We start from the raw sequence: 55,857 nt of genomic DNA, 5'->3' as shown, positions 1-55,857 counted from the left end.
AGCAAAGGCACGGTCGAGGTTCGTAAAACCTCCTTCGATCATTCGCCGTCATTGAGCCAGGCAAACCTGTTGCCGGAAAACATCAAGACGCGAAAAGTGGCGATTCTTGCGGCAAACGGCGTCGATGGTGCAGCGATTGATGCGATCAAGAAGGCATTGGCGGCTGAGGGTGCGCATGCCAAGTTGCTCGGCCCGACTTCGGCACCAGTGAAGACCGCTGACGGCAAAAGCCTGCCGGTGGATGCGTCCATGGAAGGCATGCCGTCGGTGATTTTCGATGCGGTGTTTGTGCCGGGTGGCGCGGCGTCTGTCAAGGCGTTGAGCGGCGACGGTGTGGCATTGCATTACCTGCTGGAGGCGTATAAGCATTTGAAGGCGATTGCGCTGCACGGTGAGGCCAAGCAGTTGCAGGATTTGCTGAAGCTGGAAGCGGATGCCGGATTGCTGCAGGGCAAGGATGTGCCGTCGTTGACCAAACCGTTCTTTGCGGCGATCGGGCAGCATCGGGTTTGGGAGCGGGAGCCTAAGGCGAAAGCCATTCCAGCTTAAAATCTTCGGTAATAGAAAGACCGCTTTCGCGAGCAGGCTCGTTCCCACATTGGCTCTGTGCAGTTCACAAATCCAGTGTGGGAGCGAGCTTGCTCGCGAAGCTTTTAAGGTTTACGCGGACTCAAGACCATCTGTGCCGGTACGGTGCGTACGGTCTGCTTCACAATCTTCAGATCAAAATCCGGATTCAATTTCTTGACCCGTTTGGTCAGCAACGTCGCCAGCCAAGGATAGTCATTGGTGCGCGGCGCCTGAATGGTCACCCCACACTCATAATTCACCACATCGGCGGCGATCGCATCCAGTTGGCGGCGAAGTTTGCGGCTATCGGTGATGTTCAGGGCCACCGTAGTGCTCTCGGCGGTCGGATCGATCACCTTGGCTTTCGGCTTGGCTTCGGCTGCCAACAGCGCCGCTTCAGCCTTTTCCAGTTCAGCCTTGCGCGCCTCGGTAATGGCGCCATTGACACCACCGGTCAGAGCCGGGGCTTTCGGCATCAACACGCGGGCACGGCTTAACGCCGTAGCGGCGGCATTCACATCACCCTTCTGCAGCACGATCTGGCTGCGACGCAGATACGCTTCGGCCAGTTGCCGCTGGTATTGCTCAAGGGATTGGTCGCTTGGCGTTTCTTTCTGCAAAGCGGCCAACTGATCTTCGGCAGTGGCCAATTCGCTGCTGGCCAGGCTTTGTTCCAGCTGTGCGATGGCCGTAGCCCGCGCATCGGGGACTTCAGCCACCGGCGGCGTACTTTGGCAGGCGCCCAGCAGCACGGAAAATGCGACAAGGAGCAGATAACGGGAGGCGAACGGCTTCATTCCTGCGACTCTCTATTTGCGCAAAAAGCGGCCAAGTCTACACCCCGCGACGGGGCAGAACAAAACTCAGCAGAAACAGTGCGGCCGCCGTCACAACGATTGACGGCCCGGCCGGGGTGTCTTTGAACCACGACAAGGCTAGCCCGCCACACACGGCGAGCATGCCCAGCAGGCTCGCGCCCAGCGCCATCTGCTCCGGCGAGCGGGCGTGACGCTGTGCCGCAGCCGCCGGGATGATCAACAGCGAGGTAATCAGCAACACACCGACGATTTTCATCGCCACCGCGATTACCACTGCAATCAACAACATCAGCGCCATACGCAGACCTGCGACCGGCAGACCTTCGACCTTGGCCAGCTCTTCGTGCACGGTAATCGCCAGCAATGGCCGCCACAGCGTTACCAGCAATACCAGTACCGCCGCGCTGCCGCCGAGGATCCACGCCAGATCAGTCGGGCTGATCGCCAGCAGGTCGCCGAACAGATAGGCCATCAGGTCGATCCGCACTTCATGCATGAAGCTTAGTACCACCAGACCGAGAGAGAGCGTGCTCGGTGCGAGAATTCCCAAAAGCGTGTCAGACGCCAGCGGTTGACGCTGTTGCAGCGTGACTAGCAGCACCGCCAGCAGCAGGCATCCGACCGTCACTGCGACTGTCGGGCTGACATCCAGCAGAAAGCCCAACGCCACGCCGAGCAGCGCTGCGTGGGACAAGGTGTCGCCGAAATAAGCCATGCGCCGCCAGACCACAAACGATCCCAGCGGACCTGCAACAATCGCCAACGCCAGACCTGCAAGCAGGGCATACAACAGAAAATCAGCCATGCTTGCAGTTGTCTCCATGAACATGAGGTTGGCCAATAACCGGCCCTTTGACCACCGAACCGTGCAGGTCGTGAGCGTGGTCGTGATGGTGGTGATAGACCGCCAGGCTCTGCGCGTTCTTGCCGAACAGCTCGACAAATGCCGGATCGCCGCTGACCTGCTCGGGATGCCCGGAGCAGCAGACGTGACGGTTGAGGCAGACCACCTGGTCGGTGGTGCTCATCACCAGATGCAAATCGTGGGACACCATCAACACGCCGCAGCCATGGCGGTCGCGCAAGCGGGTGATCAGGCTGTACAACTCGGCCTGGCCGGCGACGTCGACGCCTTGCACCGGCTCATCGAGCACCAGCAGTTCCGGTTCGCGCAGCAACGCCCGAGCGAGCAGCACGCGCTGCATTTCACCACCGGAAACGCTTTGCACCGGGCTGTCGATAACGTGCTCGGCACCGACTTCTTTCAACGCGGCCAACGCACGCGGACGGTCAACGCCCGGCACCAGCCGCAAAAAGCGCAGCACCGAAAGTGGCAGTGTCGGATCGACGTGAAGTTTTTGCGGCATATAACCGACGCGCAGCTTCGGCTTGCGCCAGACGCTGCCGCTGTCAGGTTTCAACAGGCCAAGCACAGCACGCACCAGCGTGGTCTTGCCGGCGCCGTTAGGGCCGATCAGGGTGACGATCTGTCCCGGCTCGACGCTCAGCTCAATGTTGTCCAGCACAGCCTGCCCGGCAAACGTGACGGCGACCTGTTCCAGACGGATCAGCGCATTGCTCATCAAGCCCCCTGGCAACCGGAGCACAGGCCGACGACTTCGACGGTCTGCGCTTCGACGATGAAACCGACGTCTTTGGCGCTGTTGATGATTGCGTCGCTGATCACTTTTTGCTCAAGCTCGATGGCGGCGTGGCAATCACGGCAGATCAGGAACTGGCCCTGATGCGCGTGTTCCGGGTGCACGCAGCCGACGAAGGCGTTGAGCGAGGAGATGCGGTGCACCAGGCCGTTTTCCAGTAGAAAATCCAGCGCACGGTACACAGTTGGCGGCGCAGCGCGGCGGCCGTCCTGCTCGCTGAGCACCGCGAGAATGTCATAGGCGCCCAGTGGCTTGTGGCTCTGCCACACCAGTTCCAGCACCCGGCGGCGCAACGCGGTCAGGCGCAAGCCTTTCTGGGCGCACAAGGTATCGGCCTCGGACAGAGCGCTGTGCACGCAATGTGAGTGGTCGTGGGGACGGCTGGCAATCGGTGTAATAGGCATGGGCGGCGACGAGTTTTGATAGAGACGTTATTATGTTACCCGTTCTCGCCTCCTTGAGTGGTCATCGTGTCCCGACTTTTTTCTGTTTTTGTGGCTTTTGTCGCCAGTTTTCTGCTGATCGGTTCGGCTCAGGCCGAGGTCAAAGTCCTCACCAGCATCAAGCCGTTGCAGTTGATTGCAGCGGCCGTGCAGGACGGCGTGGCGATTCCCGAAGTGCTGCTGCCGCCGGGTGCCTCGCCACACAATTACGCCCTGCGGCCATCCGACGTACGGAAGGTGCAGTCGGTCGATCTGCTCTACTGGATCGGCCCGGACATGGAGGGTTTCCTGCCGCGCGTGTTGAATGGCCGTACGCTGCCGAGCGTCGCGGTGCAGGACTTGCCGGGGATGCATCTGCGCCGTTTCGCTGAAGACAGCCATTCCCACGCCGAAGAGGCTGACGAGCATGATCACGATCATCGTCCCGGCACGCTGGATGCGCATTTGTGGCTGTCGCCGGTGAACGCGCGGGTGATTGCCGACAAGATGGCCGCAGACCTCAGCGCCGTCGACCCGGCTAACGCCGAGCGTTATCAGAGCAATGCCAAGGCGTTTGATGAGCGTCTGGACGCGCTGGATCAGCGTTTGAAGAAGCGTCTGGCCAGTGTTGAAGGCAAGCCTTACTTCGTCTTCCACGAGGCGTTTGATTACTTTGAAGAGGCTTACGGGCTGAAGCACGCCGGCGTGTTCAGTGTGGCCGCCGAAGTGCAGCCCGGTGCGCAGCATGTTGCGGCGATGCGCAAGCGATTGCAGGAAGTGGGCAAGACTTGTGTGTTCAGTGAGCCGCCATTGCGTCCGCGTCTGGCCGAAACCCTGGTGGCGGGTTTGCCGGTGAAACTGGCTGAACTGGATGCGTTGGGCGGGTACACCCCGGCGACGGCTCAGGGCTATGAGCAGGTATTGGAGAAGCTAGGTAACGATTTGGCCGGGTGCCTGGAATCTCTGTAACCCCCGGCATCGGTGTTGCCCCCATTCGCGAGCAGGCTCGCTCCCACAGGATCACCGAAATCCTGTGGGAGCGAGCCTGCTCGCGAAGCTTTTAAAGGGCGAAAGGCAACGGTGTACTGACCTGCTGCCGCTGCGCCAAGCGCTGCTCAAACTCCCGCGGATCGTGAATCAACACGTCCTGCCCGGCAAACTGCTCCGCCGCGATCAACCGCGACAGCCAGAACCGCACACAGGCCACGCGCAACATCGTCGGCCACAACTCAGCCTCCGCCGCCGTGAATGGTCGCAGTGCCGCATAAGCGCCAAGGAATGCGCGAGCACGCGGGCCATCAATCAGACCGTCCTCGTCCGAACACCAGTCGTTCAAGGCAATCGCCACGTCATAGAGCATCGGCCCCGAGCAGGCGTTGTAGAAGTCGATCAGCCCGGTCAGGTGCGTGCCTTCGAACATCGCGTTGTCGCGAAACAGGTCGGCATGAATGTTCGCCCGGGGCAGCGCAAGAATCTTGTCTCTGCGCTCGGTGATTTCATCCAGCGCCTTTTGCAGCAGCGCGCGCGGTTCATCACTCAGGTGCGAAAGAAACTCCGTGCCCTCTTCCAGCATCCAGTCGAGGCCACGATCGGTCTTGCGCTTGATCATGCGCTCGCCTTGGGTGGCCAAGTGCAGATGCGCCTGCAACTCGCCGACCTGCGCGCAATGCTGCGCGTTGGCGACTTTTATGTGCTTGCCGGACAGGCGCGGTTGCAGCAGCGCCGGTTTGCCTTTCAGCTCACGCAGCGCCACGCCGTCGGTAGTGCGCAGTGCGTACGGCACCGGCAGATCGGCTTCGTGGAGCACGTCGAGCAAGTCGATGAAGAACGGCATCTCCTGCACCGGGCCGCGCTCAACCAGGGTCAGAACGAACTCGCCCTGCTCCAGGCTGATAAAGAAATTGGTGTTTTCGCTGCCGGCGGCGATCCCCTGGAAATCAAGCAGACGGCCAAGCCCGTAAGGGGCAAGAAAGGTTTCCAGCTCGGGCCGAGCCAGGGGAGTGAACACAGACATGTTTTAACTGCCAGTACGGGCGCCGCCAATTGCGGCGCCGGGTGAATTAAAAATCTACTTCCATTCGAAAATCTTCCACGACGGAATCAGCATATCCGGCTGATCCGAGCGGATAAAATTTGCATCCGTCCCGTCTGCACGCACCAGAAAGTACGGTGGCGCGCCCTTCGGCGTGACTTTGATCGCGTACAGGAACCCGTTTTGACGGTACTCCTGAATGGTCTTGTCGCCTTCCGTGCGAATGGTGACTTCAGGATCTCCCGACGGAGCATCATCCGCCGCCATCGCGGCCAACGGTGAGGCAGCAATCAGACCGACCAGCAGCAAGCGATTTAACGTACGCATGATAACCTTGTCCCTTTGTCGTCAACGGTCCCGCTATTCTAGCGCCGGACCCGCCGAAAAGGTTGATCCTGCTCATGAGCCAAGCCCCCCTCGTCCTGGTGGACGGTTCGTCTTACCTGTACCGCGCGTTTCACGCACTGCCACCACTGACCACCTCCAAAGGCCTGCCGACCGGTGCGGTCAAAGGCGTGTTGAACATGCTCAAGAGTCTGCGCAAGCAGTACCCGGACAGCCCGTTCGCCGTGGTGTTCGACGCCAAGGGCGGGACATTTCGCGATGAGATGTACGCCGAATACAAAGCCAATCGCCCGAGCATGCCCGACGACATGCGCGTGCAGATCGAGCCGCTGCATCAGAGCGTGATAGCTCTCGGTTTTCCGCTGCTGTGCGTGGAAGGCGTCGAGGCCGACGACGTGATCGGCACCCTGGCGCGCAGCAGCGCCGCGGCAGATCGCCCGGTGGTGATCTCCACCGGGGACAAGGACATGGCGCAACTGGTCGACGGTCACATTACCTTGGTCAACACCATGTCCGGTAGTTCGATGGACGTTGAGGGCGTTAAGGAGAAATTCGGCGTCGCTCCAGAGCAGATCATCGATTATCTGGCGCTGATGGGCGATTCGTCCGACAACATTCCGGGCGTTCCGGGCATCGGTCCGAAAACCGCTTCCGGCCTGCTGGTCGGGGTCAACGGTGGCCTCACCGAGTTGTACGCCAACCTCGACATCGTTCCGACCCTGCCGATTCGCGGCGCGAAAACCCTGCCGGCCAAGCTCGAAGAGCACAAGGAGATGGCGTTCCTCTCCTATCAACTGGCGACCATCAAGGTCGACGTGCCGCTGGACGTCGAACTCGACGATCTGCAAATGGGCGCGGAAGACCCGGCCAAGCTCTACGAGCTGTACTCGCTGCTGGAATTCAAAAGCTGGATCAATGATCTGGATCGCGACGCCAAACGTCTGGAACTGAGCGCAGCCAGCGAGCCTGCGCCGGCCGGTGACCTGTTCAGCGCGCCAGATATCGAAACTCCGGCTGCTCCGACCGAAGCCGCGTATGAGACGATCCTCGATCAGGCGCGTTTTGATGTCTGGCTGGAAAAGTTGAACAACGCCAAGCTATTCGCCTTCGACACCGAAACCACCGGCATCGACGCGCAGCAGGCGCAACTGGTCGGCCTGTCGTTCGCCGTGCAGGCCAACGAAGCCGCGTATATCCCGCTGACCCACTCCTACATCGGCGTGCCGGAACAGCTGGATCGCGACACCGTGCTGCGCGCACTCAAGCCGATTCTGGAAGACCCGAGCAAGCTCAAGGTCGGCCAGCACGCCAAGTTCGACATGAACATCCTGGCCAACTGCGCCATCGGTGGCGATCAGAGCCAAGGCATCAACGTACGTGGTGTCGCCTTCGACACGATGCTTGAGTCCTACGTGCTCAACTCCACCGCCACCCGCCATGACATGGACAGCCTCGCGCAGAAGTATCTGGATCACACCACCGTGAGCTTCCAGGACATCGCCGGCAAAGGCGCCAAGCAACTGACCTTCGACCAGATCGCGCTGGAACAGGCCGGGCCGTATGCCGCTGAAGACGCTGACATCACCCTGCGTCTGCACCAGACTTTGTTCGAAAAACTCAGCGCCATCCCGAGCCTGGCCAGCGTGCTGACCGACATCGAGATTCCGCTGGTGCCGGTTCTCGCGCGCATCGAACGCCAGGGCGCGTTCGTTGACGCTGAACTGCTGGGCATCCAGAGCATTGAGCTGGGCAACAAAATGGTTGCGCTGGAGCGCGAAGCGTTCGAAATCGCCGGGGAAGAATTCAACCTTGGCTCGCCGAAGCAATTGGGCGTGATTCTCTACGAGAAACTCGGTCTGCCGGTGCTGAAGAAAACCGCCAAGGGCCAGCCGTCCACTGCTGAAGAAGTGTTGGCGAAACTCGCCGAAGACGATCACCGTTTGCCGAAGGTGCTGATGGAGCACCGTTCGATGAGCAAGCTGAAAAGCACCTACACCGATCGCTTGCCGGAGCAGATCAATCCGCGCACCGGGCGTATCCACACCTCGTATCATCAGGCTGTGGCGTCGACCGGGCGTTTGTCCTCCAGCGATCCGAACCTGCAGAACATTCCGGTGCGTACCGCTGAAGGTCGACGCATTCGTCAGGCGTTCGTCGCGCCGAAAGGCTACAAACTGCTGGCGGCGGACTATTCGCAGATCGAGCTGCGAATCATGGCGCATCTGTCCAAGGACGAAGGCCTGATGAACGCCTTCCGCAACAATCTCGACGTGCACACCGCGACTGCTGCCGAAGTGTTCAAGGTCGAGCTCAACGAAGTGACTTCCGACCAGCGCCGTGGCGCCAAGGCGATCAACTTTGGCCTGATCTACGGCATGGGTGCGCAGAAGCTCGGCAAGGACATTGGCGTCGACACCAAGACCGCCAAGGCTTACATCGACACCTACTTCGCCCGTTATCCAGGCGTTCGCGAATACATGGATCGCACCCGCGCGCAGGCAGCGGATCAAGGTTATGTCGAGACCTTCTTCGGTCGCCGTCTGTACTTGCCGGAGATCAACTCGAACAAGCCGCAGGAACGCGCCGCCGCCGAGCGCACGGCGATCAACGCGCCGATGCAGGGCACGGCGGCCGACATCATCAAGAAAGCCATGGTGGCGGTGGATAACTGGCTGGCGACGTCCGGGCTGGACGCCAAAGTCATCCTGCAGGTACACGATGAACTGGTGCTGGAAGTTCGTGAGGATCTGGTGGAACAGATCAGTACCGAGATTCGAGTACACATGAGCGAAGCGGCGAAGCTGGATGTACCGCTGCTGGTCGAAGTGGGTGTGGGCAACAATTGGGATGAGGCTCATTGAGCCATTTGAAGACGATTTTGCCGCGACATGACGTCGCGGCAGCTGCGGAAAATCTGCTTATTTCGAAAGGCGCTTGAGATTATTCCAAAGCTTTTTGAAAAAAATCTGAACTAATCTGGAAGGACACCACTCAGAGATACTGAATGGCTGGTGAAGCCCTTCGATGCTCCTATGTTGTGTTAAGTGTTGGCAGATATCTGAACCCCGCCCTAGCGGTTCGGAACTTAAACCCCGGAATTTCTCCCTCCCCAATGAAATCCGGGGCTTTTTTTGCCCGAAAATTGGCTGTGGCACGCTCAGACTGCGTTGAAAGCACAGCTAAAAATGCTCATTTAGGTACCCTAAACTCCGCTTTTTAGCTGTGCTTTCGCCTTGCCTGAGCGCACCACAGCCAATTTTCTAATCCCTGTTTACTCGGCCGCTTCGGCGCCTTTGTCTGCCAGTTCCATCCAGCCGGCCAGTACAGTGTAGGCCTCTTCCAGGCCCATGCGTTTTGGCGCGGAGAACAGCTGAATGGTGACGAGGTCGCCCCAGCCCTTGCGAATTTCCGACTGCACTTTGAGCAGGGTGTTCTTGGCGGCGCCGTAGGTGAGCTTGTCGGCCTTGGTCAGCAGGATGTGCATCGGCATGCCAGCGGCAACGGCCCAGTCGAGCATCAGCAGGTCGAAGTCGGTCATTGGATGACGGATGTCCATCATCAGAATCAAACCCTTCAAACTCTCGCGGCCACCGAGGTACGCCTCAAGGTGACGCTGCCAGTGCATCTTCAGCGGGATCGGTACTTTTGCGTAACCGTAGCCCGGCAGGTCGACCAGACGCCGATCTTCGTCTAGCTTGAAGAAGTTCAACAGCTGTGTGCGACCCGGGGTTTTCGAGGTGCGCGCCAAGCTGGCGTGAGTCAGGGTGTTCAGTGCGCTGGATTTGCCGGCGTTGGAACGACCGGCGAACGCCACTTCGAAGCCTTCGTCGTCAGGGCATTGATCGACTTTGGCGGCACTGAGCATGAACGTGGACTGTTGGCACAGGCCGAGGATGGGATTCTTGAGTTGCATGGGATTTCCGATGTGGGCGGCGCCGGGATTGGGCGCGGAACGCGGTGTCGCTTCCGTTTCAGTGACGCCAGTATATAATGCCGCAGATTTTGTGTGTGCTTTGTCCCAGCGTAGGATGAAGTTCACGAGAGCGACAGACCTTGATTGCGCATTAGAACGCAGAACGCTCTCAACCCTGAAAAGGTCGTTTTATGACGAAATGGCTGCTGGCTGCCGGAGTCTTAATGCCGCTTTACAGCGCACAGGCTACACAGGATCCGGAAGCTGTGTACAACCGTGTTTGTGGTGCCTGTCATTCCGGCCAACTACCCATGGCGCCCAAAAGAGGCGATCAGGAAGCTTGGACGCCGAGGTTGGCGAAAGGTATGGGGACGCTGGTGCAACACGTGACCCAGGGTTTCAAGGCGATGCCGCCGCGTGGTTTGTGCATGGACTGCAGTGCCGAGGATTACCAAGCCATCATCCTTTGGATGAGCGAGTAAACCCGGTCCATAACTTAACCCTTAGCCGTAGTTGGATTAGCTGATGAACAAATTGATCGTGAGTCTGCTGTTGACCGTGGGAATCTCAGGCTTCGCCCATGCTGCCGGTGATGCCGCAGCAGGCCAGGCAAAAGCCGCCGTATGTGGAGCCTGCCATGGCCCGGACGGCAACAGCATGGCGCCAAACTTTCCGAAACTGGCCGGTCAAGGTGAACGCTACCTGACCAAGCAATTGCACGACATCAAGTCGGGCAAGCGCACCGTTCTGGAAATGACCGGCCTGCTGACCAATCTGAGTGATCAGGACCTGGCCGACATCGCCGCCTACTTCGCCAGCCAGAAAGGCAGCGTCGGCGCCGCCGATCCGAAGATCGTCGCGCGCGGTGAAGCGCTGTTCCGCGGCGGCAACCTGGCCAAGGGCCTGCCCGCCTGCACCGGTTGCCACTCACCGAACGGCGCCGGCAACGCCGCTGCCGGCTTCCCGCATCTGGGGGGCCAACACGCTCAATACATCGCCAAGCAGCTGACTGATTTCCGCAAGGAAGAAGGCGGTCGTACCAACGACGGCGACACCATGACCATGCAGACCATCGCCAAGCGCCTGAGCGACGAAGACATCGCTGCGGTCTCCAGCTACATTCAAGGCCTGCACTAAGCGCACTTGGCAGCGATAGATCTCGCGCAACGTTAACGCTCGATTAATCCGTCGCAGCAAGTATAAAAAGGGTGGCTTTGGCCGCCCTTTTTTGTGGCCGCTACCGTTACACTACAGAACTCATGCCCGCCAGGATCTGTCTGAAAACAGGTCGCGCGAGGCGACCAAAATTGTCCAGGAGTAAAGCATGCGTAATCTGATCATCAGCGCCGCTCTCGTCGCTGCCAGCCTGTTCGGCGTGACCGCTCAAGCCGCCGAAGCACCTGCCGCCCCTTACGTCGAGCTGGCCAACCCGGTTCCGGTTGCAGAGCCTGGCAAGATCGAAGTGGTCGAGCTGTTCTGGTACGGCTGCCCGCATTGCTATGCCTTTGAGCCAGTGATCAACCCTTGGGTTGAGAAACTGCCGTCCGACGTCAACTTCGTACGTATCCCGGCCATGTTCGGCGGCCCATGGGACGCTCACGGCCAGATGTTCCTGACCCTGGAAGCCATGGGTGTCGAGCACAAGGTTCACAACGCAGTTTTCGAAGCAATCCAGAAACAACACAAGAAGCTGACCGACAAGAACGACATGGCTGACTTCCTCGCCACCCAAGGCGTGGACAAGGATAAATTCCTCGCCACGTTCGACTCGTTCGCCATCAAAGGTCAGATCGTAAAAGCTCGCGAACTGGCCAAGAAGTATGAAATCACTGGCGTGCCAACCATGATCGTCAACGGCAAGTACCGCTTCGACATCGGCTCTGCCGGTGGTGCCGAGCAAGCGCTGCAACTGGCTGACCAACTGGTCGCCAAAGAGCGAGCGGCAACCAAGGCTGCTGCCAACTAAGCGCGGCCACCGCCATGCGCCGCTGGAAGTCTGAACGCATCGTTGGCCTGCATGATCCGCAGGTCAACGAGCATCACCTGGAGTCCACGGGCCTGCCCGCAGACCAGCGTCTGCGCTTGCTCAGTTTCAATATCCAGGTCGGCATCAGCACCGAGCGCTATCGACATTACCTGACCCGCAGCTGGCAGCATCTGCTGCCGCACACCGGGCGTTCAGGCAACCTGCAAAAGATCGGCGACCTGCTTGGCGACTTCGATCTGGTCGCCCTGCAGGAAGCTGATGGCGGCAGCCTGCGTTCAGGCTACGTCAATCAGGTCGAACATCTGGCCCAGCTCGGCGCCTTCCCCTACTGGTATCAACAACTCAATCGAAACCTCGGCCGACTGGCCCAGCACAGCAATGGCGTGCTCAGTCGTCTGAAACCGTCGGCGATTGAAGATCACCCGCTGCCCGGCCCGAAAGGTCGCGGCGCGATCCTGCTGCGTTTCGGCGAAGGCCCGGAAGCGCTGGTGGTGGTGATGATGCACCTGGCCCTTGGCGCGCGAACCCGCAGCCTGCAACTGGCCTACATTCGTGAGCTGATCGGTGGCTATAAACACCAAGTGTTGATGGGCGACATGAACACCCATGCCAGCGATCTGCTACAACATTCTCCGTTACGCGATCTCGGTCTGCTGGCCCCGCAGGTGGAAGCGACATTCCCCAGCTGGCGCCCGCAGCGTTGCCTCGATCATATTTTGCTCAGCCCGACCCTGACCCTGGAAAAGGTCGAAGTGCTGGCACAACCGATTTCCGATCACCTGCCGGTCGCGGTAGAGATTCGTCTGCCGGGTTCGCTCACGGCCGATGCATTGCCCGCGTTGAGTCCTGCCCCTCGCGGAACCCCTGAATGAGCGACGACGCCCAGCGCTGGAAAGAGAAATACCTCAAAAGCATCGAACAACAGGACAAACTCGAACGTCGTTGGGCCGCCAGGCTCGACTTGCTGCGCCGAGGTCTGGTGCGCAGCACACTGGCGGCTGAAGGCACCGACAAGGTCGTTGATCAATGCATGAAAGAGATGCGCGATGTAGTGCGCACCGACGACATGGATGCCGGCCTCGCCGCCCTGCTGCCGCGCCTGGAAAAAGCCGTGCTCGACTCCGAGCAGCGCCGCGAAACCCGCATCGATCAGGTCAGCACCGCGCTGACATCGCTGGTCACCCAGTTGCAGGCTTTGCCGCTGCCGCGTGAAGTCGCTCAGCCACTGAAGAAATTCGCCAAACAACTGGATGGTCGCGTCGGGTCGGCGCGGGAAATGCCATTGCTGTTAAGTGAACTCAGCGGCTTGCAGGGCAAGGCATTGAGTCAGCTGGAAACGCCCGCAGAGCCGGGTCGTCCGGGCCTGTTGCAGCGCTTGTTTGGTAGCCGTGACAGCGAAGAGGCGCCCGCCACAGAATCACCCGCACCGACCCAGGTCGCGCAGCCGCTTGCAGCCCCACTCCCTGAACCGGAATCCGCAGAGCCGGCCCCTGTCGCAGCGATTGAACCGGTGACGGCGGCTCCCGCCCTTGAAGTCGCCATGCCTGTCGAAAAAACGACGCCAGCCCCGCAAACCCGGCTGGAAGTGGAAGAAGTGGTGGCCTTCGAGCCGCCCACGGTCATTAGCGAAGTTATCATTGATCCGACCGAGCCTAAGGCCGAGCGCCTCGAACCCGAGCCCGTTTTCTCCCCGGCTCCAGTTCAGACGCGGATCACGCCCGCCGCCATCAATCCCGATGAATTGATCCACCCCGGTGATCCAGCGCCGCTGATCCTCGACAGCCTGCCCTTGCCCGAACCCATCGCACGGGCGCTGGCCGCCATCGACCCGGAGCAATCCGAACACGACATTCTGTTCGCGCTGCCGGACACCCCGGAGCCGTCCTACAGCTCAGTGGCCAAGCATATCGAGGACACCTTGATCGGTCTGCTCGATGACCTGACCCTGCCAGAACGTCACCGTCCGCAAGCCGAAGCCATGCGCGAAAGGCTTAAACATGGGCTGAACTGGTACGAACTGATCCCGATTCTCGACGATCTCGCGACATTGATGCTGGCGATCACCGACAGCGGTCAACACGAGTTCGAAGCGTATCTGCAGCAACTCAACGAACGCCTCGAAGCATTCCAGAGCAACCTGCAAGCCGCCAGCGAAGGCCATGCCGACAACAGTTCGGCGGCGCGGGCCATGGATACGCAGATCCGCGAGCAGGTCGATGGTTTGCAGACCAGTGTCCAGGAAGCCGCCGACCTCGATGACCTCAAGCAAGTGCTTGAGAGCCATCTCGAAGGCCTGCTCGGCACCATGGACCAGCACCAAAAGCAGCGCGATGCCCGCGAGCAAGAAGTCGCCACGCGACTGAAAAGCCTGTCCGAGCGCGTGGCGCATATGGAGCAGGAAGCCCAGGGTTTCCGCGAACATCTTGAAGTGCAACGGCAGAAAGCCTTGATTGATCCGCTCACCGGTCTGCCCAATCGCGCCGCGTGGAGCGAACGCCTAGAGCATGAAATCAAGCAGTGGCAGCAACACGGCAACACCCTGAGCCTGGCGATGCTCGATCTGGATCATTTCAAACGCATCAACGACAACTATGGCCATCTTGCCGGCGACAAAGTGCTGAAGATCATTGCCACGGTGCTGCGCAAACGCCTGCGCGGCTCGGACTTCATAGCCCGTTTCGGTGGTGAGGAGTTCGTTTTGTTACTGCCGGCGACGCCGCCAGCGGTCGGCGCCAAACTGCTGGAAAGCCTGCGCGCAGCGATCGAAGCCTGCCCGTTCCACTTCAAAGGTGAGCGAGTGACGATCACCATCTCCATGGGACTGGCATCATTCCGCGCTGGAGAACACAGCGATCTGGTATTGAAAAGAGCCGATCAGGCGCTATACCGGGCGAAAAACGCCGGACGCAACCGGGTCGAGCTGGGCTAAGCAATTTGTTCCATTTTGTTTAAATCCGCCCGCTGACCGTCGAGACGCAAGTCAGTACGTTACACTGTTGCATTACTGTCTTGCGTGTACTGCCTTCTGCCATGAAATTCTTTGCCCTCCTCGCTTCGCTGCTCGTTCTGGCTGGTTGTGCCAGCGGCCCGCGCTACAACACCAGCCATCCTTCGGCCAATTACGACAGCCGCATTCAGTTTGTGGTCGTGCATTACACGTCGGCCTCACTGGAGCGCTCGCTGCAATTGCTGACCCACGGCGAAGTCAGCAGCCATTACCTGATCGGCGACGACAAGAGCGGCACTGTCTACAAGCTGATGGATGAAAACCAGCGCGCCTGGCACGCCGGCGAAAGCCAATGGCAGGGCCGCACCTGGCTCAACTCCAGTTCGATCGGCATCGAAATCGTCAACCCGGGCTTCAAGGACACGCCGACCGGGCGGCTGTGGTATCCGTACAGCGAAGCGCAGATTCAATCGTTGATCGTCCTGCTCAAGGACATCAGCAAGCGCAACGGCATCAGCCCGCGGCACATCATTGGCCATAGCGACATCGCGCCGCTGCGCAAGCTTGATCCAGGACCGTTGTTCCCGTGGAAACGCCTCGCCGCCGAAGGCTTGGGCCTGTGGCCAAACGAGCAAGCCGTGGCGCGTCAGCAGGCGCTGTTCAACAGTAGTGAACTGCCGAGCATCAGCTGGTTCCAGGCGCAATTGGCGCACTTGGGCTACGACACGCCGCAGACCGGCGAACTGGACGTTGCGACGCGTCACGTCCTCGCCGCATTCCAGATGCACTTCCGGCCTTCGCGCTTCGATGGCACGCCGGATGCGCAAACGGCAGCGTTGTTGCTGGTGCTCAATCAGACAAAATAATGACGCCCGCCCGACGGTCAGGGCGAAATCGCAATCAGCAGCTATAACTCATTGGTAATTCTTCGGATATTCCATGATGGTTGCTACCCGAGAGACGCTGCGTAGCTGGTTTTATCGCCCCTGGTTTTTGGCGATGATCGCGGCTGTCCTCAGTGCCAGCCTGCTGATCGCCGGCGGTATGTTCGTGGCAATGCGTCAGGTCGAGCAAAGCGAAAGTCAGGAAATGAACGCGCAAGGCGAACGTTTCCTCGCCCGCCTCGAACAATTGTTCGGCCAGTTGCGCGAAAGTCTCGACGACCTCGAAGCGCAGCCGCTACGCAGTTGTGACGATGAAATGATCGCCACCCTGCAGCAAGTCACCTTCAACTATCGCTTCGTCTATGAAGCAGCCTATATGGACGCCTCACGGATCTGCTCCAACCGTCCGCGTCAGGAAGGCGTGTCGGTGGTCCGCGCGCCAGATATCAAAGGCCCGACCTACAGCTATTGGCTGAATACCACCACCGAACCCGATGAAAACCGCGCCGCGCTGATGCTGGGCCGCGGCAATTTTCGTGTGGCCACTTCACGCGGGCATCTGACCGACATGGTCGATCTGTCGCCCGGCAGCAGCCTGCTGGTGGTACTCGACCATGGTGCCCGTGCGATACCGGTGCTCGGCACAGCACAGGCCTGGCCACCGACCGAACATTGGCCACCGAAAAGTCGCGAGTCATTACAGGTCACTCAGACTCGGCTGATCTACCGCATGCCCACCAACAACCCGGAGTATCAACTGGTCCTGATTACACCCAGAACCGGCATGCACATTCCGGCTATCTGGTGGTGGATGATCCCGGCGTGTGTGCTGCTAGGCGCATTTTCGGGATTCTTCGTTTTCCTGCTGGTGCGCCAGCGTCAGTCGATGGACGCCGAACTGCACGGCGCGATTCGTCGCGGTGAGTTGCAGGTGCTCTATCAGCCGATCTTCGATCTCGACAGCCGCAACTGCGTCGGCGCCGAAGCCCTGCTGCGCTGGCGCCGCCCGGACGGCACGCTGACCAGTCCTGACCTGTTTATCCCCATGGCGGAAAACACCGGGCAGATCCGCCAGATGACCGACTTCGTCCTGCAGCGCCTGCTGGAGCAACTGGGCCAGTTGCTGCGTGCCAATCCGCAGCTGTATATCTCGGTCAACCTTGCCGCGTGCGACGTGATGGTGCCGCGCATCGGTCTGGTCATGGCGCGCTTGCTCACATTGCATCGAGTGGCCGCGCGGCAGATTGCCTTCGAAGTCACCGAACGCGGTTTGATTGATGTGGTAGTGGCGCGGGAAAACCTGCAAGCCTTACGCGATGTTGGCCATCAAGTATTGATCGATGACTTCGGCACCGGCTATTGCAGCCTCGCCTACCTGCAAACCTTGCCGGTCGATTGTCTGAAAATCGACAAGGCGTTCATTGATGCGCTGGGCCATGACGCGGCGAGCAGCGGCGTCGCCCCGCACATCATTCACATGGCGCAGGCGCTGGATCTGAAGGTGATTGCCGAAGGCATCGAGCTGGAATCACAGGCGCAATTGCTCAGCAGCGAAGGTGTGAAGTTCGGTCAGGGCTGGTTGTTCGCCCATGCGCTGAGCGCGGTGCAATTCATTGAGTTGATCACCCGGGGCCGACGCCTCGCGGGAAGGCGAATGGACGACGAAGCCTAAACGGCGAGCGCCATATAGAACTGCGTGCCCTGCCCCGGCCGCGAATAAACCCCCATACGTCCGCCATGCAACTGGACGATTTCCTTGCACAGCGCCAGACCAAGCCCGGCGCCGCCCTTTTTGCGGCCGACCTGCACGAACGGCTCGAAGATTCGCCCTTGCTGGCCGTAGGCAATGCCTTCGCCATTGTCCTCGACGCTGATAATCACCCGCTCACCATGCCTACGTGCCTGCAAGCGGATCAGACCGTCGCGGGCGGTATGACGCAAGGCATTGTCGATCAGGTTATCCAGCACGCGATCGAGCTGCGCCTGATCCGCCTGCAAACGTGGCAGCGGCCCCTGCACTTCGACATTCAGGGCGATGCCCTTGGCCGCTGCCGAGTCGGCAAAGCGCAATTGCGCCTGCTCCAGCAAATCTTCGATGGAGCACGGTGCCAACGTGAGCTTTTGCAGGCCGTTCTGATAACGCGAGAAGTTGAGCAGGTCATTGATCAACTGCATCAGGCGCTGCATTTCCTCGTTCACGGTGTCGAGCAGATCAGCCTCGCGCGACTCCGCTGGAAACTTCGCCCGCTCACGGAACAAACCGAACGCCATGTGCATGCCGGTGACCGGCGTGCGCAGCTCATGGGAGGCGCGCAAGACGAATTCGCTGCGCACCCGTTCAAAGGCGCGCTGCTCGGTGACATCGTGCAGCACCATCACCGCGCCGAGAATATGACCTTGGGTATGACTGACCGGCGTCAGGCTGTAGGTCAGCAGGCGGGATTCGCCGTCGACTTCGATACTCAGATCTTCCGGCGCCCGCTCCAGCGTGCCGCCGCGCAGCACCAGTTGCAGTTGCGCATCCAGCTCCGGCCGTTGCAGCGCCGTACCCAGCCCCTGGCCGAGGCGATCATCGTCCCAACCCAGTTGCCGTTGGGCGACCGGATTGAGGTGCTCCAGATGCCCTTCCCGGTCGATCATCAGCAAGCCGTCGTCAATGCTGTCGAGCACTGCCTGCAAGCGTTGCTGACCGGCGAGCAATTCGTCGACGTTAGTCGCCTGATGCTCGCGCAGTGCCTCAGCCATGAGGCCGAAGCGTTTGGTCAGCTGATTCATTTCCATCGCTGAAGAAATCGGCAGGGTCACTTCAAAATTGCCTTGGCCGATATTGTCTGCCGCTTGGGCCAATGCCTCGATCGGCGCGCCGAACCGCCTGGCAATGCCGTGGGCCGTGATGAAACCGATGATCAGCACCGCCAACCCGACAAATCCAAGCAGACCCGCAATCAACAAGGCACGGTCACGCGCCTCATTCTGTACCGCGTTGATGTTGTCCAGTGCATGCTTGTGCTCGGTGATCAGCCCGTTGCGCAGCGTGTTGAAGCGCTCCCGGAAGTCGGCGCTGCTGCTCATCGAGCTGGCCGGGTCACGGGACAAATCGAAAGCTTCCAGGAAGCTCAGATAATCCGCTTTTGCCCGACTGAAGCCGTAGAGCCGGCCATCGCCCTCTTGCTCTTGGGCGATGCCTTGGTCCAGTAACTCGAAGTAATGCTGTTTCGATGCTTCGAACGCCACGGGATCCGGCTTTTCCGCGAGCATGATGATCAGTTGATCACCCAGCGTCTGCCGCAACTTGAGCCCCAGATCCAGAGTGACGAAGTTGCTGCGCACCAAAGCTTCTTGAGTGCCGGCCATCTGCATCACGCTCACCAGCCCCAGCAGCAGCCCGAGCAAGGCCACGGTGATCAGCGCGGAAATGCTCAGGAACAAACGGGTCCGCAACTTCATCGCCAGTTTCATCGCCCGGCACTCACAGGTTGTACTGCTTGCGCTTGCGGTACAGGGTCGAAGCGTCGATACCGAGGGTTTTCGCCGCTTGATCCAGCGTGCCGGCGGTGGCGAGAACGGCGCCGATGTGGGCTTTTTCCAACTCATCGAGACTCAACGCCGCGCCGACACGAGGGGCGTTGTTGGCCGGTTGCTCGGCCATGCCGAGGTGGCTGATTTCCACGCGCTCCTGCGGGCAGATGATGCTTGCCCGCTCGACCACGTTACGCAGCTCACGAATATTGCCCGGCCAGCGATAGCCGAGCAGCGCCTCACGCGCTTCATCGCTGAAGCCCCTTGCCGGACGTGCGTACTCTTTGACGAAGCGGGCAAGGAAGCGATCGGCCAGGGTCAGGATGTCCTCGGCACGCTCGCGCAATGGCGGCAGGTGCAGGGTGATGACGTTCAGGCGATAGAGCAGATCCTCACGGAATCGTCCGTCGCGAACCATGTCTTCAAGGTTGAGGTTGGTTGCTGCCAAAATACGTACATCTGCGCGCCGGGTCACCGGATCCCCTACCCGCTCGTATTCCTTGTCTTGAATGAAACGCAGCAACTTGGGTTGCAGGGTCAGTGGAAAATCGCCGATCTCGTCGAGAAATAGCGTACCGCCGTCGGCCTGATTGACTCGACCCAAGGTGCTCTCGCTGGCGCCGGTAAACGCACCGCGGCTATGGCCGAACAACTCGCTTTCCATCAATTCCGCCGTCAACGACGGGCAGTTGATGGTCACGCAGGATTTCTTCTCGCGTTTGCTCCAGCCATGGATCGCTCGGGCCAGCTCACCTTTACCGGTGCCGGATTCGCCGAGGATCAGAATGTTGGCGTCGGTGCCGGCGACCTGGCGGGCGGTTTCCAGTACGACCTTCATCGCCGGGCTGTGGGAATCGAGGCCATCCTTCGGTTTGCGGATCTCGCCTTCGAGCGCTTCGAGGCGCGCCGACAATTGGCGCACTTCCAGTTGCTTGGCGGTGGCCAGACGCAATTGATCCGGGCTGCACGGTTTCACCAGATAGTCGGCGGCGCCGGCCTGGATCGCATCTACCGCAGTATCGACAGCCGAATGCGCGGTGACGATCACTACGCGCATCCACGGCGCCTGAATGCGCATCTGCGCCAGCACGTCGAGGCCGTTGTCTTCGCCCAGACGCAGATCGAGGAAGCACAGGTCAAAGACCTGACGTTGCAGCAAGGCGTCGGCCTGAGCCGCGCTGTTGGCTGTGGCAACCGTATAGCCTTCATCTTCGAGGCAATAACGGAAGGTACGCAGGATGGCAGATTCGTCGTCCACCAGCAGAATGCGGCCTTGATGCTCAGTGGCAGATTCCATTTTTCCTACGCTCCATAGTGATTGGTATTGGGTTAGTCCCGGAAAAATCGGGCAAGTTGCATGGTTGATTCTGAACGATGCCAGCCATAGGAGGGTAGCTCTCTCCTGCCTTTACGGCCAATACGTTGATTTTGTTGGTTTTTTAAACAATCACCGATTTGCAGGGCAATGCCTGCTTACTTTTCTGACATCTGCGCCCTGCTCTCAATTCCATAAGAATGAATTCTCCTACGAAAAAATCGTGCATTGCGCACGATCCCAGATGACCCATCGTGCAGGATGCGTCGCAAACGATTTTTTGAATACACATAACTAATTGATTTTATTGGATATTTTTCAAATAAAAAACTGGCATGCAGGCTGCAATACCTCATTCAGCCCGGGCAGATACGAACTGCCCCAACCGAATAAGAGTGAGGAACCCAGGATGACTCGCCAACGTGCCGCCCAAGTGCGTATCTCGCCACTGCACATCCAGCAAGGTCTGTTTGGCGTACTGGCGCTGTTGATCACCCTGATCGCCTGTCAGCAATACCTGCGCTGGGAAAACAGCCAGAAAGTTGAGCCGTTGATCTCGATCCAGCACAGCACGCAAACGCACTTCAGCGCCGTCAGCAGCAGCCAGGCCGAGAGCGCTTCGATGCGCATGATGGACGTCGATCAGGCGCAGCCGCTGGATCAACTGCCACGTGAAGAGCGTTGGGTTTTCTAAAGAACGAAAGAATTCGGGCGCGCAGCGCCGGAACACGCAACACCCCTAAATAGAGAAGTAAGGAGAATCACCATGTTGAGCTGGGCAATTACATTCTTGATCATTGCCATCATCGCTGCAGTACTGGGCTTCGGTGGTATCGCGGGCACCGCCACGGGTATCGCCAAGATTCTCTTTGTCGTGTTCCTGGTGATGTTCATCGCTTCTTTCTTCTTTGGCCGTCGCGGCCGAGGTTAACGATGAGTGCTTTAAAGACACTGGCAGCCGCCCTGCTTCTGGGCGGTAGTGCCATGGCGATGGCGGCCAATGACGGCCAGACGCGGGTCAACGAACTGTTGAGTTCCGACGCGCAATACCGGGAAACATGGGAAGGCGTGGTGAAGAAGGAAGAACGCCTGCCGGAATGGGTGATGAACCTGTCCGGCACTTCCGAACAGCAGATGAACGCGGTGGAAGAAGATGGCGACAAGTATCTGGTTGGCCCGCTCTGCGAAAATGCAGACAAGTGCCTCAACCATCGCTTGATCGTCGCGTTCAGCTTCGACAAGGACGATGCCTACGGCATGCTGGTTGATGTGCCCGAAGGCCTGCCGTCCGACAAGTCTCCGACGCGACATGCGACCTATCGCTTCCTCGGCAAACCCGACCAGGGCATGCAGGATCTGCTGATGGAAACCCTGAAGAAAGATCCGAAGTGGTACTGATTCGAACATGAAGGCAGCAGCCCTGCTGCCTTCCATTGCGCCCGCCTGAGGAAGGCAGGCGCATGACCAAGGGGCCGGGACGTTCTGACTGTTGCAGGGTCGGAGTGACCTACGGGTACAGGGAGTGCCTGCGCAAGGGCCGGGTCAGGGTAAAAGCTGCGCCGCAGGTTCGCCGATCCACAGTGGTTCGACGGACTTGCGCTGGGCTTTCAATCAGACAAAACATTGATCCAGAGCGTCCGGCTCGTGGATTTTATCGCTGACACTGCGCGCGAAAACATTACGCGGTGTTTCCTGGCGACCGTATATCGACAAAAAAACCGTTTAAACAGTAGGACTTCTAGTCTTCCAGCGTAGGCTTTTTCCTAAGTTTTTAGTCGATTTTTCTTGTTCAAAAAACAACCAACCTCCGCTGTGATGGCCGGTTCACGGCACTTATGCCGGCCGAAATGTCACAATCGAACCGGTTGGGACGCCAGTTTCACTAAAAAAAGCTCATGCCGATTCGGCATAGGGTAGGCGTTTACGGCATTAGACGGCGCCACCTTGCATCGGAATAGTTGCGCCTTTTTTCGCCTGCCGAAGAGCCGTAAATACGCACTTCGGGGCACCTTATACGGAGGCAGATGCACAGACTTTTCCGCTGATGAGCGTTCCAGTTCCTGCATGTGCCTGAGTCAAACGCAAGTAAGGGTAAAGATAATGAAGAAGGCAAAAATCAGCCTCGCCTGGCAGATCCTGATAGGTCTGGTTCTGGGGATTGCACTGGGTGCGCTGCTCAACCACTTCAGCGCCGAGAAGGCCTGGTGGATCAGCAACGTCCTGCAACCGGCAGGCGATATCTTTATCCGTCTGATCAAGATGATCGTGATCCCGATCGTCATTTCTTCCCTGATCGTCGGCATTGCCGGCGTGGGCGACGCCAAGAAGCTCGGGCGTATCGGCCTGAAGACCATCATCTATTTCGAGATCGTCACCACCATCGCCATCGTGGTCGGCCTGCTGCTGGCCAACCTGTTCCATCCGGGCACCGGCATCGACATGAGCACCCTGGGCACGGTGGATATCTCCAAGTACCAGGCGACCGCCGCCGAAGTGCAGCATGAACACGCGTTCATCGAGACCATCCTCAACCTGATCCCGTCGAACATCTTCGCGGCCATGGCCCGCGGCGAAATGCTGCCGATCATCTTCTTCTCCGTGCTGTTCGGTCTCGGTCTGTCGAGCCTGCAGTCGGACCTGCGCGAGCCGCTGGTGAAGATGTTCCAGGGCGTCTCGGAAAGCATGTTCAAAGTCACCCACATGATCATGAATTACGCGCCGATCGGCGTGTTCGCCCTGATCGCGGTGACCGTGGCCAACTTCGGCTTTGCTTCCCTGTTGCCGCTGGCGAAACTGGTGATCCTGGTTTACGTCGCCATCGCCTTCTTCGCCTTCGTCGTGCTGGGCCTGATCGCCAAGCTGTTCGGCTTCTCGGTGCTCAAGCTGATGCGCATCTTCAAGGATGAGCTGGTGCTGGCCTACTCCACCGCTTCTTCGGAAACCGTGCTGCCACGCGTGATCGAGAAGATGGAAGCCTACGGCGCACCGAAAGCCATCTGCAGCTTCGTGGTACCGACCGGCTACTCGTTCAACCTCGACGGTTCGACCCTGTACCAGTCCATTGCAGCAATCTTCATCGCTCAGCTGTACGGCATCGACCTGTCGATCAGCCAGCAGCTGCTGCTGGTGCTGACCCTGATGGTCACCTCCAAAGGCATCGCCGGTGTACCGGGCGTGTCCTTCGTGGTGCTGCTGGCGACTCTGGGCAGCGTGGGTATTCCGCTGGAAGGTCTGGCATTCATCGCTGGTGTCGACCGCATCATGGACATGGCGCGTACTGCACTGAACGTGATTGGTAACGCCCTGGCGGTACTGGTTATCGCGCGCTGGGAAGGCATGTACGACGATGCCAAGGGCCAGCGCTACTGGAACTCCCTGCCGCACTGGCGCAGCAAGGAAAAACTTCCAGCGGGCGAAATCTCCAAGAACTGATTGCTGAACCCTGTGGAGATTGGCTCGCTCCCACAGGGGATGTGAGCCAAGCCACAAATGAGGCACACACAAACCCCGGTGAAATCCGGGGTTTGTCGTTTCTGGCGACCCCGCTATCATTCGCCGCATTCTTCGGGGGATTTGACTGATGCTTAATGGCCTGTGGCTTGGCTTCTTCATCGTGGCAGCCGTGTCGGCGCTGGCGCAGTGGCTGATCGGCGGTAACGCCGGGATCTTTGCGGCGATGGTGGAAAGCATTTTCGCCATGGCCAAGCTCTCGGTCGAAGTCATGGTGTTGCTGTTCGGCACCCTCACCCTGTGGCTGGGCTTCCTGCGCATTGCCGAGAAGGCCGGGATCGTCGAATGGCTGGCCAAGGTGCTCGGCCCGCTGTTTCTGCGGCTGATGCCGGAAGTCCCGCCCGGTCACCCTGCCTTGGGCCTGATCACTTTGAACTTCGCTGCCAACGGTCTGGGCCTCGACAATGCCGCGACGCCCATCGGCCTGAAAGCCATGAAGGCGCTGCAAGAGCTCAATCCCAGTGCCACGGTCGCGAGTAACGCGCAAATCCTCTTCCTGGTGCTCAACGCCTCCTCCCTGACGCTGCTGCCGGTGACAATCTTCATGTACCGCGCCCAGCAAGGCGCGCCGGATCCGACGCTGGTGTTCCTGCCGATCCTGCTGGCGACCAGTTGCTCGACCATTGTCGGCTTCCTCTCGGTGGCGTTCATGCAGCGGCTGCGGATCTGGGATCCGGTGGTGTTGGCTTATCTGATTCCAGGTGCGCTGATTCTCGGTGGCTTCATGGCGCTGCTGGGCACCCTGTCAGCAACCGCTTTGGCGGGATTGTCGTCGATCCTCGGCAATCTCACGCTGTTCGGGTTGATCATGCTGTTTTTGCTGATCGGCGCGCTAAAGAAGGTCAAGGTTTACGAGGCGTTCGTCGAAGGCGCAAAAGAGGGCTTCGATGTCGCGAAAAATCTGCTGCCGTATCTGGTGGCGATGCTCTGTGCGGTGGGCGTTCTACGCGCGTCCGGGGCACTGGACTTTGGTCTGGACGGCATTCGTCATCTGGTCGAGTGGGCCGGTTGGGACACGCGGTTTGTCGATGCGCTGCCAACGGCGATGGTCAAACCGTTCTCCGGCAGCGCGGCGCGGGCGATGTTGATCGAGACGATGAAGACCTCGGGCGTCGACAGCTTCCCGGCGCTGGTCGCGGCGACGATTCAGGGCAGTACCGAGACCACGTTCTATGTGCTGGCGGTGTATTTCGGCGCGGTGGGTATTCAGCGGGCGCGACATGCGGTGGGGTGTGCGTTGTTGGCGGAGCTTGCCGGGGTCGTGGGCGCCATTTTCGTCTGCTACTGGTTCTTCGGCTAACCACTAATCCCATTGTGGGAGCGAACTTGCTCGCGAAGGCGTCCGGTCAGTCAACATCATCGCTGAATGACCCGACGCATTCGCGAGCAAGCTCGCTCCCACAGGGATTGTGTCGGGCTCAAGGTTTTGGGGGGGCGAGTTTCTGGCCTTGGTCGACGGCCCAGGCGACGACTTTGGCGGTCAGGCGATCACTGGCCTGACCAAACCCGGCGACCACTGCTGGCACCTGCACATCGTTCAGAGGCTGACGCTCTTCAAAGCGGCGACTGGCCAGAATCCGCTGGTCATAACCGCGCACGAGCAACGCATCAACCCGCACCACAACGCTGGCCTGCGTGCCCTGATACTCGGTCTGAAACGCCTGCAAACTCCCACCCAATTCCAGATCCGCAGCAAAGTTGCTGTCATCGGTACTGAGCAGCGTCACCCGGCCATCGCGCTGAAAGCCGTCGAGCAAACGATTACGCACCAGCACCGGTGCCGGATCGCTCCAGCGCGAGCCCTTGTAGCTGCTGATCACATCACCTTGTGGAATCACCGCAATCGTCGGCCGGTTCAACGCTTCACTGGCCTGCAGCTTGTTCAGCCGCAGTGACCAGGACTGAGTTGCCGGTGAAATGGTCGAGGCGGGCGCTTGGGCAGTCGGCAGGCGATAGACATCCGACGGCTCGGACTCGGGCAGAATCGAGCAGGCGCTGATCAAGGCAAAACCGGCAGCGAAGAGGGCGAGTCGAGTCAGCTTCATGGCGTGAATTCCTTGTTCTTGTCACGGCCCAGCAGATAACCGCTGGGATTAGCCTCAAGGCGTTGCGAGATGGCGCGCAACGAGGTCAGCGTCTCACGCAGTTCGCGGATCGCCGGAGCCAGGCCATTAAGGCCCTGCATGCCGTTGTCGAGGGAGTTTTCGTTTTTGCTGAGCAAGGTGCTGATGGTGGTGGTGCTTTGTTCCAGCGACTTCATCGCTTGCTCGGCGCTGCCCAATGCCTGTTTGCCCTGGTCGTTGATCAAACCGTTGGCGTTGCGCATCAGCAGCGAGGTCTGTTCGAGCATGCTGCCGGCCTGTTTGCCGACGGTCGCCAGTTGCTGCATCGCCTGTTTGATGTCGCCGCGCTGATCGTTGATCGTCCCGGTGGTTTGCTCCAGATGGGCGAGGGTTTTGCTCACGCGCTCGACGTTCTCGGCAGAGAACATCTGATTGGCGTTCTGCAGCAACGCGGTGATGCCGGTCATCAAATCGTTGGAGTCATTGAGCAATCGCGAAATAGGCGAGGGCGAGGCGACGATGGTTGGAAGATTACCGTCATGCCCACGCAGTTTCGGACTCTCGGGCGTACCACCGCTGAGCTGGATGATCGACGTCCCCGTGATCCCGGCCAGCGCCAGTTTGGCCTGGGTGTCTTCCTTGACCGGCGTATCACCGGCCAGACGAATCCGCGCCAGCACCCGTCGTGGGTCTTTCGGATCGAGGCGCAGGTTGATCACATCGCCGACCTTGATCCCGCTGTACTGCACCGGGCTGCCCTTGGACAGCCCGCTGACCGCCTCGCTGAAGACAATTTCATAATCCTTGAACTCGGTGTCGACGCTGGACTTGGCCAGGAACAAACCGAAGAGCAGGGCGCCTGCCACCACTATCACCGTGAACAGGCCGATCAACACATGATGCGCTCGGGTTTCCATGTCAGACCTCGTTGAGCAATTTGGCGGCGTCCAGCGCCGAGCGGCCGCGCGGGCCGTGGAAGTATTCGTGGATCCACGCGTCGTCGGTTTCCGAGACGACGTCGATGGGACCGGCGACCAGCACTTTCTTCTGCGCCAGCACCGCCACGCGGTCAGTGATGGTGTAGAGCGTGTCGAGGTCGTGGGTCACCAGAAACACGCTGAGGCCGAGCGCATCGCGCAGGGTCAGGATCAATTGGTCGAATTGGGCCGCGCCAATCGGATCGAGGCCGGCGGTGGGCTCATCGAGAAACAGAATGTCTGGATCCAGCGCCAGCGCCCGGGCCAGCGCGGCGCGCTTGATCATGCCGCCGGACAGTGACGCCGGGTATTTGTCCGCTGCCGACAGCGGCAGCCCGGCCAGCGCCAGCTTCACTGCCGCGAGGTGCTCGGCGTCGCTGCGGCTGAGGCCGGCGTGTTCGATAAGGGGCAGGGCGACGTTCTCGGTGACGGTCAGCGAGGAGAACAGCGCGCCTTTCTGGAACAGCACACCGAAGCGCCGCTCGACCAGCGAGCGCTCATGCTCGGACAGGCTCGGCAGGTTCTTGCCAAATACTTTGACCATGCCTTCGCTGGGCCGGCGCAGGCCGACGATGCTGCGCAGCAACACCGATTTGCCACTGCCGGAGCCACCGACCACGGCGAGAATCTCGCCTTTGTGCAAATCCAGATCGAGGTTCTCGTGCACGCTCTGGCTGCCGAAGCGATTGCACAGGCCACGGACTTCGATCACCGCCTCCGAGGGCGCGCGGGGTAGTCGACTCACCAGCCCATCTCCATGAAGAACAGCGCAGCCACCGCGTCGAGCACGATCACCACGAAAATCGATTGGACCACGGCAGAGGTGGTGTGGGCGCCGACCGACTCGGCGCTGCCGCTGACCTTGAAGCCTTCCAGGCAACCAATCGCGGCGATGATGAAGGCGAAAATCGGCGCCTTCACCAAGCCGACCAGAAAGTGCTGAACGCCGATGTCCGACTGCAGCAGGGTCAGGAACATCGCCGGCGAGATATCCAGCGACACGGCGCAGACCACGCCGCCGCCAATGATCCCGCAGAGCATCGCCAGAAACGTCAGCATCGGCAGCGCCACCAGCATCGCCAGCACGCGCGGCACCACCAGCAGCTCCATCGGGTCGAGGCCGAGGGTGCGGATCGCGTCGATTTCCTCGTTGGCCTTCATCGAGCCGATCTGTGCGGTGAAGGCACTGGCGGTGCGCCCGGCCATCAGGATCGCTGTAAGCAGTACGCCGAACTCACGCAGAAACGAGAACCCGACCAGGTCCACGGTAAAAATCGTCGCGCCGAAACTGGCCAGCACCGTGGCGCCGAGAAACGCCACCACCGCGCCGACCAGAAAGGTCAGCAGCGCCACGATCGGCGCGGCGTCGAGGCCGGTCTGTTCGATGTGCGCGATCATCGGCGTGATGCGCCAACGCTTGGGCCGGAACAGGCTGCGTGCGATGGTTTCCATGATCAGGCCGACGAAGCCGAGCAGTTGCAGGGTGTCTTGCCAGACCGTGTCGACGGCGCGGCCGATGCGCGTCAGCAACTGCACGCTGACGCTGATTTCCGGTTCCTTGATCGGCACGCAGAAGTCGGTCATCGAGGAGTACACGGTTTGCAGCAGCGCGCGGTCGGCGGAGGTCAGGGTGCAATCGGGATGTTCGGCGGATTGGCCGAGGCGTTCGGAGCCAAGCAGTTCAACCAGCAGCGACGCGCCAGCGGTGTCGAGGGCGCCGAGGCTGTTGAGGTCGATCGGGGTGTTGGCGTCGTACTGGCCGTGGAGTTTTTCGCTAAGCGTCTTGAGCTCGGCGTAATGGGCAAGCGTCCAGTCCCCCGTAACCCGCAGGCGGGCAGGGGTTATCGACGTGTCCAGTTGGGCATTACCGCTGATCGAGCTGCTGGTCATAAGCTCCGTGCTTGTTCGGCCTTTATGCGAACTAACGTAATAGCACGAACCGGGTTACTTTTCTTTGATCGCTGTGCTGTCCGTGACTTCGAAGCGCAGCACGCCGATCACCTGGCCATCCTCGGTCAGCACGCGCACCTGCCATTTACCCGCCGGGTTAGCGGGGAAGTTCTGCTTGTGCGTCCACGCGCGATAGCCTTCCTTGCGCCCGCCGTGGATGTCGAGGGCGATGCGGTCGACCTCTTTGCCGTTGAATTGCCAGACGTGATAAATCCGCTCATCCAGCCCGCGCGGCGCGTTGATCGCGGTGTAGGCGTACAGGCCATCGCCACGAATCTGCTCGGCGCTGACCGTGTCGAGGCTGGCACCGGGAGTGCGGTCCTGCATTTGCGTGCTGATCGCCACGTCGGTCATCCATAGCGTCGCCGGCGGCACCCACGAACGCAGCGCCCAACCTACGCCGCCGATACCGACGGTGATGCACAGGATCGCCAGGGCATTGCGCAGCGTGCGGATCGGGAAAATCGACGCCAGACTCGGGAACGACAACAGCACGGCAATGCCCAGCGCCCACTTGAAGCTCTGCGCGGTGGTCAGGTGCATGATCACCGGCAACGCAGTGAGCAGGGCGGCGAACAGGGTCAGCGTGTGCAGCGCGAGAAACGCCCAGCGCCGTGGCGCCAGCCATTTGTAATAGAGCGGATCGACGATGGAAATCAGGGCAGCAACGCTGAGCAGCCCGGTGAAGAACAACTGGCCACTGTTCCATGTCGTGGTGATGAAGAAGAATGGCAGGACGAAAAACAGGCTTTCCTGATGGATCATCTGCGTCGCGTAACGCAGCAGCGGCTGGGGGATCTCGCGTTTGAACACGCGGGTGAAGAGACCCGTGAGGGTGTTTTCCAGCATCAGCCAGATCCAGCTGAGCAGCATGATCACGGTGATCCAGCTCGCCAGGCCCTGCTGACGATCGACCATGATGAAACTGCCGACCCCGGAGATGAAACCGCCGAGCGCAATGACCCCGGGATAGCGCTTCATCAGTTCGAGAATGCGCTGGATCAGGAGCTGTATTTTTGGCATTTGGGCGGTTCACGACTGGATAGGAAAAAACCTCGACAGAGTAGCGCCCGCCGGGCGCTGTGGCGAGGCTGCCGGTCACTTAAAACCAACGCATTCCCCCTGTGGGAGCGAGCCTGCTCGCGAATGCGCTGGGTCACAACATTGCATTGACTGACACGACGCCTTCGCGAGCAGGCTCGCTCCCACTGGGTCAGTGTTCGGCGGGTTTGCGGCGGTGATGCAAACGCCAGCCGATCAGGATCAGCAACACCAGACCCAAGCCACCCGCACTCAACCACAACACCTGATCATCACTGAGCAACGGCTTTTCAATCCGCAGATACCCCGGTTGCAGCAACAACTCACGCATCGCCTTGTTCGCCGCCGCCAACGTCACGCCTTGCAGCTCCCGCGCCGGGTTGGCGAAGCGGCCATCCTGGTAATCACTCAGTGCACTCCAGTAGTAATCCGCCATCGCGCTATTACCCTGCACCGCCCACGCCTGATGGGCGATCGAGGCCTGTTTGATCCGCGCAAAGGTGTCCGGGTCGAGGCCGTTTTTCAGCAGATCAGCCTTGAGGTCTTCCAGCACCTGGATGGCCTCGTCGACGTCATCGCGATCGAGGTCGGCATTCAGGCTCATGAAACCGACGCCGCCAAACACCTCACGCTCAGCCCACGGCCCGTAGGACAAACCATGGTTGAGGCGGATCTGTCGGTACAGCGCCCAGTCGAGGTAATCCTTGAGAATGTCGAAGGTCTGGTCGTACTGATCATCGATCACCGGCTCCGGCACCAGCCAGTGCAGCTTGGCGCTGTCGCCGATAAAGCCTCGGGTGAGGGTGCGTTCATGGGCGGCGCTGGTACGGATGTCCGGCAGCGGGCGGTGCTCGCTCGGATCGACCGCTTCGAGGGTGCCCCAAGTGCGTTCCAGATAGGCCGGTAGCAGTTTGTCGAGTTCGCCGACGACGATCAGGGTCATGTTGTTCGGCGCGTACCAGGCCTTGCGCACCTTCTCCAGCTGTTCCTGAGTCAGATGGCCGACCTCGGCCCGTTGCGGGCATTTCAGGCCCAGTTCGACGGCGAGTTGATTGCTCGCGGTGTGGCCGAGATCCTGACGATCGAGAAAACGTTGCAGCCGTGTGTAATGGCCGCCGTCCTCACGCTCGACCACGCGTTTGGCGGCGTTGATTGCGTTGTCGTCGATGCGCGTTTGCGTGAGCAGAGCAAGCAGCAGGTCGAGCACTTTGCGCTGGTTTTTCGCCGGTGCTTCGATGACAAACGTGGTGTCGGCGTTACTGGTGAAGGCGTTCCAGTCACCGCCCAGTGCCTGCATGCGCTCCTCTAAACCGCCTTCGCCGGTGGCGTCGATGCCGCTGAACAACAAGTGCTCAAGCAGGTGCGGCAGCTCCTTTTCATCGCAATCGAAATCATCAAGGCCGACGCCGACCACCAGCCGGATCGCCACGTGCCCACGTTCGGTGCCGGGCTTGAGCATCAGTTGCAAACCGTTGGGCAGCGCATAGCCTTCGACCTGAAAACGATCCAGGGCGAAGGAGGGCAGGGAACCGAGTAACAGACAGGCGAACAACAGGCAACGCATAACAGGCTTCCATACGGCTGATTTGGAGATCCGTGTCGTCAGTCAGGGCCCCATCGCGAGCAGGCTCACTCCTGCATTTGGAATGCGTCCCCCTGTAGGAGTGAGCCTGCTCGCGATAGCGGCCTGAAGGCTGAATCAATGTAACTGACTAAACCCAGCCCCAGACGTTCAAGGCGAATGCGTTATATCGGCAATATCATCCGCCGCCAGCGCCCCGGTATCCGCCGTTTCCAGCACCACATACGCACTGCCGCAAAACAGCGAATTCAAGCGTTTCATGTCGGCAATCAACTCCAGGTGCAGCGAACTGGTCTCGATACTCTGCACGATCTTGCGTTGCAAACGGCTGACATGCGCGTGGGCCAGCCGCCGTTCCTGTGCGCGAAAGCGGCGTTTCTCGCGCAACAACTGCCGGGCACTTTCGCGGTCACCGCTGAGGAATACCGAGAGCCCCAGACGCAGGTTGGAAATCAGTTGCTGCTGCAATCCGGCCAGATCCTCCAGACCTTCTTCAGAAAACGAACGGCGCTGCGAAGTCTTCTGTTGCTGGATCTTGCGCAGCATGCGTTCGATCAGGTCGCTGGCCAGTTTCAGGTTGATCGACAGCTCGATGATCTCGGCCCAGCGTCGACTGTCCTGCTCGCCGAGGTCTTCGCGGGGCATCTGCGCCAGGTAGAGTTTGATCGCGCTGTACAAGGATTCGATGTCATCGGTCAGCCGGCGTATTTCCTGGGTGACAGCGGTCTGCTTGCCGCGCAGTACATCAAGGGTGGCGTCGAGCATGTTCTCCAGCAGATCACCCATGCGCAGGGTTTCCCGCGCGGCGTTGGCCAGTGCCAGACTCGGCGTGACCAGCGCCGTGGCGTCGAGGTGACGCGGCTTGGCGGTGCCGTTGACCTCGGGGCGCTCCGGCAGCAGCCACGCGCAGAGTCGCGCCATCGGCCCTACCGAAGGCAGGAGAATCAGGCAGCGCGCAGTGTTGTAGAGCAGATGAAAGCCGATGACCATTTCCTGCGGGCTGAAGTCGAGGCTGTCGATCCAGTGCACCAGTGGGTCGAGCACCGGGATGATCAGCAACAGGCCGATCAGCTTGTACAACAGGCTGCCCAGTGCCACTTGCCGGCCGGCGGCGTTCTGCATGCTGGTGCTCATAAAGGCGAGTATGCCGCTGCCGATGTTGGCGCCGATCACCAGGCCGATCGCCACCGGCAGGCTGATCACACTGGCCCCGGCCAAGGTCGCGGTGAGCAGCACGGCGGCGAGACTGGAGTAGGAAATCATCGCGAACAAGGCGCCGACCAAGGCGTCGAGGAGAATGTCACCGGTCAACGAGGCGAAAATCACCTTCACCCCTTGTGCGTGGGTGATTGGCGCAGCAGCCTCAACGATCAATTGCAGCGCGAGAATGATCAGCCCGAGGCCGATGGACACTCGGCCCATCTGCCCAAGGCGCGTCTGTTTGCGCGACAGAAAGAAAATCACCCCGAGGAAAATCAGCAGCGGCGACAGCCACGACAGATCGAACGTCAGCACCCGCGCCATCAACGCGGTACCGACGTCGGCGCCGAGCATGGTCGCCAGCGCCGGGGTCAGCGCCATCAGGCCCTGGCCGACGAATGAGGTCACGAGCATGGCGGTGGCGTTGCTGCTCTGCACCATCGCGGTGACGACGATGCCGGCGACGAACGCGAGCCAGCGCCTGGACATGTTCTGGCCGATCACATGGCGCAGGTTGGTGCCGTAAACCCGCAGGATGCCGGTTCGGACGATGTGCGTGCCCCAGATCAGCAGGGCCACGGCGGAAAGCAGATTGAGCAGGGTGAGCATGCAGACCCCCTCTAGTAGCAGCGCCCCAGAGGGGCAAGTGGACGGCACCGCGCGGTTTCTACGTTTTTGATACTTAAGCTGTAGTTGGCTAACGGTCTGCGCGCCAGCATTGCACAGCTAAAGTGCTGATTGAAACAAAAGTGTCATGAAACTGGGTTCATTCACCCATCCGAATCCGACACGTTCCCCCTGTGTTACCCAAAACAAATGTGGGAGCGAGCTTGCTCGCGAAAGCGGTGGGCCAGCCAACATTTCTATCGACTGACACGAAGCCTTCGCGAGCAAGCTCGCTCCCACAGGGGGCATTGCGTACGTCTGGACTACCGGGTTACTGGCCCGGAATGTCCTTGCGCAGTTTCACCGGATCTTGCTGCTGCCGCTTCTTGGCCATCGCGCCACGCAGTTTGATGTTGATCGCTTCCACCGCCAGCGAGAACGCCATGGCGAAGTAGACGTAGCCTTTGGGCACATGCACGTCGAACGATTCGGCAATCAGCACGGTACCGACCACCAGCAGGAACGACAGCGCGAGCATTTTCAGCGACGGGTGCTTGTCGATGAACTCGCTGATCTTGCCCGAGGCCAGCATCATCACCAGCACCGCCACAACAATCGCCGCGACCATCACCGGCACGTGGGAAACCATGCCCACTGCCGTGATCACCGAATCCAGCGAGAAGACGATGTCGATGATCGCAATCTGGATGATGGTGTAGAGGAAGTTGCCGCCCTTGCCACCGGGGGTGTCGTCGCTTTCGTCTTCGCCTTCCAGTGCGTGGTACATCTCTTGCGAGCTCTTCCACAGCAGGAACAGACCACCGAAGAACAGGATCAGGTCGCGGCCGGAAATGCCTTGGCCGAACACTTCGAACAGGTCAGCGGTGAGGCGCATGACCCAAGTGATCGACAGCAGCAACAGGATGCGGGTGATCATGGCCAGGCCAAGACCGAAGATCCGGGTGCGCTGCTGCATGTGTTTGGGCATGCGGCTGACCAGGATCGAAATCATGATGATGTTATCGATGCCGAGGACGATTTCCAGGGCGGTCAGGGTGAAGAAGGCAACCCAGATTTCGGGGTTGGTCAGCCATTCCATGTGTATTCCTTTGAGCAATTGTTAAACCGAAAAAGGTCCGGGCTTCAAACCGCGAAGCCAGGACCCGAAACGGTGAGTCTTGGGCTTATAGAGTGCTGAACACCGGGAAAGTCCCCAACAGCAGTGCAGCAATCAGGATGCAGATACAAACTAGGATCGCCCATTTCAGGGTGAAACGCTGGTGGTCACCGAAATCGATGCCGGCCAGGGCCACCAACAGATAGGTCGATGGCACCAACGGGCTCAGCAAGTGGACGGGCTGACCGACGATCGAGGCACGGGCCATTTCCACTGCGGTGATCCCATAGTGGCTGGCGGCTTCGGCCAACACCGGCAACACGCCATAGTAGAACGCATCGTTGGACATGAAGAAGGTGAACGGCATGCTCACCAGCGCCGTGATCACGGCCAGGTACGGGCCGAGAAAATCCGGGATCACTGCCAACAGGCTCTTCGACATCGCATCGACCATGCCGGTGCCCGACAGGATACCGGTGAAGATACCCGCCGCAAAGATCAGCCCGACCACTGCCAGCACGCTACCGGCGTGAGCCGCAACGCGATCCTTCTGCATCTGCAGGCAAGGGTAGTTGACGATCATGGCAATACTGAACGCGACCATGAATAGAACCGGCAATGGCAGCAGGCCGGCGATCAGCGTGCACATCAGGCCGAAGGTCAGGGCGCCGTTGAACCAGATCAGTTTTGGACGGCGAGCGTCGGGGAATTGCGAGACGCTGATTTCGCTGTGATCGACATCATCGCCAACCAGATGCAGCTCACCCAGACGCGCACGCTCACGCTTACCGTAAAAGTAGGCGATGACCAGGATCGCCAGAACACCAGCCGCCATCGCCGGAATCATCGGCACGAAGATGTCCGACGGGTCGACATGCAGCGCACTGGCGGCACGGGCAGTCGGGCCACCCCACGGCGTCATGTTCATCACGCCACCGGCGAGGATGATCAGGCCGGCCATGATCCGCGGGCTCATGCCGATGCGGCTGTACAGCGGCAGCATGGCGGCCACGCAGATCATGTAAGTGGTCGCGCCGTCACCATCGAGGGAAACGACGAGCGCCAGTACGGCGGTGCCGACCGAAACCTTCAGCGGGTCGCCCTTGACCAGTTTGAGGATCTTGCGCACGGCCGGGTCGAACAGGCCGGAGTCGATCATCAGGGCGAAATAGAGAATGGCGAACATCAGCATCACGCCGGTCGGCGCCAGCTTGGTGATGCCTTCGAGCATCATCGGGCCGATCTTCGGTGCAAAACCGCCGAACAGGGCGAAGACGATCGGGATGATGATCAGAGCGATCAGCGCGGACAGGCGCTTGGTCATGATCAGGAACATGAACGTGATGACCATGGCGAAGCCAAGGAAAGTCAGCATGGGAATACTCCAGGCGTAGCGCGGCTAGTTAAATGAGCGGATCGGGCCGATCAGCGCAGAACGGGAAGCACGAGACGTACGGGCGGAGTTGAAGCGAGGAGGCGGGTTACAGAGGACATCAGAATCACCATTGTTGTTGTTAATTGGGCCGTTCGTGCGAGGTATCACACGCATTGGCCAACCGGTCTGTTGCCGGAAGTGGAGGCGATGCTAATCGGGGAAGCTTTCAGCTACCTTTCGCTGCAGAAAGCTTTGGGTGAACGGTCAACCGGCCGTCGGATGCGAACCTGAGTCAATAAACACGGGAAGGAGGGCTTTGATCATGAGCCAATTGCACAGCGGCGGCTGCCATTGCGGACACATTCGTTATCAGTTCAGCGGGGCGTTGCAGGATATCGCCCATTGCCATTGTTCGATTTGCCGCAAGGTCAGCGGTGGAATCGTCACGACGTGGATCACGGTGCCAGCGGCGAATTTTCAATGGCTGGCCGCTACGCCGTCGCGTTATGACTCCTCAGGCAGTTGCGCGCGGTTCTTCTGCCCGCACTGCGGCGCGCAACTGGCACTGGTGACATTGCTCAGTCCCGAGAGCATCGACGTGACCATCGCCACCCTTGATCACCCCGAGCAGGCACCCGCCGAACGCCACATCTGGACCGACAGCCAATTGCCTTGGCTGCATCTGGACGAGCATCTGCCGGGCGAAGCCGAAGAAACGATCTGATCAGAAAACAGACAGATTCAGCGGTCGGATCGCGCCCATCCAGATCGCGTGCTCGGTGTGATCAAGCAAATCATCCCCGGTGTCCGGGTGCAAAAACACCACCAAGCCCTGGCGATTGAGCGCCAGCCACGGCAGCACATCACCGATCAGCTCTGGGCCGAAGGCCAATTGGCAACTCCAGTCGGGATGCGGGCCGACCGGGCGCTCGTGAACCCGACCCATCTTCAACGCAAACAACTGCGCAGCCCGCTCGCACAAGGCCCGTGCCTGCTCGATGGTGCCGGCGTCGAAATAGACGTGGGCGTGGTAACCCTTGATCGCTTGCATCTGAAAGCCTCTGAATCGGTTCGAACCCTCGGCGTTGCCCGTATGTCACACGCCATACAAGGGATAACAAAAGGGATCAGCCATGAAAAATGCCGAAACCCCGGCGGTAAAAGTGGTGCTCTATGGTGCCATGAGTAGCCTGGGCAGCGCGTTGATGGCTGAATTGCTGCGCCGTCAGCATGAAGTCATCGCCATTCTCGACGATTTGACTGCACTGGCACCGCGTCCTGGCTTGCGCACCAAAACGGGCGATCTGTTCGATCTGGAGCGGGTCAATCAGAGTGTCGCGGGCAGTTCGGCGGTCATCTGCTTACTGGATGCACCGGGCTTGCCGTTTAGCAGCGATCATGTGGAACGCTCGGTCGTGCTAGGCCCGGTCGAACAGGTGTTGGCAGTCGACGCACTGGTCGACGGACTGCAAGCGGCCAATGTTTCGCGGCTGTTTCTGGTGGGGGATTTTGCCGTGCTCGATGAGCCGGATGTCGATGATCGCCTGCAACGCCATGCCGCCGAAGAAATTCTCGAAGCCGTGCAAAGCAGCCCGCTGCACTGGACGCTGGTGAATGCGCCGCACGGTGTGGCCGGGCTGACGATTGAGCATTTCAGTCAGGTTGGCGGCAATCTCGAACCGGGTCTGGCCGAACCGATGGAGCGCTTGAATCGCGTGGCGGTGGGGATTGCTGATGAGCTGCGACTGAATTTGCATGTGGGTCAGCACGTGAATTTTGTGGCGGCTTCAGATTCGTAAAAGATCGCAGCCTTCGGCAGCTCCTACAGGGGACCGCGTTCCAGATGTAGGAGCTGCCGCAGGCTGCGATCTTTTAACTTTCAAACCGCGATCGAAGGCAGTGCGAGTCCATTAAGCGACTCAGCGCTGCTCGCCTGCTCCGCCATCAACCAATCGACAAACTGTTGAATCAACGCGCCCCGGCGTTTGCGTTGCGGCAGCACCACGTAATAACCCAACCGCGACAGCGTGGTTTCAGCAATCGGCCGGCACAACAAACCTTGGCTCAGCAAGTTATCCACAAGGTGCCGCCAACCAATGGCCACGCCTTGGCCGCCGATCGCGGCCTGAATCAACAGCGTGTAATTATCGAAGCGCAGTTGCCCCGGCGCTGGTGGCGTGGTGATGCCCAACTCGCGAAACAATCCACTCCAGTCAAACCAGTTGCTGCTGTTTTCACCGCGCAAATGCAGCAGCGGCAAGTCCAGTAACGCGGGAGCGGGCAGGGGCGTCGGACGATCCTTGAGCAACTGCGGACTGCACACCGGGAACACTTCTTCGCTGAACAGCCAATGGCTCTCGCCCTGCTTGAAACGCCCGTCGCCAAACAGGATCGCCACGTCGATATCGGTGCGCAGCATGTTGTGGTTGCGCTCGCTGGTGACCAGGCTGACGTCGACGTGGGGATTGGCCTCGTGAAAGCGATGCAGGCGTGGCATCAGCCAATAGGCGGCGAAGGCGAAGTCGGTAGCGACCTGCAGCACCTCATGTTGCTGCTGTGCGCTGATCGCGCTCAATCCTGCGTCGATATTCTGCAAACCGAGGCTAACTTGCTCAAACAGGATCGCGCCAACCTCGGTCAGTTCAATGCCGCGATAGATGCGATCAAACAGGCGCGTGCCGAGTTGTTCTTCCAACCGTTTGATCTGCTGACTGATCGCCGGCTGGGTGGTGCCGAGTTCAACCGACGCGGCGGTGAAACTGCGATGTCGGGCCGCCGCTTCAAAGGCACGCAACAGGTCGAGGGACAGATCACCCAAAGCTTCATACATAAGCAGTGCTTATCCTAGTCATTGTCCGGCACGGGCTTTACCGGATACAGCATGGACTCCATGCTCGATCGCAGCAATGTCGCATAAATATTCACTATGGAATGCCGCGATCACATGAAGCGCAAGAATATTCTTTTCATCATGGCCGATCAGATGGCCGCGCCAATGTTGCCGTTCTACGGCCCTTCGCCGATCAAACTGCCGAATCTCTCCCGCCTCGCCGCCCAAGGCGTGGTGTTCGACGCCGCTTACTGCAACAGCCCGTTGTGCGCGCCCTCGCGCTTCACCTTGGTCAGTGGCCAGTTGCCGAGCAAGATCGGCGCCTACGACAACGCCGCCGATTTCCCTGCCGATGTGCCGACTTACGCCCATTACCTGCGCCGCCTCGGTTACCGCACCGCGCTGTCAGGCAAGATGCATTTCTGTGGCCCCGATCAGTTGCACGGCTACGAAGAACGCCTGACCAGCGATATCTACCCGGCCGATTACGGTTGGGCGGTGAACTGGGACGAGCCGGACGTGCGCCCGAGCTGGTATCACAACATGTCTTCAGTGTTGCAGGCCGGTCCGTGTGTGCGTACCAACCAACTCGATTTTGATGAAGAGGTGGTGTTCAAGGCGCAGCAATACCTGTTCGATCACATTCGCGAGGACGGCGATCAGCCGTTCTGCCTGACCGTATCAATGACTCACCCACACGACCCGTACACCATTCCCAAGGCGTTCTGGGATTTGTATGACGATGCTGATATCCCGTTGCCTACAACGCCGGATCAACACGAACTCGATCCGCACTCGCAACGTTTGCTCAAGGTTTACGACCTGTGGGACAAGCCATTGCCTGTGGATAAGATCCGCGACGCGCGCCGGGCTTACTTCGGGGCGTGCAGTTATATCGATGCCAACGTCGGCAAACTCCTGCAAACCCTCGAAGAAACCGGACTGATCGATGACACCATCATCGTCTTCTCCGGTGACCACGGCGACATGCTTGGCGAAAAAGGCCTCTGGTACAAAATGCACTGGTACGAAATGGCGGCCCGTGTGCCCCTGTTGATAAGTGCCCCAGGCCAATTCGATTCCACCCGCGTTAGCGCTGCCGTATCGACCGCCGACCTGTTGCCGACCTTCGTTGAACTGGCCGGCGGCACGCTGGAACCAGGCTTGCCGCTGGACGGCCGCTCACTGGTTTCACACCTGCAAGGGCAGGGCGGTCATGACGAAGTATTCGGCGAATACATGGCCGAGGGCACCATCAGCCCGTTGATGATGATCCGTCGCGGCGCCTACAAATTTATCTACAGTGAAAGCGACCCCTGCCTGCTCTTCGACGTAGACAACGATCCGCGTGAGCTGGAAGAACTCAGCCAATCGCCGCAACATCGCCAGCTTTTCGACGATTTTCTTGCCGAAGCGCGGGCCAAGTGGGACATTCCGGCGATTCACCGGGAAGTCCTCGCCAGCCAGCGCCGTCGGCGTTTTGTTGCCGACGCCTTAACCATCGGCAAGCTGAAGAGCTGGGATCACCAGCCGCTGGTGGACGCCAGTCAGCAGTACATGCGCAACCACATCGATCTCGATGATCTGGAGCGCAAAGCACGTTATCCACAACCCTGCCAAAATCAATAATGTTAAGGGGAAGTCCATGCGCAAGTTATCCACAGCAGTGACGGTTGGCCTGATCGCGTTGAGCAGCGCTTCGGCCTTCGCCGAGCAGAGCTGCGACACGGTGAAGATGGCCGATCCGGGCTGGAGCGACATCGCCGCGACCAATGCGATCACCGGGTTTCTGCTGGACGGCATGGGCTATAAGGCCAAGGTCGACACCCTCGCGGTGCCGATTACCTTTGGCGGGTTGAAGGATGGCCAGGTGGATGTCTTTCTCGGCAACTGGATGCCGGCGCAGCAGGGCTTCTACGACAAGTTCGTTGCCACCGGTGACGTCACACAATTGGCGAAGAACCTTGACGGCACCGAATTCACCCTCGCCGTGCCGGACTATGTGTGGGACGCGGGTGTGCATAACTTTGCCGACCTGAACAAATACGCGGACAAATTCGACAAGAAGATCTACGGCATCGGTTCGGGCGCGCCGGCGAATATCTCGCTGCAGGAAATCATCAAGAAGAACGACTTCGACATGGGTCAGTGGAAGCTGATCGAGTCCAGCGAACAGGCGATGTTGGCGGAAGTTTCGCGGGCGGTGAAAAAACAGAAATTCGTCACCTTCCTCGGTTGGACCCCGCACCCGATGAATGTGCAATTGAAAATGCATTATCTGAAGGGTGGCGAGAAATACTTTGGCGATACCGGCAGCGTGTTTACGCTGACGCGCAAGGGCTATGCCGAAGCCTGTCCGAATGTGGGTAAATTGCTGACCAATCTGTCGTTCACTCAGGAGATGGAGAACAGCATCATGGCCGAGGTGGTGAACAAGAAGGTCAGCAATGCCGAGGCGGCCAAGGCGTGGATCAAGGCGAACCCGGCGGTGCTGGACAAGTGGCTGGATGGGGTGAAGACCGTAGATGGCAAGGATGCGTTGGTGGCGGTCAAAGCCAAGCTCTGATCGTGGGATTGCTGGAATTGTGCACTGCTTGAGATTTTTGCCCCCTCACCCCAGCCCTCTCCCCCAGAGGGGGCGAGGGGGAAAGGGAGCCGATATTTGTTGCATTCAAAACTTGCGTTCAACTTTGAAATCGCAGGTTGATGAATCTCTGACAGACACCTCGGTCAGTCCCCTCTCCCTCCGGGAGAGGGTTAGGGTGAGGGGCTTTTCCCCCTGACACCCTGATAACCTTGAACAAAACGCCAACCGCGAGGACCCATGGCCTTCCCCAGCCGCCACTCTCTCTTGCCCTTCCTCACCTGGCTACCGCGGCAAACCCGCGCCAGCGTAGGACGGGACCTGATCGTCGGCCTCAGTGGTGCGATTCTCGCCTTACCCCAGTCGATTGCCTACGCACTGATCGCCGGTCTGCCACCTGAATACGGCCTCTATGCCGCGATCATCCCGGTGCTGATCGCCTGCCTGTGGGGTTCGTCGTGGCATTTGATCTGCGGCCCGACGGCAGCCATTTCAATCGTACTGTTTGCCAGTGTCAGTCCCTTAGCGGTCCCGGCGTCGCAGGACTACATCACCCTGATCTTGTTGCTGACCTTGCTTGCCGGGATTTTCCAATGGCTGCTCGGCCTGCTGCGCTTCGGTGCGCTGGTGAATTTCATTTCGCATTCAGTGGTGCTGGGGTTCACCCTTGGCGCGGCGGTGGTGATTGCCATCGGGCAGTTGCCGAACCTGATGGGGCTGGAGTTACCGTCCAAAGCTACCGCGCTGGCGAGTCTGATGGACCTGCTGCAACACCTCCGGGCTGTGGATAAACCTTCGTTGGTGCTCGGTGTGACGACGGTGGTTGTCGGGGTGGTGTTGAAACAATTGCTGCCGCGTTGGCCGACGCTGTTGATAACCCTCGCATTGGCCAGTCTGCTGGTATGGCTGTGGCCGGCGATGTTCGGTCATGTGCATCTGGTCAGCGCGTTTGTCGGGCGGTTACCGCCGTTCAGTGCGTTGCCGCTGGATCTGGACCTGATTCTGCGATTGCTGCCGAGTGCCGTTGCGGTGGGCATGCTTGGGCTGGTCACGAGCCTGTCGATTGCCCGGTCGATTTCGGCGCGATCTCAGCAGTTGCTTGATGCCAATCAGGAGGTCCGAGCACAAGGACTTTCCAACATTGTCGGGGCGTTCTTTTCCGGGTCGTTGTCGGCAGGCTCGTTTACGCGCTCGGGATTGAGTTATGAGGCGGGCGCCTGCTCGCCGCTGGCCGGGATTTTTTCGGCGATATGGGTGGCGTTGTTTGCGATTTTCGGCGCGGGGCTGATTTCGCACATTCCGATTCCGGCGATGGCGGGCAGCATTCTTTTGATTGCCTGGGGTCTGGTCGATCATCGTGGGATTCGCGCCTTGCTGCGTGTCAGCCGCGCCGAGTTCGTGGTCATGGCCCTGACCTGTCTGGCGACCTTGTTGCTGGAATTGCAGACGGCGATTTATTCCGGTGTGCTGGCCTCGCTGTTCTTCTACCTCAAGCGCACCTCGCAACCGCGCGTGCAGCATTGGCGCGACGGTGAAGATGATGTGCTGCGGGTCGGCGGCTCGATCTTTTTCGGCGCCAGCCATTATCTGCAAGTGCGCCTGCAACGGATGCATGGCGCGCGGGTGGTGATCGAGGCGCAGCAGATCAACTTCATCGACTATTCAGGGGTGGAGATGCTGCATCAGGAGGCGCGACGCCTGCTGGGCCAGAATCGCAGCCTGACCTTGCGCCGGGCGCGGCCGCAGGTGGTGGAGGAGTTGCGCAAGCTTGAAGGGCCGGAGAAATGCCCGATCCGGTTTGAGGATTGATTGGCGATCGAGGTAATCCTTGTGGGAGCGAGCCTGCTCGCGAAGACTGCGGCACATCCAACATTGATGTGTCAGACAGACCGCTTTCGCGAGCAGGCTCGCTCCCACATGGGTACTTATTGGGCCAGTTGCCGGCGCAGTTCGGCGAGTACTGGCGCGGTGTCCGGGCGTACACCGCGCCACAGGAAGAACGCCTCAGCCGCCTGTTCAGCAAGCATCCCCAACCCATCCATCACCACCGCCGCACCCTGCTCGCTGGCCCAGCGGCAGAACGCGGTCGGTTCCTTGCCATACATCATGTCGTAACACAGGGTTTTACCCGGCTCGATCAGGCTCGGCGCAATCGGCGGCACATCGCCGGTCAGGCTGGCGGACGTCGCGTTGATAATCACGTCGACCGGTTCACGCAACCAGTCGAAACCACTGGCCGACACCGGCCCGAGGTCGCAAAACAGCTCCGCCAGCAATTCAGCCTTGTCCACCGTGCGATTGGCGATGATCACCGACGCCGGTTGTTCCGCCAGCAACGGCTCCAGCGCCCCACGTACTGCACCGCCAGCACCCAGCAGCAAGATGCGTTTGCCGGTCAGGCTGAACCCGGCATTCACCGTCAGATCACGCACTAGTCCGGCGCCGTCGGTGTTGTCACCGAGCAGAGAGCCGTCGGCCTGTTTGCTCAAGGTGTTCACCGCGCCGGCCCGTTGCGCACGAGCCGTCAGGCTGTTGGCCAGACGGTAAGCGTCTTCCTTGAACGGCACGGTGACGTTGGCGCCGCGACCTTCCTGGAAAAACGCCGTGGCGCAACCCGCAAAATCGTCGAGCGGCGCCAGCAGCGTGCTGTAGTCGAGGTGCTGACCCGTCTGTTCGGCGAACAGCTTGTGAATCATCGGCGATTTGCTGTGGCCGATCGGGTTACCGAAAACGACGTAACGATCCATCAGAAATCCTCAGGCTTCGGCTAACCAGTCGCGGTCTTGCAGGAAGTATTCGGTCAAACGCGCTTCTTCGCTGCCAGGCTCGGCCTTCCAGTCGTAGCCCCAGCGCACTTGCGGCGGCAGCGACATCAGGATCGACTCGGTACGCCCGCCCGATTGCAGACCGAACAAGGTGCCACGGTCGTACACCAGGTTGAATTCGACGTAGCGGCCACGGCGGAATTCCTGGAATTCACGCTGCTGCGCGGTGAAGGCATCGTTTTTACGGCGCTGCACGATCGGCAGGTAGGCGTCGATGTACGCGTCGCCGATGGCACGCATGAAGGCGAAGCTGGTGTCGAAGTCCCACTCGTTCAGGTCATCGAAGAACAGACCGCCGATGCCGCGCGGTTCGTGGCGATGCTTGATGTGGAAGTAGGTGTCGCACCAGGCTTTGTAGCGCGGATAAACGTCTGCCCCGAACGGCGCGCAGGCCTGTTCGGCAACACGGTGCCAGTGGATGCAATCTTCTTCATTGCCGTAATACGGAGTCAGGTCGAAGCCGCCGCCGAACCACCAGACGGGCTCTTCACCTTCCTTCTCGGCGATGAAAAAGCGCACGTTGGCGTGGGACGTCGGCACATGCGGGTTGTGCGGGTGGATCACCAGCGACACGCCGAGGGCTTCAAAACCGCGACCGGCCAGTTCCGGGCGATGGGCGCTGGCCGATGGCGGCAGGCCGCTGCCGAAGACGTGGGAAAAGTTGACGCCACCCTTTTCGATCAATGTGCCGTTCTCGATCACGCGGGTGCGTCCGCCACCGCCGGCGGGCCGGGTCCAGGCGTCTTCGACGAAGCGCGTGCCGCCGTCCTCGGTTTCGAGAGCCGCACAGATGCGGTCTTGCAGATCGAGCAGATAGGCCTTTACGGCGTCGGTGCGGGTCGTCATGGCTTCACCTTGAATCGAGCGGCGCCCCGCAGGCGGGCGACGCAAATGGGCGCGTAGCATACCACCGCACAACGACGCGCCGCAGTTGACGAAGATCAAGCATGGGAGTTGGATAGGGGGCTCACAAAAGACCCAAGGAGAGCAGGCAGATGGCAAAGCGTATCCAGTTCCGCGCCCACGGCGGCCCCGAAGTGCTCGAATATGTTGACTACCAACCCGCCGCACCCGGCCCGACTCAGGTGCGCGTGGCCAACAAGGCGATCGGCCTGAACTTCATCGATACCTATTACCGCAGCGGCCTTTACGCGCCGCCAGCCTTGCCGTCTGGCCTGGGGGCTGAAGGTGCGGGCATCGTCGACGCCGTGGGCAGCGACGTCACCCGGTTCAAGGTCGGTGATCGCGTCGCATACGGCAGCGGCCCATTGGGTGCTTACAGCGAATTTCACGTGTTGCCCCAGGACAATCTGGTGCATCTGCCCGACGAAATCAGTTTCGAAACCGCTGCCGGGGTGATGCTCAAAGGCCTGACCGTGCAATATCTGCTGCGCCAGACCTATGAGCTCAAGGGTGGCGAAACCATTCTGTTTCATGCCGCTGCCGGGGGTGTCGGTTCGCTGGCCTGCCAATGGGCCAAGGCACTGGGCGTGAAGCTGATCGGTACCGTCAGTTCCAAAGAGAAAGCTGAACTGGCCAAGGCCAACGGCGCCTGGGCGACGATCGATTACAGCCACGAAAACGTTGCGCAGCGCGTGCTCGAATTGACCGATGGCAAAAAAGTCCCGGTGGTTTATGACGGTGTCGGCAAGGACACTTGGCTGACGTCCCTCGACAGCGTTTCGCCGCGCGGCCTGGTCGTGAGCTTCGGCAATGCCTCCGGTGCGGTAGACGGCGTGAATCTGGGCATTCTGGCCGCCAAGGGTTCGCTCTACGTGACCCGACCGACCCTGGCGACTTATGCCAACAATGCCGAGAACCTGCAGCGGATGGCCGATGAATTGTTCGAGATGATCATCAGCGGCAAGTTGAAGGTGGACATCAGCCAGCGTTACCCACTGGCTGATGCGGCGAAGGCGCAAACTGAACTGTCGGCGCGGCGCACCACCGGTTCCACCGTCCTGCTGCCCTGATAGCTCCCGGCATCCGGCCAGTCAGGGTTTCACAACCATGACTGGCAGGAAGCTTCGGGTGTGTTCAGAACCTCTGTGGATGACACAACAACGGTTTTTGCGCCCCATGACCGACAGTCGTGTGGTCAGGCTGTTGAACCGCTGCAAGGATTTGCCGCCACTCGGCTGACAACACCCAGTAATCACCGCGTGCGCGCTGTTCAATCTGCAAGGGATTGGAGGCAACCGGCATCAGACCGAATCGCTGGTACAGTCGCAGTTGCGATGACCGGCACAACGCAGTAACACCTTGATAGCCCTGTTTTATCGCCCACTCGGCAGCGGCCGCCAGCAAACTGTTGACTGCAATGGGCTGTTGGCTGGGCACCTGCGAGATCAAGCGACTGAGTTCGACATGGCGTGACAACGCCACCGTGGGCGATACATGTTGCCGCGCCAGCGATGCCCACTCGAATGGCGCCGGAGTGGCCCTCAATACCGCCAGCAACTGCTCGTGCCGATACAACAGAAAGTGGGTACTGCGCGACCTTGTCGCCAGTTGCGTTTCGAGCATCCGCGCCCTGGACGTCAGCATGTAGTGCTGCAGCCGAAGCCGAAATTGCCGATCGATAAACCGATCGAACAGCTGAGTATCCGACCCCGCTTCAAGCATCACGATACGACAGCCCTCATGATGACTGTTTAACGTCACCTGAAGCGTCTGCAGGTAATCCGTGAGTTGCAAATCCGTAGTGTCCATTCTTTCTCCGCAGACCTTAACTTATCGAAGTGTTCCGAGTGCAGGGAAAGGATGGTCGCTTTTGGCGATACCGCCACGAAACGCGGTCTGAGAATCAGGTGGGAAAATTCATTTAATTCAGATAGTTGACGATTTTTCCGACACAACAGGAATCATCATTGCAGGATAAATCGCATGCACATGTAGGACTCCTCGCCGTCAAGGCGAGGAGTCTTCACATTACAAATGTTCGAGGCTGGATCAGTCGGGACGAATGACTTTGCCGGTCGCCAGATCACGGATCACACTGGGGTTCTTGCGCCCACCCAGTTGCCCGCCCAGTATCAGATCGATCTGCCCACGGAAATACTGCTCGACACGCAATCGCGTACGCGCCGCCGGGCGGCCCTGCGGGTTGGCAGAGGTCGAAATCAATGGCCCGACCATCGAGCACAGATCGCGCACCTGTGGGTGATCGCTGACCCGCAGCGCCACAGTGTCGTGCACGCCTGTCACCCATTCCGGCAACAAGCCTTGGTGCGGTACCAACCAGGTGTTCGGTCCCGGCCAGGTGCTGGCCATGCGGTCGATCCATTCTTGCGGGAAGTCTTCGAACAGAAAGTCGAACTGGCGAATGTTGTCGGCAACCAGAATCAGACCTTTGACCACCGAACGATTCTTGATCGCCAACAACCGATCCACGGCCTCTTCGTTCCACGGGTCGCAACCCAGCCCCCAGACGGCTTCGGTTGGATAGGCAATCACCGCCCCGGCGCGAATCTCTCGTGCGGCTTGTTGCACACGCCAACTGTTGACCATGAAAAAACTCTCCGCAAACAGGTTTCGCGCAGTTTACCGATCTTCCTTGTAAAACCTAGCGCACGCGCGCAAACCAGCGGCCATTTTCACTCACGGCGCGGCCATCCATTTCCAGTTCGGTGAGGGCCGCCAACACCTTGGGCAACGCCCAGCCGCTGCTGTCGGCCAAACCCTCGCTGGTGTGCGGGGCGGCATGGAGCAGGGTAAGCAACGGGTGATCGACTTTCGCCGTGTCAGTGGATAACGGTAGATGCTGCCAGCCGCGCAGGGCTTCGAGGATGTGTTCAATGGTTTCCACCAGTACCGCGCCATCGCGGATCAATTGGTGGCAGCCGCGCGCGCCGGGGTGATGGATCGAACCGGGAATCGCGTAAACCTCGCGTCCCTGTTCCGCCGCCAGCCGTGCGGTGATCAGCGAACCGCTGGCGACGCTGGCCTCGACCACCAACACGCCAAGGGACAAACCGCTGATGATGCGGTTGCGTCGCGGGAAGTTACTCGCGCTCGGCCCGGCATCCAGCGGGAATTCCGAAAGCACCGCGCTGCCGGACGCAATCATCGCGTCAGCCAAGCGCCGGTTGCGCTGTGGATAAAAGTTTTCCAGCCCCGTGCCGAGCACACCCACAGTCAACCCGCCGACATCCAGCGCAGCCTGATGCGCAGCAGCATCAATACCCAGCGCCAAGCCGCTGGTGATGACAAAACCGGCCCCGGCGAGGCTGCGGGAAAATGCCGCTGCGGTGTCCATTCCCGGACGCGAAGCGCGGCGGCTGCCAACCATCGCCAGCTGCGGTTTTTCCAGAATCTGCGGATCACCGGCCACGAACAACATTGGCGGCGGGTCGGGAATCTGCGCCAACAATGCGGGGTAATCCGGTTGGTCCCACATCAGCAAATGCTGATCGGACCGCTCTAGCCAGCGCATTGCATGGCTGGCGCCATCGCGAACTTCGGGGCAGCGCCGCGCTTCGGCGCACGCCGCCGGTAAACCCAGCGAACGCCAGGCGCTGGCCGGCGCGCTGATGGCTTTGGAGGCCGAGCCAAAGGCTTCCAGCAATTTGGCAAAGCGCTTCGGGCCGACATCCGGCAAGCGGTGCAGGCGCAGGCGCGCTTCCAGTTCCGCCGGGGAAACCGGCGCGGAGGCAGACATCATCATGGATCATCCTTGATCGTTATAAGCCCCGAACCATTCGGAACAAGCTGTGGATAACTCTGTTGGTAACTTGTGAAGCTTGCTTACGGATTTCGCACCTTGTCGAGCACCGCCAGCGAGCGCGATGCGTTGAGAACGAGGCCGTAGCTGAGTTTGTCGTAGGTGCGGAACACCATCAGCAAGCCGGCGCGTTCGTCGGGAATTTTCAGTGGCTGGCCGGTAATGCGGTCACGCACGGTTTCGCCGGTTTTCATCACAACCAGCACATTGCCTTCGGCCAGACCGTCGCGCTTGCCCTTGTTCAGGGTGACCACGTCCATCACGCCGATCTGGGTCACGCCGCGCGGCACATCGATGATCACGCCGTTGATATTGGTGGTGGGTGCGCTGGGCATGAAGGTCGAATTGATCGAGCGCTCTTCGCCGCTGAACAAACGGTCGCCGAGGCGCACTTCCTGGGTGGTGCGTTGCAGGGCAAGGGTGGCAACGTCGCCTTCGGTGGCGACGATTTCACCGCCGCCAATGTCGTCAGCGTTGATTCCGAGGAACTCCTTGGACTGTGGATCGGTGTAAACCTTGCCCTGTCGGAAGATGCCGTAGACCGGTTGATCCGGATCGAAATGGCCGCGAGCGAAAATTCGGTCACCGGTACCGCTGAGCACGCGTTCGGCATCGCCGGCGACGATGTATGGCGCCTCGTCGAAGTCCTCGACCTTGTCGACGATGCGGTTGCTCAGCAGAAAACTGTTGATGGATTTCAGCGGAATGCTCGGAATCGCCTCGGCCACCGGGCTGGTGCGGATCCGTGGCGAGAGTTTGATGGTACCGCGCGACTCGCCGCGACTGACGGTTAGACGTGGCTGGCCATCGACATAACTGAGGGTGAGCGTGTCGCCGGGATAGATCAGGTTGGGGTTTTCGATTTGCGGATTGACCCGCCACAGTTGTGGCCACTGCCAAGGCTCGCGCAGGTATTTGCCGGAAATGTCCCAGAGCGTGTCCCCCGAAACCACCGTGTATTGCTGTGGAAAACCATCCCTGAGTTGCACTTGCCCTTGCGCCACGCCGGCCGAAGCCAACAGCAGCAGGGCGAGTAGTGTTTTCCTCATGCAGTGAATCCCTTTATCATGTGCATTCGCGTGAACCGTCAGAGCCCCCGTGGCTCGCTTGTGCAAAATGCACAAGCTACGCTTCACAACGGTAGCCTGCATCTTCGGACCTGCCAGGCCATCGCCCGACTTTACTCAACGTGTGCAGCAATCAAAGCCTATGGCCATTTTAAACATCCTCGAATTCCCGGACCCGCGTCTGCGCACTATCGCCAAGCCTGTGGCTGTAGTGGACGACGAAGTGCGTCAGTTGGTCGATGACATGTTTGAAACAATGTATGAAGCGCCGGGCATCGGCCTTGCCGCGACCCAGGTCAACGTGCACAAACGTATCGTCGTGATGGACCTTTCCGAAGACCGCACCGAACCGCGGGTGTTCATCAACCCCGAGTTCGAATCGCTGACCGACGAAATGGACCAATACCAGGAAGGCTGCCTGTCGGTACCGGGTTTCTACGAAAACGTCGACCGCCCGCAAAAGGTCAGGATCAAGGCGCTGGACCGCGACGGCAAGCCTTATGAGCTGATCGCCGAAGGCCTGCTCGCCGTGTGCATCCAGCACGAATGCGACCACCTCAACGGCAAATTGTTCGTCGATTACCTGTCCACGCTCAAACGCGACCGGATCAAGAAGAAACTGGAAAAGCAGCACCGCCAGAACGCTTGATGCCCCTCCTTCAAAGGCTTGCTGCGGCAAGCCTTTTTCTTTTTATGAGACGCCCTTCATGACTGAGCCACTGCGCATCGTTTTTGCCGGCACCCCGGAATTCGCCGCCGAACACCTCAAGGCCCTGCTGAACAGCCCTTACGAGATCGTTGCGGTCTACACCCAACCGGATCGTCCGGCCGGGCGCGGGCAAAAATTGATGCCGAGCCCGGTCAAACAGCTCGCCCTGGAAAATAATATCCAGGTGTTGCAGCCGCCGACTTTGCGCAACGCCGATGCCCAGGCTGAACTGGCCGCGCTGAAACCGGACTTGCTGGTGGTGGTCGCCTACGGCCTGATCCTGCCGCAAGTGGTGCTGGATATTCCGCGCCTGGGCTGCATCAACAGCCATGCCTCGTTGCTGCCACGCTGGCGCGGTGCGGCGCCGATTCAACGCGCCGTGGAACACGGTGATGCGGAAAGCGGCGTGACCGTGATGCGCATGGAGGCCGGCCTCGACACCGGGCCGATGCTGCTCAAGGTCGTCACCCCGATCACTGGCGAAGACACTGGCGGCTCCTTGCATGATCGTCTCGCCGAGATGGGTCCGCCGGCCGTGGTGCAGGCGATTGCCGGTCTGGCTGCTGGCACGCTGGAAGGCGAAGTGCAGAACGACGAACTCGCCACCTACGCGCACAAGCTGAACAAAGACGAAGCACGCATCGACTGGAGCCGTCCCGCGGTTGAGCTGGAACGCTTGGTTCGCGCCTTCAACCCATGGCCGATCACCCACAGCACCCTCAACGGTGAAGCGCTGAAAGTCCTGGCGGCAACACTTGCTGAGGGCAAAGGCGCACCCGGTGAAATCCTCGGCGCCAGCAAGGACGGCCTGATCGTCGCCTGCGGCGAACAAGCGCTGTGCCTGACCCGTCTGCAATTGCCCGGCGGCAAAGCGTTGAACTTCAGCGACCTGTTCAACAGCCGCCGTGAGAAATTTGCCGTCGGCACCGTGCTCGGCGCAGCGGTGGACGCACAATGAATCCGCGTCTGGCCGCCGCCAAGGCACTCGCCGCCGTGCTCAGCGGCAAAGCCTCACTGAACAGCTCCCTGCCGACGCAACTGGACAAGGTTGAAGATCGCGATCGCGGTTTCACTCAGGACCTGGCCTTCGGTACCGCGCGCTGGCAGCCACGCCTGTCGGCGCTGGCCGAGAAGCTGCTGCAGAAACCGTTCAAGGCTGCCGACGCCGATGTCGAAGCGCTGCTGCTGGTCGGTCTCTACCAACTGCTCTACACCCGCGTCCCGGCCCACGCCGCCATCGGCGAAACCGTCGGTTGCGCCGACAAGCTGAAAAAGCCGTGGGCCAAAGGCCTGCTCAACGCCGTTTTGCGCAACGCCCAGCGCGAGAGCGAAACGATTTTCGCCGAGCTGGAACGTGATCCGGTGGTGCGCACTGCTCACCCGCGCTGGCTGCAAAAATCCCTGAAGGCGTTCTGGCCGGAACAGTGGGAAGCCATCTGCGAGGCGAACAACGCGCATCCGCCGATGATCCTGCGGGTCAACCGCCGTCATCACAGCCGCGATGCTTACCTCGGTTTGTTGACTGAGGCCGGGATTGCGGCGACGCCATGCGTTTACAGTCGCGACGGCATCATTCTCGAAGCGGCTGCCGACGTGCGCAGCCTGCCGGGTTTTGCCGAAGGCTGGATCAGCGTGCAGGACGAAGCCGCGCAACTGGCCGCCGACCTGCTCGATCTGGCACCGGGCCAACGTGTGCTCGACGCTTGCTGCGCGCCCGGCGGCAAGACTTGCCACATCCTCGAAGCCGAACCGGCATTGGCCGGCGTGGTCGCGGTGGATCTGGAAGCCAAGCGTCTGGTGCGAGTGAAAGAAAACCTCGAACGCCTTGGTCTGAATGCCGAACTGATCGCCGCCGACGGTCGCGACACCGAGAAATGGTGGGAGGGCAAACCGTTCCAGCGCATCCTGCTCGACGCCCCGTGCTCGGCCACTGGGGTGATTCGCCGCCATCCGGACATCAAGCTGACCCGTCAGCCGGACGACATCGTCGCCCTCGCGCAATTGCAAGGCGAGCTGCTCGACGCCATGTGGAAAACCCTCGAAGTCGGCGGCATCCTGCTCTACGCCACCTGCTCAACGCTGCCGACTGAAAACACCGAAGTCATCGCTGCGTTCCTCGAGCGCACCCCCGGTGCCCGCGAACTGGATCTGGCCACCACGGCCGGAATCAAACAGCCCCATGGTCGCCAATTGCTGGCCCAGCAGGGCGGGCATGACGGGTTCTACTACGCCAAGCTGATCAAGATCGCTGCCGCGCGCGGCTAAACGGATTCAACGGAGTGACTGGATGAAAATCATCATCCTCGGTGCGGGACAGGTCGGCGGTTCGCTGGCCGAGCATTTGGCCAGCGAGGCCAACGACATTACGGTGGTCGATACCGACGGCGAGCGCCTGCGCGACCTCGGCGACCGCCTCGACATCCGCACCGTGCAGGGCCGTGGCTCGCTGCCATCGGTGCTGCGTCAGGCCGGCGCCGACGACGCCGATATGCTGGTGGCAGTGACCAACAGCGACGAGACCAACATGGTCGCCTGCCAGGTCGCCCACACCCTGTTCCACACCCCGACCAAAATCGCCCGGGTGCGCGAAGCGTCCTACCTCAATCGTGAGGAGCAACTGTTCCAGAACGAAGCGATTCCGGTCGACGTGTTGATCAGCCCTGAGCAAGTGGTGACCAACTACATCAAGCGCCTGATTCAGCATCCGGGCGCCTTGCAGGTGATCGACTTCGCCGAAGGCGCGGCGCAACTGGTGGCGGTGCGCGCCTATTACGGCGGGCCGCTGGTGGGCCAGCAACTGCGCCAGTTGCGTGAACACATGCCGAACGTCGAGACCCGCGTGGCAGCGATTTTCCGCCGTGATCGGCCGATCCTGCCCCAAGGCGACACGGTGATCGAGGCCGATGACGAAGTCTTCTTCATCGCTGCCCGTGAGAATATTCGCGCAGTGATGAGCGAAATGCGCCGCCTCGACGAAACCTACAAGCGCATCGTCATTGCCGGCGGCGGGCAGATCGGCGAGCGTCTGGCCGAGGCCATCGAAAGCCGTTATCAGGTGAAGATCATCGAGATGAGCCCGGCGCGCTGCCGTTACCTCTCCGATACGCTCGACAGCACCGTGGTGTTGCAGGGCAGCGCTTCGGACCGTGATTTGCTGCTGGAAGAGAACATCGCCGACGCCGACATTTTCCTCGCGCTGACTAACGATGACGAAGCCAACATCATGTCTTCGCTGCTGGCCAAACGGCTGGGGGCGAAAAAGGTCATGACGATCATCAACAACCCGGCCTACGTTGATCTGATTCAGGGCGGCGATATCGACATCGCCATCAGCCCGCAACTGGCGACCATCGGCACGCTGCTGGCGCACGTGCGGCGTGGCGATATCGTCAGCGTGCACTCATTGCGTCGCGGTGCGGCAGAAGCGATCGAGGCGATTGCCCACGGTGATGCGAAGTCGAGCAAGGTCATCGGCAAACCGATCGAGAAGATCGGCCTGCCGCCGGGTACCACGATTGGTGCGGTGATCCGCAATGAACAAGTGATCATTGCCCACGACGACACGGTGATCGAAGCGGGCGACCATGTGATTCTCTTCCTTGTGGATAAAAAGCATATTCGCGATGTGGAGAAGCTGTTTCATGTGGGGTTGAGCTTCTTCTGAGGTTTGCGCTGACGGGACTGGCCCCTTCGCGAGCAGGCTCGCTCCCACTTTTGGAATGCGTTTCCCCTGTGGGAGCGAGCCTGCTCGCGAAGGCGGCCTCAATAAACCCATCAACACCTGATACTCCCAAGAAAGGAACCCACCGATGCTCGAATCCCTGGAAAAAATGCTCGCCAAGGGTGTGGATAACTCCTTGCTGCGCTTCGGCCTGGGCAAGGGCTATCTGGATCTGGGTGAAAACGCCAAGGCTGCCGAGCATTTCCAGCGCTGCGTCGACTTCGATCCGAAGTATTCGGCAGCCTGGAAACTGCTGGGTAAGGCACATCTGGCACTGGGCGATCGCGCCGCCGCACGTCAGGCGTGGGAAAAAGGCCTGGAAGCAGCCCGCGCCCATGGCGACAAGCAGGCCGAAAAGGAAATGACGGTGTTTCTGAAGAAGCTCGATCGTCAGGCGCAATAAGTCAAAGGTAGCGAAGACCGATACCGTCGGCATCCACTGTCACCACTTCCATGCGCACCCGTGGCGCACCTGTGGGTAGCCCCTGCACCTGGCCGTAAACCACTGCACCTTTGGGTAAAGAAGCCAAAACCGGATGTTGCACAAACACCCCGGTGGGCGACAGGTTTCGCGTCTGCCCCAGGCATTCGCCAAAGCTGTCGTGGGTGATCTTGATGCGGAAGGATTTACGTTGTTCGGACATCTTGTTGCGCCCTTTGATGAACGGTTGTGGATAACCTCGCCAGTGAGGTTATCCACAGATCATGCCAATCAGCTCAATACCAGCGCTCTTCGCCCGGCGGACGCTTTTTGAAGCGCTTCATGCTCCACATGTACTGGCTTGGGTAAGCGGCTACGTAGCGCTCGACCACTTTGCTCATGGCGGCGCAGGACTCGGCGGTATCGGTGCTGTACATGGCTTCGGGCGCGGCTTCGAGGATGACTTTGTAGCCCGAACCGTCAGGCAGGCGCAGCGCGTGCAGGAACACGCCTACGGCTTTGCCACCGGCCAACATGTTCGGTACGAATTTGCTGGTCAGCGCTTGAGTGGCGAAGAACGGCACGAAGATCCCGGCGGATTCGGCCGGTTCCGGGTCAGCAGGAATGCCCACTGCACCACCCTTGCGCACTTCCTTGATCACGCTGAGGATGCCTTCCTTGGTGGAAGCAGCGACCTTGTTGCCCAGTTGCACGCGTTGTTTGCGCAGCAATTCGTCCACAGCCTTGAGCTTCGGCGGACGGTAGAAAATGATCGGTTTGCACTGGCTGCAATAGAAGTGGTTGAGCACTTCCCAGTTGCCGAGGTGACTGGTGATGCCGACCACACCTTTGCCCGAGGCCAGCGCATCCTTGAGAACATCGAGACCTTCGACTTCGCGCACCAGATCGATCGAACGCTGCGCCGGCCAGATCCACGCGCAGGCACTTTCGGTCAGCGACTTGCCGATGTCCTTCAGACTTTGCCCGACCAGACGCTCACGTTCGGCCGCATCCATCTGTGGAAAACATTTGGCGAGGTTGATCCGCACCACGTCGCGGGAGCGGTTGGGGGTTTTCCACATGATCCAGCCGATCGCCGAACCCACGGCCTGCACGGCCCGCCATGGCAGCAGGGCAAACAGC

Annotated in this window: 54 protein-coding genes (2 of these 54 cut by a window edge); 26 read left to right on the top strand and 28 right to left on the bottom strand. The window is 60.1% G+C overall.

Annotation, left to right across the window (positions count from 1 at the left end):
* On the top strand, positions 1-549 hold the final stretch of the coding sequence (gene katE, locus ACRRSD_RS15725) for a catalase HPII (protein ID WP_435038509.1). Its footprint begins 1,593 nt before the window's first position; 549 of the gene's 2,142 nt are visible here — the last part of the coding sequence; the start codon falls outside the window, past its left edge; its stop codon occupies positions 547-549.
* Between the two features lie 104 nt (positions 550-653).
* On the opposite strand, the gene ACRRSD_RS15720 is transcribed toward katE, so the two are convergent.
* From ACRRSD_RS15720 to ACRRSD_RS15705, 4 genes are read right to left on the bottom strand one after another with little or no spacing between them, the layout of a single operon-like run.
* Positions 654-1,367, bottom strand: a complete 714-nt coding sequence (locus ACRRSD_RS15720) for a PA5502 family lipoprotein (RefSeq protein WP_435034220.1) — start codon at positions 1,365-1,367, stop codon at positions 654-656.
* A gap of 37 nt (positions 1,368-1,404) precedes the next feature.
* The gene (znuB, locus tag ACRRSD_RS15715; RefSeq protein ID WP_007911758.1) at positions 1,405-2,193 is read right to left on the bottom strand and encodes a zinc ABC transporter permease subunit ZnuB; all 789 of its coding nucleotides are present in this window, start codon (positions 2,191-2,193) and stop codon (positions 1,405-1,407) included.
* Positions 2,186-2,971, bottom strand: coding sequence for a zinc ABC transporter ATP-binding protein ZnuC (znuC, locus tag ACRRSD_RS15710; RefSeq protein ID WP_007911759.1), 786 nt, complete (start codon positions 2,969-2,971; stop codon positions 2,186-2,188). The genes znuB and znuC overlap by 8 nt, the downstream gene beginning before the upstream one ends.
* The gene (locus tag ACRRSD_RS15705) at positions 2,971-3,453 is read right to left on the bottom strand and encodes a Fur family transcriptional regulator (RefSeq protein WP_007911760.1); all 483 of its coding nucleotides are present in this window, start codon (positions 3,451-3,453) and stop codon (positions 2,971-2,973) included. The genes znuC and ACRRSD_RS15705 overlap by 1 nt, the downstream gene beginning before the upstream one ends.
* Positions 3,454-3,519: 66 nt before the next feature.
* On the opposite strand from ACRRSD_RS15705, the gene ACRRSD_RS15700 reads away from it, so the two are divergent.
* On the top strand, positions 3,520-4,440 hold the full coding sequence (locus tag ACRRSD_RS15700) for a zinc ABC transporter substrate-binding protein ZnuA (protein WP_095113240.1): 921 nt from the start codon (positions 3,520-3,522) through the stop codon (positions 4,438-4,440).
* Between the two features lie 91 nt (positions 4,441-4,531).
* On the opposite strand, the gene ACRRSD_RS15695 is transcribed toward ACRRSD_RS15700, so the two are convergent.
* Both ACRRSD_RS15695 and ACRRSD_RS15690 read right to left on the bottom strand, forming a co-directional pair.
* A complete protein-coding gene (locus ACRRSD_RS15695) occupies positions 4,532-5,485 on the bottom strand; it encodes a homoserine kinase (protein ID WP_435034219.1) in 954 nt (317 codons plus the stop codon).
* Between the two features lie 54 nt (positions 5,486-5,539).
* Positions 5,540-5,830 (bottom strand): DUF2782 domain-containing protein, encoded by a 291-nt coding sequence (locus ACRRSD_RS15690; RefSeq protein ID WP_064389732.1) that lies wholly within the window; start codon positions 5,828-5,830, stop codon positions 5,540-5,542.
* Positions 5,831-5,904: 74 nt separating this feature from the next.
* Here ACRRSD_RS15690 and polA point away from each other — a divergent pair, with 74 nt between their 5' ends.
* On the top strand, positions 5,905-8,709 hold the full coding sequence (polA, locus tag ACRRSD_RS15685) for a DNA polymerase I (RefSeq protein WP_435034218.1): 2,805 nt from the start codon (positions 5,905-5,907) through the stop codon (positions 8,707-8,709).
* A gap of 410 nt (positions 8,710-9,119) precedes the next feature.
* On the opposite strand, the gene yihA is transcribed toward polA, so the two are convergent.
* Complete coding sequence (yihA, locus tag ACRRSD_RS15680) at positions 9,120-9,761, bottom strand: ribosome biogenesis GTP-binding protein YihA/YsxC (RefSeq protein WP_007911767.1); 642 nt, start codon at positions 9,759-9,761, stop codon at positions 9,120-9,122.
* Positions 9,762-9,952: 191 nt separating this feature from the next.
* Between yihA and ACRRSD_RS15675 the strand changes: the two genes are divergently transcribed.
* From ACRRSD_RS15675 to ACRRSD_RS15645, 7 genes are all read left to right on the top strand, one after another.
* The gene (locus tag ACRRSD_RS15675) at positions 9,953-10,243 is read left to right on the top strand and encodes a c-type cytochrome (RefSeq protein WP_038365005.1); all 291 of its coding nucleotides are present in this window, start codon (positions 9,953-9,955) and stop codon (positions 10,241-10,243) included.
* Between the two features lie 43 nt (positions 10,244-10,286).
* Positions 10,287-10,898, top strand: coding sequence for a c-type cytochrome (locus ACRRSD_RS15670; RefSeq protein WP_008081240.1), 612 nt, complete (start codon positions 10,287-10,289; stop codon positions 10,896-10,898).
* A gap of 187 nt (positions 10,899-11,085) precedes the next feature.
* The gene (locus ACRRSD_RS15665; RefSeq protein WP_160054503.1) at positions 11,086-11,727 is read left to right on the top strand and encodes a thiol:disulfide interchange protein DsbA/DsbL; all 642 of its coding nucleotides are present in this window, start codon (positions 11,086-11,088) and stop codon (positions 11,725-11,727) included.
* A gap of 14 nt (positions 11,728-11,741) precedes the next feature.
* Positions 11,742-12,620 (top strand): endonuclease/exonuclease/phosphatase family protein, encoded by an 879-nt coding sequence (locus tag ACRRSD_RS15660; protein WP_038364999.1) that lies wholly within the window; start codon positions 11,742-11,744, stop codon positions 12,618-12,620.
* On the top strand, positions 12,617-14,677 hold the full coding sequence (locus ACRRSD_RS15655; protein ID WP_435034217.1) for a diguanylate cyclase: 2,061 nt from the start codon (positions 12,617-12,619) through the stop codon (positions 14,675-14,677). The genes ACRRSD_RS15660 and ACRRSD_RS15655 overlap by 4 nt, the downstream gene beginning before the upstream one ends.
* A 101-nt stretch (positions 14,678-14,778) precedes the next feature.
* Positions 14,779-15,561, top strand: coding sequence for an N-acetylmuramoyl-L-alanine amidase (locus tag ACRRSD_RS15650; RefSeq protein ID WP_435034216.1), 783 nt, complete (start codon positions 14,779-14,781; stop codon positions 15,559-15,561).
* Between the two features lie 76 nt (positions 15,562-15,637).
* Positions 15,638-17,251 (top strand): EAL domain-containing protein, encoded by a 1,614-nt coding sequence (locus ACRRSD_RS15645; protein WP_435038508.1) that lies wholly within the window; start codon positions 15,638-15,640, stop codon positions 17,249-17,251.
* On the opposite strand, the gene ACRRSD_RS15640 is transcribed toward ACRRSD_RS15645, so the two are convergent.
* A complete protein-coding gene (locus tag ACRRSD_RS15640; RefSeq protein WP_435034215.1) occupies positions 17,248-19,038 on the bottom strand; it encodes a KinB sensor domain-containing domain in 1,791 nt (596 codons plus the stop codon). The two genes, ACRRSD_RS15645 and ACRRSD_RS15640, sit on opposite strands and share 4 nt — an antisense overlap.
* A gap of 10 nt (positions 19,039-19,048) precedes the next feature.
* Positions 19,049-20,395 (bottom strand): sigma-54-dependent response regulator transcription factor AlgB, encoded by a 1,347-nt coding sequence (gene algB, locus ACRRSD_RS15635; RefSeq protein WP_007954049.1) that lies wholly within the window; start codon positions 20,393-20,395, stop codon positions 19,049-19,051.
* A gap of 427 nt (positions 20,396-20,822) precedes the next feature.
* Between algB and ACRRSD_RS15630 the strand changes: the two genes are divergently transcribed.
* The 5 genes from ACRRSD_RS15630 (at position 20,823) to ACRRSD_RS15610 (ending at position 25,223) form a co-directional block, all read left to right on the top strand.
* Complete coding sequence (locus ACRRSD_RS15630; RefSeq protein ID WP_435034214.1) at positions 20,823-21,107, top strand: hypothetical protein; 285 nt, start codon at positions 20,823-20,825, stop codon at positions 21,105-21,107.
* Between the two features lie 72 nt (positions 21,108-21,179).
* Complete coding sequence (locus ACRRSD_RS15625) at positions 21,180-21,344, top strand: DUF1328 domain-containing protein (RefSeq protein ID WP_003177151.1); 165 nt, start codon at positions 21,180-21,182, stop codon at positions 21,342-21,344.
* A 2-nt stretch (positions 21,345-21,346) separates the two neighbouring features.
* A complete protein-coding gene (locus ACRRSD_RS15620; protein WP_435034213.1) occupies positions 21,347-21,811 on the top strand; it encodes an inhibitor of vertebrate lysozyme family protein in 465 nt (154 codons plus the stop codon).
* Between the two features lie 702 nt (positions 21,812-22,513).
* Entirely contained in the window at positions 22,514-23,845 is a 1,332-nt protein-coding gene (gltP, locus tag ACRRSD_RS15615; RefSeq protein WP_435034212.1) for a glutamate/aspartate:proton symporter GltP, read from the top strand.
* Positions 23,846-23,993: 148 nt separating this feature from the next.
* A complete protein-coding gene (locus ACRRSD_RS15610; RefSeq protein ID WP_435034211.1) occupies positions 23,994-25,223 on the top strand; it encodes a nucleoside recognition domain-containing protein in 1,230 nt (409 codons plus the stop codon).
* 118 nt (positions 25,224-25,341) lie between these two features.
* On the opposite strand, the gene ACRRSD_RS15605 is transcribed toward ACRRSD_RS15610, so the two are convergent.
* From ACRRSD_RS15605 to ACRRSD_RS15565, 9 genes are all read right to left on the bottom strand, one after another.
* Complete coding sequence (locus ACRRSD_RS15605) at positions 25,342-25,968, bottom strand: ABC-type transport auxiliary lipoprotein family protein (protein ID WP_435034210.1); 627 nt, start codon at positions 25,966-25,968, stop codon at positions 25,342-25,344.
* Positions 25,965-26,903, bottom strand: a complete 939-nt coding sequence (locus tag ACRRSD_RS15600) for an MlaD family protein (protein WP_016986431.1) — start codon at positions 26,901-26,903, stop codon at positions 25,965-25,967. The genes ACRRSD_RS15605 and ACRRSD_RS15600 overlap by 4 nt, the downstream gene beginning before the upstream one ends.
* A 1-nt stretch (position 26,904) precedes the next feature.
* A complete protein-coding gene (locus tag ACRRSD_RS15595; protein WP_435034209.1) occupies positions 26,905-27,708 on the bottom strand; it encodes an ABC transporter ATP-binding protein in 804 nt (267 codons plus the stop codon).
* A complete protein-coding gene (locus ACRRSD_RS15590) occupies positions 27,705-28,853 on the bottom strand; it encodes an MlaE family lipid ABC transporter permease subunit (RefSeq protein WP_435034208.1) in 1,149 nt (382 codons plus the stop codon). Before ACRRSD_RS15590 ends, ACRRSD_RS15595 begins: the two co-directional genes overlap by 4 nt.
* Before the next feature lie 54 nt (positions 28,854-28,907).
* Positions 28,908-29,936 carry a DUF5924 family protein gene (locus ACRRSD_RS15585; RefSeq protein ID WP_435034207.1) on the bottom strand — a complete coding sequence of 343 codons (1,029 nt, stop codon included), beginning with the start codon at positions 29,934-29,936 and terminating at the stop codon, positions 28,908-28,910.
* Positions 29,937-30,126: 190 nt separating this feature from the next.
* Positions 30,127-31,518, bottom strand: a complete 1,392-nt coding sequence (locus ACRRSD_RS15580; protein ID WP_435034206.1) for a M16 family metallopeptidase — start codon at positions 31,516-31,518, stop codon at positions 30,127-30,129.
* 168 nt (positions 31,519-31,686) lie between these two features.
* Positions 31,687-33,345 carry a Na/Pi cotransporter family protein gene (locus ACRRSD_RS15575; RefSeq protein ID WP_435034205.1) on the bottom strand — a complete coding sequence of 553 codons (1,659 nt, stop codon included), beginning with the start codon at positions 33,343-33,345 and terminating at the stop codon, positions 31,687-31,689.
* A gap of 328 nt (positions 33,346-33,673) precedes the next feature.
* Positions 33,674-34,441, bottom strand: coding sequence for a TerC family protein (locus ACRRSD_RS15570; RefSeq protein WP_095119663.1), 768 nt, complete (start codon positions 34,439-34,441; stop codon positions 33,674-33,676).
* Positions 34,442-34,526: 85 nt separating this feature from the next.
* Complete coding sequence (locus tag ACRRSD_RS15565; protein ID WP_095119664.1) at positions 34,527-35,834, bottom strand: CitMHS family transporter; 1,308 nt, start codon at positions 35,832-35,834, stop codon at positions 34,527-34,529.
* 322 nt (positions 35,835-36,156) lie between these two features.
* Here ACRRSD_RS15565 and ACRRSD_RS15560 point away from each other — a divergent pair, with 322 nt between their 5' ends.
* Entirely contained in the window at positions 36,157-36,558 is a 402-nt protein-coding gene (locus ACRRSD_RS15560) for a GFA family protein (RefSeq protein WP_435034204.1), read from the top strand.
* Here the strand turns inward: ACRRSD_RS15560 and ACRRSD_RS15555 are convergent, their stop codons facing one another.
* Positions 36,559-36,885: a DOPA 4,5-dioxygenase family protein gene (locus tag ACRRSD_RS15555; RefSeq protein WP_435034203.1), complete on the bottom strand. Its 327-nt coding sequence runs from the start codon at positions 36,883-36,885 to the stop codon at positions 36,559-36,561.
* An 82-nt stretch (positions 36,886-36,967) separates the two neighbouring features.
* Here ACRRSD_RS15555 and ACRRSD_RS15550 point away from each other — a divergent pair, with 82 nt between their 5' ends.
* Positions 36,968-37,633, top strand: coding sequence for an NAD(P)-dependent oxidoreductase (locus ACRRSD_RS15550; protein ID WP_435034202.1), 666 nt, complete (start codon positions 36,968-36,970; stop codon positions 37,631-37,633).
* Between the two features lie 80 nt (positions 37,634-37,713).
* Here ACRRSD_RS15550 and ACRRSD_RS15545 read toward each other — a convergent pair whose 3' ends face one another.
* Positions 37,714-38,664 carry a choline sulfate utilization transcriptional regulator gene (locus tag ACRRSD_RS15545; protein WP_435034201.1) on the bottom strand — a complete coding sequence of 317 codons (951 nt, stop codon included), beginning with the start codon at positions 38,662-38,664 and terminating at the stop codon, positions 37,714-37,716.
* A gap of 114 nt (positions 38,665-38,778) precedes the next feature.
* Between ACRRSD_RS15545 and betC the strand changes: the two genes are divergently transcribed.
* The 3 genes from betC (at position 38,779) to ACRRSD_RS15530 (ending at position 43,057) form a co-directional block, all read left to right on the top strand.
* Positions 38,779-40,293, top strand: a complete 1,515-nt coding sequence (gene betC / locus ACRRSD_RS15540) for a choline-sulfatase (protein WP_435034200.1) — start codon at positions 38,779-38,781, stop codon at positions 40,291-40,293.
* Between the two features lie 16 nt (positions 40,294-40,309).
* Positions 40,310-41,230 (top strand): choline ABC transporter substrate-binding protein, encoded by a 921-nt coding sequence (gene choX, locus ACRRSD_RS15535; protein WP_435034199.1) that lies wholly within the window; start codon positions 40,310-40,312, stop codon positions 41,228-41,230.
* 258 nt (positions 41,231-41,488) lie between these two features.
* Positions 41,489-43,057: a SulP family inorganic anion transporter gene (locus ACRRSD_RS15530; RefSeq protein ID WP_435034198.1), complete on the top strand. Its 1,569-nt coding sequence runs from the start codon at positions 41,489-41,491 to the stop codon at positions 43,055-43,057.
* A gap of 116 nt (positions 43,058-43,173) precedes the next feature.
* On the opposite strand, the gene aroE is transcribed toward ACRRSD_RS15530, so the two are convergent.
* Both aroE and hemF read right to left on the bottom strand, forming a co-directional pair.
* On the bottom strand, positions 43,174-43,995 hold the full coding sequence (gene aroE, locus ACRRSD_RS15525) for a shikimate dehydrogenase (protein ID WP_435034197.1): 822 nt from the start codon (positions 43,993-43,995) through the stop codon (positions 43,174-43,176).
* 9 nt (positions 43,996-44,004) lie between these two features.
* Entirely contained in the window at positions 44,005-44,919 is a 915-nt protein-coding gene (hemF, locus tag ACRRSD_RS15520; RefSeq protein ID WP_435034196.1) for an oxygen-dependent coproporphyrinogen oxidase, read from the bottom strand.
* Between the two features lie 149 nt (positions 44,920-45,068).
* Between hemF and ACRRSD_RS15515 the strand changes: the two genes are divergently transcribed.
* On the top strand, positions 45,069-46,046 hold the full coding sequence (locus ACRRSD_RS15515; protein WP_435034195.1) for an NADPH:quinone reductase: 978 nt from the start codon (positions 45,069-45,071) through the stop codon (positions 46,044-46,046).
* A gap of 64 nt (positions 46,047-46,110) precedes the next feature.
* Here the strand turns inward: ACRRSD_RS15515 and ACRRSD_RS15510 are convergent, their stop codons facing one another.
* The 4 genes from ACRRSD_RS15510 to ACRRSD_RS15495 all read right to left on the bottom strand — a co-directional run bounded on the left by ACRRSD_RS15510 (position 46,111) and on the right by ACRRSD_RS15495 (position 49,845).
* A complete protein-coding gene (locus ACRRSD_RS15510) occupies positions 46,111-46,785 on the bottom strand; it encodes a hypothetical protein (RefSeq protein ID WP_435034194.1) in 675 nt (224 codons plus the stop codon).
* Between the two features lie 240 nt (positions 46,786-47,025).
* The gene (locus ACRRSD_RS15505; RefSeq protein ID WP_038359601.1) at positions 47,026-47,583 is read right to left on the bottom strand and encodes an L-threonylcarbamoyladenylate synthase; all 558 of its coding nucleotides are present in this window, start codon (positions 47,581-47,583) and stop codon (positions 47,026-47,028) included.
* A 55-nt stretch (positions 47,584-47,638) separates the two neighbouring features.
* Positions 47,639-48,739: a DNA-processing protein DprA gene (gene dprA / locus ACRRSD_RS15500; RefSeq protein WP_435034193.1), complete on the bottom strand. Its 1,101-nt coding sequence runs from the start codon at positions 48,737-48,739 to the stop codon at positions 47,639-47,641.
* Between the two features lie 80 nt (positions 48,740-48,819).
* Complete coding sequence (locus ACRRSD_RS15495; RefSeq protein WP_435034192.1) at positions 48,820-49,845, bottom strand: LysM peptidoglycan-binding domain-containing protein; 1,026 nt, start codon at positions 49,843-49,845, stop codon at positions 48,820-48,822.
* Positions 49,846-50,005: 160 nt separating this feature from the next.
* On the opposite strand from ACRRSD_RS15495, the gene def reads away from it, so the two are divergent.
* The 5 genes from def (at position 50,006) to ACRRSD_RS15470 (ending at position 54,696) form a co-directional block, all read left to right on the top strand.
* Positions 50,006-50,512: a peptide deformylase gene (def, locus tag ACRRSD_RS15490; protein ID WP_034152204.1), complete on the top strand. Its 507-nt coding sequence runs from the start codon at positions 50,006-50,008 to the stop codon at positions 50,510-50,512.
* A 58-nt stretch (positions 50,513-50,570) separates the two neighbouring features.
* A complete protein-coding gene (fmt, locus tag ACRRSD_RS15485) occupies positions 50,571-51,530 on the top strand; it encodes a methionyl-tRNA formyltransferase (protein WP_435034191.1) in 960 nt (319 codons plus the stop codon).
* Complete coding sequence (gene rsmB, locus ACRRSD_RS15480) at positions 51,527-52,837, top strand: 16S rRNA (cytosine(967)-C(5))-methyltransferase RsmB (protein ID WP_435034190.1); 1,311 nt, start codon at positions 51,527-51,529, stop codon at positions 52,835-52,837. The genes fmt and rsmB overlap by 4 nt, the downstream gene beginning before the upstream one ends.
* Before the next feature lie 22 nt (positions 52,838-52,859).
* Entirely contained in the window at positions 52,860-54,236 is a 1,377-nt protein-coding gene (gene trkA, locus ACRRSD_RS15475) for a Trk system potassium transporter TrkA (RefSeq protein WP_007911861.1), read from the top strand.
* Between the two features lie 145 nt (positions 54,237-54,381).
* Positions 54,382-54,696: a tetratricopeptide repeat protein gene (locus ACRRSD_RS15470; protein WP_435034189.1), complete on the top strand. Its 315-nt coding sequence runs from the start codon at positions 54,382-54,384 to the stop codon at positions 54,694-54,696.
* A gap of 1 nt (position 54,697) precedes the next feature.
* On the opposite strand, the gene ACRRSD_RS15465 is transcribed toward ACRRSD_RS15470, so the two are convergent.
* Positions 54,698-54,937 (bottom strand): PilZ domain-containing protein, encoded by a 240-nt coding sequence (locus ACRRSD_RS15465; protein WP_105704752.1) that lies wholly within the window; start codon positions 54,935-54,937, stop codon positions 54,698-54,700.
* 73 nt (positions 54,938-55,010) lie between these two features.
* Positions 55,011-55,857 carry the 3' portion of a lysophospholipid acyltransferase gene (locus tag ACRRSD_RS15460; RefSeq protein WP_034152198.1) on the bottom strand. 41 nt of this gene lie beyond the right edge of the window, so 847 of the gene's 888 nt are visible here — the last part of the coding sequence; its start codon lies beyond the right edge, outside the window; its stop codon occupies positions 55,011-55,013.

The organism is Pseudomonas neuropathica (assembly GCF_051174785.1).
Taxonomy (GTDB): domain Bacteria; phylum Pseudomonadota; class Gammaproteobacteria; order Pseudomonadales; family Pseudomonadaceae; genus Aquipseudomonas; species Aquipseudomonas neuropathica_A.
The sequence above is the reverse complement of the archived record's forward strand: the minus strand, read 5'-3'. Positions and strand labels throughout refer to the sequence as shown.

Excerpts from the sequence above, each read along its gene's own strand:
- ACRRSD_RS15580 (WP_435034206.1), bottom strand. The coding sequence starts at position 31,518 with ATGCGTTGCCTGTTGTTCGCCTGTCTGTTACTCGGTTCCCTGCCCTCC.
- ACRRSD_RS15600 (WP_016986431.1), bottom strand. The coding sequence starts at position 26,903 with ATGGAAACCCGAGCGCATCATGTGTTGATCGGCCTGTTCACGGTGATA.
- hemF (WP_435034196.1), bottom strand. The coding sequence starts at position 44,919 with ATGACGACCCGCACCGACGCCGTAAAGGCCTATCTGCTCGATCTGCAA.
- ACRRSD_RS15505 (WP_038359601.1), bottom strand. The coding sequence starts at position 47,583 with ATGGTCAACAGTTGGCGTGTGCAACAAGCCGCACGAGAGATTCGCGCC.
- ACRRSD_RS15665 (WP_160054503.1), top strand. The coding sequence starts at position 11,086 with ATGCGTAATCTGATCATCAGCGCCGCTCTCGTCGCTGCCAGCCTGTTC.
- ACRRSD_RS15585 (WP_435034207.1), bottom strand. The coding sequence starts at position 29,936 with ATGCCAAAAATACAGCTCCTGATCCAGCGCATTCTCGAACTGATGAAG.
- ACRRSD_RS15515 (WP_435034195.1), top strand. The coding sequence starts at position 45,069 with ATGGCAAAGCGTATCCAGTTCCGCGCCCACGGCGGCCCCGAAGTGCTC.
- znuC (WP_007911759.1), bottom strand. The coding sequence starts at position 2,971 with ATGAGCAATGCGCTGATCCGTCTGGAACAGGTCGCCGTCACGTTTGCC.
- ACRRSD_RS15465 (WP_105704752.1), bottom strand. The coding sequence starts at position 54,937 with ATGTCCGAACAACGTAAATCCTTCCGCATCAAGATCACCCACGACAGC.
- dprA (WP_435034193.1), bottom strand. The coding sequence starts at position 48,739 with ATGATGATGTCTGCCTCCGCGCCGGTTTCCCCGGCGGAACTGGAAGCG.
- ACRRSD_RS15470 (WP_435034189.1), top strand. The coding sequence starts at position 54,382 with ATGCTCGAATCCCTGGAAAAAATGCTCGCCAAGGGTGTGGATAACTCC.
- gltP (WP_435034212.1), top strand. The coding sequence starts at position 22,514 with ATGAAGAAGGCAAAAATCAGCCTCGCCTGGCAGATCCTGATAGGTCTG.
- ACRRSD_RS15660 (WP_038364999.1), top strand. The coding sequence starts at position 11,742 with ATGCGCCGCTGGAAGTCTGAACGCATCGTTGGCCTGCATGATCCGCAG.
- znuB (WP_007911758.1), bottom strand. The coding sequence starts at position 2,193 with ATGGCTGATTTTCTGTTGTATGCCCTGCTTGCAGGTCTGGCGTTGGCG.
- def (WP_034152204.1), top strand. The coding sequence starts at position 50,006 with ATGGCCATTTTAAACATCCTCGAATTCCCGGACCCGCGTCTGCGCACT.
- algB (WP_007954049.1), bottom strand. The coding sequence starts at position 20,395 with ATGGAATCTGCCACTGAGCATCAAGGCCGCATTCTGCTGGTGGACGAC.
- ACRRSD_RS15510 (WP_435034194.1), bottom strand. The coding sequence starts at position 46,785 with ATGGACACTACGGATTTGCAACTCACGGATTACCTGCAGACGCTTCAG.
- ACRRSD_RS15640 (WP_435034215.1), bottom strand. The coding sequence starts at position 19,038 with ATGAAACTGGCGATGAAGTTGCGGACCCGTTTGTTCCTGAGCATTTCC.
- fmt (WP_435034191.1), top strand. The coding sequence starts at position 50,571 with ATGACTGAGCCACTGCGCATCGTTTTTGCCGGCACCCCGGAATTCGCC.
- ACRRSD_RS15705 (WP_007911760.1), bottom strand. The coding sequence starts at position 3,453 with ATGCCTATTACACCGATTGCCAGCCGTCCCCACGACCACTCACATTGC.
- ACRRSD_RS15655 (WP_435034217.1), top strand. The coding sequence starts at position 12,617 with ATGAGCGACGACGCCCAGCGCTGGAAAGAGAAATACCTCAAAAGCATC.
- betC (WP_435034200.1), top strand. The coding sequence starts at position 38,779 with ATGAAGCGCAAGAATATTCTTTTCATCATGGCCGATCAGATGGCCGCG.
- choX (WP_435034199.1), top strand. The coding sequence starts at position 40,310 with ATGCGCAAGTTATCCACAGCAGTGACGGTTGGCCTGATCGCGTTGAGC.
- ACRRSD_RS15630 (WP_435034214.1), top strand. The coding sequence starts at position 20,823 with ATGACTCGCCAACGTGCCGCCCAAGTGCGTATCTCGCCACTGCACATC.
- ACRRSD_RS15605 (WP_435034210.1), bottom strand. The coding sequence starts at position 25,968 with ATGAAGCTGACTCGACTCGCCCTCTTCGCTGCCGGTTTTGCCTTGATC.
- rsmB (WP_435034190.1), top strand. The coding sequence starts at position 51,527 with ATGAATCCGCGTCTGGCCGCCGCCAAGGCACTCGCCGCCGTGCTCAGC.
- ACRRSD_RS15575 (WP_435034205.1), bottom strand. The coding sequence starts at position 33,345 with ATGCTCACCCTGCTCAATCTGCTTTCCGCCGTGGCCCTGCTGATCTGG.
- ACRRSD_RS15720 (WP_435034220.1), bottom strand. The coding sequence starts at position 1,367 with ATGAAGCCGTTCGCCTCCCGTTATCTGCTCCTTGTCGCATTTTCCGTG.
- ACRRSD_RS15495 (WP_435034192.1), bottom strand. The coding sequence starts at position 49,845 with ATGAGGAAAACACTACTCGCCCTGCTGCTGTTGGCTTCGGCCGGCGTG.
- aroE (WP_435034197.1), bottom strand. The coding sequence starts at position 43,995 with ATGGATCGTTACGTCGTTTTCGGTAACCCGATCGGCCACAGCAAATCG.
- ACRRSD_RS15530 (WP_435034198.1), top strand. The coding sequence starts at position 41,489 with ATGGCCTTCCCCAGCCGCCACTCTCTCTTGCCCTTCCTCACCTGGCTA.
- ACRRSD_RS15650 (WP_435034216.1), top strand. The coding sequence starts at position 14,779 with ATGAAATTCTTTGCCCTCCTCGCTTCGCTGCTCGTTCTGGCTGGTTGT.
- ACRRSD_RS15695 (WP_435034219.1), bottom strand. The coding sequence starts at position 5,485 with ATGTCTGTGTTCACTCCCCTGGCTCGGCCCGAGCTGGAAACCTTTCTT.
- ACRRSD_RS15625 (WP_003177151.1), top strand. The coding sequence starts at position 21,180 with ATGTTGAGCTGGGCAATTACATTCTTGATCATTGCCATCATCGCTGCA.
- ACRRSD_RS15570 (WP_095119663.1), bottom strand. The coding sequence starts at position 34,441 with ATGGAATGGCTGACCAACCCCGAAATCTGGGTTGCCTTCTTCACCCTG.
- trkA (WP_007911861.1), top strand. The coding sequence starts at position 52,860 with ATGAAAATCATCATCCTCGGTGCGGGACAGGTCGGCGGTTCGCTGGCC.
- ACRRSD_RS15620 (WP_435034213.1), top strand. The coding sequence starts at position 21,347 with ATGAGTGCTTTAAAGACACTGGCAGCCGCCCTGCTTCTGGGCGGTAGT.
- polA (WP_435034218.1), top strand. The coding sequence starts at position 5,905 with ATGAGCCAAGCCCCCCTCGTCCTGGTGGACGGTTCGTCTTACCTGTAC.
- ACRRSD_RS15555 (WP_435034203.1), bottom strand. The coding sequence starts at position 36,885 with ATGCAAGCGATCAAGGGTTACCACGCCCACGTCTATTTCGACGCCGGC.
- ACRRSD_RS15565 (WP_095119664.1), bottom strand. The coding sequence starts at position 35,834 with ATGCTGACTTTCCTTGGCTTCGCCATGGTCATCACGTTCATGTTCCTG.
- ACRRSD_RS15590 (WP_435034208.1), bottom strand. The coding sequence starts at position 28,853 with ATGACCAGCAGCTCGATCAGCGGTAATGCCCAACTGGACACGTCGATA.
- ACRRSD_RS15550 (WP_435034202.1), top strand. The coding sequence starts at position 36,968 with ATGAAAAATGCCGAAACCCCGGCGGTAAAAGTGGTGCTCTATGGTGCC.
- ACRRSD_RS15690 (WP_064389732.1), bottom strand. The coding sequence starts at position 5,830 with ATGCGTACGTTAAATCGCTTGCTGCTGGTCGGTCTGATTGCTGCCTCA.
- ACRRSD_RS15645 (WP_435038508.1), top strand. The coding sequence starts at position 15,638 with ATGGTTGCTACCCGAGAGACGCTGCGTAGCTGGTTTTATCGCCCCTGG.
- ACRRSD_RS15545 (WP_435034201.1), bottom strand. The coding sequence starts at position 38,664 with ATGTATGAAGCTTTGGGTGATCTGTCCCTCGACCTGTTGCGTGCCTTT.
- yihA (WP_007911767.1), bottom strand. The coding sequence starts at position 9,761 with ATGCAACTCAAGAATCCCATCCTCGGCCTGTGCCAACAGTCCACGTTC.
- ACRRSD_RS15610 (WP_435034211.1), top strand. The coding sequence starts at position 23,994 with ATGCTTAATGGCCTGTGGCTTGGCTTCTTCATCGTGGCAGCCGTGTCG.
- ACRRSD_RS15670 (WP_008081240.1), top strand. The coding sequence starts at position 10,287 with ATGAACAAATTGATCGTGAGTCTGCTGTTGACCGTGGGAATCTCAGGC.
- ACRRSD_RS15560 (WP_435034204.1), top strand. The coding sequence starts at position 36,157 with ATGAGCCAATTGCACAGCGGCGGCTGCCATTGCGGACACATTCGTTAT.
- ACRRSD_RS15675 (WP_038365005.1), top strand. The coding sequence starts at position 9,953 with ATGACGAAATGGCTGCTGGCTGCCGGAGTCTTAATGCCGCTTTACAGC.